The 57516-nt window shown below is 64.5% G+C and carries 55 protein-coding genes and 2 pseudogenes (2 of these 57 cut by a window edge); 27 read left to right on the top strand and 30 right to left on the bottom strand.

The features are described from left to right. A protein-coding gene (gyrA, locus tag B4394_RS09210) for a DNA gyrase subunit A (RefSeq protein ID WP_078314851.1) crosses the window boundary here: on the bottom strand, window positions 1-1324 show its 5' portion. The gene continues 1190 nt to the left of window position 1, outside the view; only the first 1324 of its 2514 coding nucleotides appear in the window; its start codon is at window positions 1322-1324; the stop codon falls past the left edge of the window. A gap of 154 nt (window positions 1325-1478) precedes the next feature. On the opposite strand from gyrA, the pseudogene B4394_RS09205 reads away from it, so the two are divergent. Next, window positions 1479-2443: pseudogene (locus B4394_RS09205) on the top strand (SAM-dependent methyltransferase). 7 nt (window positions 2444-2450) lie between these two features. On the opposite strand, the gene B4394_RS09200 reads toward B4394_RS09205, so the two are convergent. Then, window positions 2451-3023, bottom strand: coding sequence for a YdeI/OmpD-associated family protein (locus B4394_RS09200; protein WP_078314826.1), 573 nt, complete (start codon window positions 3021-3023; stop codon window positions 2451-2453). Window positions 3024-3232: 209 nt separating this feature from the next. On the opposite strand from B4394_RS09200, the gene B4394_RS09195 reads away from it, so the two are divergent. Beyond that, window positions 3233-4069 (top strand): arylamine N-acetyltransferase family protein, encoded by an 837-nt coding sequence (locus B4394_RS09195; RefSeq protein WP_078314825.1) that lies wholly within the window; start codon window positions 3233-3235, stop codon window positions 4067-4069. Between the two features lie 77 nt (window positions 4070-4146). After that, complete coding sequence (locus B4394_RS09190) at window positions 4147-4782, top strand: methyltransferase family protein (RefSeq protein ID WP_078314824.1); 636 nt, start codon at window positions 4147-4149, stop codon at window positions 4780-4782. A 337-nt stretch (window positions 4783-5119) separates the two neighbouring features. Here the strand turns inward: B4394_RS09190 and gyrB are convergent, their stop codons facing one another. The 7 genes from gyrB to B4394_RS09155 all read right to left on the bottom strand — a co-directional run bounded on the left by gyrB (window position 5120) and on the right by B4394_RS09155 (window position 13837). Beyond that, window positions 5120-7147, bottom strand: coding sequence for a DNA topoisomerase (ATP-hydrolyzing) subunit B (gene gyrB / locus B4394_RS09185; RefSeq protein WP_078314823.1), 2028 nt, complete (start codon window positions 7145-7147; stop codon window positions 5120-5122). 213 nt (window positions 7148-7360) lie between these two features. Next, entirely contained in the window at window positions 7361-7912 is a 552-nt protein-coding gene (locus B4394_RS09180; RefSeq protein ID WP_078312436.1) for a DUF721 family protein, read from the bottom strand. Beyond that, on the bottom strand, window positions 7905-9053 hold the full coding sequence (recF, locus tag B4394_RS09175; RefSeq protein ID WP_078314822.1) for a DNA replication/repair protein RecF: 1149 nt from the start codon (window positions 9051-9053) through the stop codon (window positions 7905-7907). The genes B4394_RS09180 and recF overlap by 8 nt, the downstream gene beginning before the upstream one ends. An 18-nt stretch (window positions 9054-9071) precedes the next feature. Then, a complete protein-coding gene (gnd, locus tag B4394_RS09170; protein ID WP_078312434.1) occupies window positions 9072-9965 on the bottom strand; it encodes a phosphogluconate dehydrogenase (NAD(+)-dependent, decarboxylating) in 894 nt (297 codons plus the stop codon). A 49-nt stretch (window positions 9966-10014) separates the two neighbouring features. Next, window positions 10015-11214: a DNA polymerase III subunit beta gene (dnaN, locus tag B4394_RS09165; RefSeq protein WP_078314821.1), complete on the bottom strand. Its 1200-nt coding sequence runs from the start codon at window positions 11212-11214 to the stop codon at window positions 10015-10017. A 692-nt stretch (window positions 11215-11906) separates the two neighbouring features. After that, a complete protein-coding gene (gene dnaA / locus B4394_RS09160) occupies window positions 11907-13382 on the bottom strand; it encodes a chromosomal replication initiator protein DnaA (protein WP_078289696.1) in 1476 nt (491 codons plus the stop codon). A gap of 149 nt (window positions 13383-13531) precedes the next feature. After that, window positions 13532-13837, bottom strand: coding sequence for a hypothetical protein (locus B4394_RS09155; protein WP_286142007.1), 306 nt, complete (start codon window positions 13835-13837; stop codon window positions 13532-13534). Here B4394_RS09155 and B4394_RS25680 point away from each other — a divergent pair. From B4394_RS25680 to B4394_RS09110, 10 genes are all read left to right on the top strand, one after another. Beyond that, complete coding sequence (locus B4394_RS25680) at window positions 13736-13942, top strand: hypothetical protein (protein WP_286142011.1); 207 nt, start codon at window positions 13736-13738, stop codon at window positions 13940-13942. The genes B4394_RS09155 and B4394_RS25680 overlap by 102 nt on opposite strands. A gap of 40 nt (window positions 13943-13982) precedes the next feature. Then, the gene (gene rpmH / locus B4394_RS09150; RefSeq protein WP_030097696.1) at window positions 13983-14126 is read left to right on the top strand and encodes a 50S ribosomal protein L34; all 144 of its coding nucleotides are present in this window, start codon (window positions 13983-13985) and stop codon (window positions 14124-14126) included. A 24-nt stretch (window positions 14127-14150) separates the two neighbouring features. Then, window positions 14151-14534 carry a ribonuclease P protein component gene (gene rnpA / locus B4394_RS09145; protein ID WP_078314819.1) on the top strand — a complete coding sequence of 128 codons (384 nt, stop codon included), beginning with the start codon at window positions 14151-14153 and terminating at the stop codon, window positions 14532-14534. Further along, the gene (gene yidD, locus B4394_RS09140) at window positions 14531-14815 is read left to right on the top strand and encodes a membrane protein insertion efficiency factor YidD (protein WP_078289708.1); all 285 of its coding nucleotides are present in this window, start codon (window positions 14531-14533) and stop codon (window positions 14813-14815) included. Before rnpA ends, yidD begins: the two co-directional genes overlap by 4 nt. Further along, window positions 14808-15905, top strand: a complete 1098-nt coding sequence (gene yidC / locus B4394_RS09135; RefSeq protein ID WP_078314817.1) for a membrane protein insertase YidC — start codon at window positions 14808-14810, stop codon at window positions 15903-15905. Before yidD ends, yidC begins: the two co-directional genes overlap by 8 nt. A 41-nt stretch (window positions 15906-15946) precedes the next feature. Continuing rightward, window positions 15947-16492, top strand: a complete 546-nt coding sequence (locus B4394_RS09130; RefSeq protein WP_078312429.1) for a Jag family protein — start codon at window positions 15947-15949, stop codon at window positions 16490-16492. 49 nt (window positions 16493-16541) lie between these two features. Then, entirely contained in the window at window positions 16542-17255 is a 714-nt protein-coding gene (rsmG, locus tag B4394_RS09125; protein WP_078312428.1) for a 16S rRNA (guanine(527)-N(7))-methyltransferase RsmG, read from the top strand. 58 nt (window positions 17256-17313) lie between these two features. Then, window positions 17314-18222: a ParA family protein gene (locus tag B4394_RS09120; RefSeq protein WP_212566664.1), complete on the top strand. Its 909-nt coding sequence runs from the start codon at window positions 17314-17316 to the stop codon at window positions 18220-18222. Window positions 18223-18286: 64 nt separating this feature from the next. Continuing rightward, window positions 18287-19270 carry a ParB/RepB/Spo0J family partition protein gene (locus tag B4394_RS09115; RefSeq protein WP_078312426.1) on the top strand — a complete coding sequence of 328 codons (984 nt, stop codon included), beginning with the start codon at window positions 18287-18289 and terminating at the stop codon, window positions 19268-19270. Between the two features lie 254 nt (window positions 19271-19524). Continuing rightward, window positions 19525-20274: an acetyltransferase gene (locus B4394_RS09110; protein ID WP_078312425.1), complete on the top strand. Its 750-nt coding sequence runs from the start codon at window positions 19525-19527 to the stop codon at window positions 20272-20274. Window positions 20275-20295: 21 nt separating this feature from the next. On the opposite strand, the gene B4394_RS09105 is transcribed toward B4394_RS09110, so the two are convergent. Further along, complete coding sequence (locus B4394_RS09105) at window positions 20296-21222, bottom strand: MBL fold metallo-hydrolase (protein WP_078312424.1); 927 nt, start codon at window positions 21220-21222, stop codon at window positions 20296-20298. A 23-nt stretch (window positions 21223-21245) separates the two neighbouring features. Continuing rightward, window positions 21246-21887, bottom strand: coding sequence for a TetR/AcrR family transcriptional regulator (locus B4394_RS09100; RefSeq protein ID WP_078312423.1), 642 nt, complete (start codon window positions 21885-21887; stop codon window positions 21246-21248). A 141-nt stretch (window positions 21888-22028) separates the two neighbouring features. Here B4394_RS09100 and B4394_RS09095 point away from each other — a divergent pair, with 141 nt between their 5' ends. The 3 genes from B4394_RS09095 (at window position 22029) to B4394_RS09085 (ending at window position 24740) form a co-directional block, all read left to right on the top strand. After that, window positions 22029-22877, top strand: coding sequence for a hypothetical protein (locus tag B4394_RS09095; protein ID WP_078312422.1), 849 nt, complete (start codon window positions 22029-22031; stop codon window positions 22875-22877). A 73-nt stretch (window positions 22878-22950) separates the two neighbouring features. Then, window positions 22951-24516 (top strand): cytochrome P450, encoded by a 1566-nt coding sequence (locus tag B4394_RS09090; protein ID WP_078312470.1) that lies wholly within the window; start codon window positions 22951-22953, stop codon window positions 24514-24516. 2 nt (window positions 24517-24518) lie between these two features. Then, window positions 24519-24740 (top strand): ferredoxin, encoded by a 222-nt coding sequence (locus tag B4394_RS09085; protein WP_078312421.1) that lies wholly within the window; start codon window positions 24519-24521, stop codon window positions 24738-24740. Here the strand turns inward: B4394_RS09085 and B4394_RS09080 are convergent. From B4394_RS09080 to B4394_RS09045, 8 genes are all read right to left on the bottom strand, one after another. Next, a complete protein-coding gene (locus B4394_RS09080; RefSeq protein WP_078312420.1) occupies window positions 24737-25924 on the bottom strand; it encodes an N-acetylmuramoyl-L-alanine amidase in 1188 nt (395 codons plus the stop codon). The two genes, B4394_RS09085 and B4394_RS09080, sit on opposite strands and share 4 nt — an antisense overlap. A 135-nt stretch (window positions 25925-26059) precedes the next feature. Beyond that, entirely contained in the window at window positions 26060-26389 is a 330-nt protein-coding gene (gene trxA / locus B4394_RS09075) for a thioredoxin (RefSeq protein ID WP_078312419.1), read from the bottom strand. Between the two features lie 30 nt (window positions 26390-26419). Next, window positions 26420-27397, bottom strand: a complete 978-nt coding sequence (gene trxB, locus B4394_RS09070; protein ID WP_078312418.1) for a thioredoxin-disulfide reductase — start codon at window positions 27395-27397, stop codon at window positions 26420-26422. A 129-nt stretch (window positions 27398-27526) separates the two neighbouring features. Then, a complete protein-coding gene (locus B4394_RS09065) occupies window positions 27527-28420 on the bottom strand; it encodes an RsmA family anti-sigma factor (RefSeq protein ID WP_078312417.1) in 894 nt (297 codons plus the stop codon). An 85-nt stretch (window positions 28421-28505) separates the two neighbouring features. Next, complete coding sequence (gene sigM, locus B4394_RS09060; protein WP_139360072.1) at window positions 28506-29090, bottom strand: RNA polymerase sigma factor SigM; 585 nt, start codon at window positions 29088-29090, stop codon at window positions 28506-28508. Window positions 29091-29338: 248 nt separating this feature from the next. Beyond that, a complete protein-coding gene (locus B4394_RS09055) occupies window positions 29339-32767 on the bottom strand; it encodes a lipid II flippase MurJ (protein WP_078312416.1) in 3429 nt (1142 codons plus the stop codon). After that, window positions 32755-35046 (bottom strand): DUF6049 family protein, encoded by a 2292-nt coding sequence (locus tag B4394_RS09050; protein ID WP_078314816.1) that lies wholly within the window; start codon window positions 35044-35046, stop codon window positions 32755-32757. Before B4394_RS09050 ends, B4394_RS09055 begins: the two co-directional genes overlap by 13 nt. Continuing rightward, window positions 35043-35855 (bottom strand): NUDIX hydrolase, encoded by an 813-nt coding sequence (locus B4394_RS09045; RefSeq protein ID WP_139360058.1) that lies wholly within the window; start codon window positions 35853-35855, stop codon window positions 35043-35045. Before B4394_RS09045 ends, B4394_RS09050 begins: the two co-directional genes overlap by 4 nt. A 62-nt stretch (window positions 35856-35917) precedes the next feature. On the opposite strand from B4394_RS09045, the gene B4394_RS09040 reads away from it, so the two are divergent. After that, window positions 35918-37360, top strand: coding sequence for a CCA tRNA nucleotidyltransferase (locus B4394_RS09040; RefSeq protein WP_078314815.1), 1443 nt, complete (start codon window positions 35918-35920; stop codon window positions 37358-37360). Here the strand turns inward: B4394_RS09040 and B4394_RS09035 are convergent, their stop codons facing one another. Further along, complete coding sequence (locus B4394_RS09035; protein ID WP_078314850.1) at window positions 37361-38107, bottom strand: sulfite exporter TauE/SafE family protein; 747 nt, start codon at window positions 38105-38107, stop codon at window positions 37361-37363. A gap of 167 nt (window positions 38108-38274) precedes the next feature. Here B4394_RS09035 and B4394_RS09030 point away from each other — a divergent pair, with 167 nt between their 5' ends. Further along, entirely contained in the window at window positions 38275-38823 is a 549-nt protein-coding gene (locus B4394_RS09030) for a pullulanase (RefSeq protein WP_078312413.1), read from the top strand. Here the strand turns inward: B4394_RS09030 and B4394_RS09025 are convergent. From B4394_RS09025 to B4394_RS09010, 4 genes and pseudogenes are all read right to left on the bottom strand, one after another. Beyond that, window positions 38791-39528 (bottom strand): phthiocerol/phthiodiolone dimycocerosyl transferase family protein, encoded by a 738-nt coding sequence (locus B4394_RS09025; RefSeq protein ID WP_502688520.1) that lies wholly within the window; start codon window positions 39526-39528, stop codon window positions 38791-38793. The genes B4394_RS09030 and B4394_RS09025 overlap by 33 nt on opposite strands. Window positions 39529-39844: 316 nt before the next feature. Beyond that, window positions 39845-39997, bottom strand: a pseudogene (locus B4394_RS25105) (wyosine base formation domain-containing protein); the annotation flags it as partial. Window positions 39998-40185: 188 nt separating this feature from the next. Continuing rightward, a complete protein-coding gene (locus tag B4394_RS09015) occupies window positions 40186-40965 on the bottom strand; it encodes a TIGR03084 family metal-binding protein (protein ID WP_078314812.1) in 780 nt (259 codons plus the stop codon). Next, the gene (locus tag B4394_RS09010; RefSeq protein ID WP_078314811.1) at window positions 40949-42265 is read right to left on the bottom strand and encodes an MFS transporter; all 1317 of its coding nucleotides are present in this window, start codon (window positions 42263-42265) and stop codon (window positions 40949-40951) included. The genes B4394_RS09015 and B4394_RS09010 overlap by 17 nt, the downstream gene beginning before the upstream one ends. A 144-nt stretch (window positions 42266-42409) precedes the next feature. Here B4394_RS09010 and B4394_RS09005 point away from each other — a divergent pair, with 144 nt between their 5' ends. After that, window positions 42410-43036, top strand: a complete 627-nt coding sequence (locus B4394_RS09005; protein ID WP_078312410.1) for a YqgE/AlgH family protein — start codon at window positions 42410-42412, stop codon at window positions 43034-43036. A 2-nt stretch (window positions 43037-43038) separates the two neighbouring features. On the opposite strand, the gene B4394_RS09000 is transcribed toward B4394_RS09005, so the two are convergent. The 4 genes from B4394_RS09000 to B4394_RS08985 all read right to left on the bottom strand — a co-directional run bounded on the left by B4394_RS09000 (window position 43039) and on the right by B4394_RS08985 (window position 46776). Then, window positions 43039-43872, bottom strand: coding sequence for a DUF4393 domain-containing protein (locus B4394_RS09000; protein WP_078312409.1), 834 nt, complete (start codon window positions 43870-43872; stop codon window positions 43039-43041). 36 nt (window positions 43873-43908) lie between these two features. Further along, complete coding sequence (locus tag B4394_RS08995; RefSeq protein WP_078314810.1) at window positions 43909-45285, bottom strand: hypothetical protein; 1377 nt, start codon at window positions 45283-45285, stop codon at window positions 43909-43911. Window positions 45286-45411: 126 nt separating this feature from the next. Next, window positions 45412-45798: a hypothetical protein gene (locus B4394_RS08990; RefSeq protein ID WP_078314809.1), complete on the bottom strand. Its 387-nt coding sequence runs from the start codon at window positions 45796-45798 to the stop codon at window positions 45412-45414. A gap of 30 nt (window positions 45799-45828) precedes the next feature. Continuing rightward, window positions 45829-46776: an LpqN/LpqT family lipoprotein gene (locus B4394_RS08985; RefSeq protein ID WP_078312406.1), complete on the bottom strand. Its 948-nt coding sequence runs from the start codon at window positions 46774-46776 to the stop codon at window positions 45829-45831. Window positions 46777-47033: 257 nt separating this feature from the next. Between B4394_RS08985 and leuS the strand changes: the two genes are divergently transcribed. Continuing rightward, window positions 47034-49913, top strand: coding sequence for a leucine--tRNA ligase (gene leuS, locus B4394_RS08975; protein ID WP_078314808.1), 2880 nt, complete (start codon window positions 47034-47036; stop codon window positions 49911-49913). 56 nt (window positions 49914-49969) lie between these two features. Beyond that, on the top strand, window positions 49970-50149 hold the full coding sequence (locus B4394_RS08970; protein WP_078314807.1) for a hypothetical protein: 180 nt from the start codon (window positions 49970-49972) through the stop codon (window positions 50147-50149). Between the two features lies 1 nt (window position 50150). Here the strand turns inward: B4394_RS08970 and B4394_RS08965 are convergent, their stop codons facing one another. After that, window positions 50151-50816 carry an SDR family oxidoreductase gene (locus tag B4394_RS08965; RefSeq protein WP_078314849.1) on the bottom strand — a complete coding sequence of 222 codons (666 nt, stop codon included), beginning with the start codon at window positions 50814-50816 and terminating at the stop codon, window positions 50151-50153. A gap of 120 nt (window positions 50817-50936) precedes the next feature. Between B4394_RS08965 and ggh the strand changes: the two genes are divergently transcribed. Next, complete coding sequence (gene ggh, locus B4394_RS08960; RefSeq protein ID WP_078312402.1) at window positions 50937-52277, top strand: glucosylglycerate hydrolase; 1341 nt, start codon at window positions 50937-50939, stop codon at window positions 52275-52277. Window positions 52278-52280: 3 nt separating this feature from the next. Here ggh and B4394_RS08955 read toward each other — a convergent pair whose 3' ends face one another. Continuing rightward, window positions 52281-52754, bottom strand: coding sequence for an Lrp/AsnC family transcriptional regulator (locus B4394_RS08955; RefSeq protein WP_078312464.1), 474 nt, complete (start codon window positions 52752-52754; stop codon window positions 52281-52283). Window positions 52755-52917: 163 nt separating this feature from the next. Between B4394_RS08955 and pdhA the strand changes: the two genes are divergently transcribed. The 5 genes in view from pdhA to B4394_RS08930 are tightly spaced (at most 50 nt apart) and all read left to right on the top strand, a layout consistent with a single transcriptional unit that may run on beyond the window. Then, window positions 52918-53997 carry a pyruvate dehydrogenase (acetyl-transferring) E1 component subunit alpha gene (gene pdhA / locus B4394_RS08950; RefSeq protein WP_078312401.1) on the top strand — a complete coding sequence of 360 codons (1080 nt, stop codon included), beginning with the start codon at window positions 52918-52920 and terminating at the stop codon, window positions 53995-53997. Between the two features lie 11 nt (window positions 53998-54008). Beyond that, on the top strand, window positions 54009-54977 hold the full coding sequence (locus B4394_RS08945; protein ID WP_078314848.1) for an alpha-ketoacid dehydrogenase subunit beta: 969 nt from the start codon (window positions 54009-54011) through the stop codon (window positions 54975-54977). A 16-nt stretch (window positions 54978-54993) separates the two neighbouring features. Continuing rightward, a complete protein-coding gene (locus B4394_RS08940; protein ID WP_078314806.1) occupies window positions 54994-56268 on the top strand; it encodes a dihydrolipoamide acetyltransferase family protein in 1275 nt (424 codons plus the stop codon). A 50-nt stretch (window positions 56269-56318) separates the two neighbouring features. Beyond that, window positions 56319-57002, top strand: coding sequence for a sensor domain-containing protein (locus B4394_RS08935; protein WP_078314805.1), 684 nt, complete (start codon window positions 56319-56321; stop codon window positions 57000-57002). After that, window positions 57002-57516: the 5' portion of a sensor domain-containing protein gene (locus B4394_RS08930; protein ID WP_078314804.1), read on the top strand. It continues 166 nt past the right edge of the window; 515 of the gene's 681 nt are visible here — the first part of the coding sequence; its start codon is at window positions 57002-57004; its stop codon lies off the right edge, out of view. The genes B4394_RS08935 and B4394_RS08930 overlap by 1 nt, the downstream gene beginning before the upstream one ends.

Genomic DNA, 57516 nt, shown 5'->3' with positions numbered 1-57516 from the left:
GCTGCATATCGAGAATGGCCTGCGCCTGGATCTCGTCGACATCCAGCAGCTCGATCAAGCCCTGTCGGGCAATGTCGACAGTCTGCGAAGCACGGATCAACGCAATCACTTCATCAAGGGCGTCAAGGGCTTTCACCAAACCGCGCAAGATGTGCGCACGCTCGTTTGCCTTACGCAACCGGTAGCGCGTACGCCGGATGACGACGTCCAACTGATGATTGACATAGTGCCGGATCAGTTGATCCAGACGCAGCGTGCGCGGCACACCGTCGACGATCGACAGCATGTTGGCGCCGAAGCTGGTCTGCAGCTGGGAGTGCTTGTAGAGGTTGTTCAGCACCACCTTGGCAACCGCATCGCGCTTGAGCACCACCACGATTCGCAGGCCAACGCGGTCGGAGCTCTGATCTTCGATGGCCGAGATACCGGCGATCTTGCCGTCGCGCACCTGCTCGGCGATCGAGGTGATGAAGTTGTCGTGGTTGACCTGATACGGCAACTCGGTGATCACCAAAGACGTTCTGCCCTTGGAATCTTCCTCGATCTCGGCCACGCCGCGCATACGGATGGACCCACGTCCGGTGGTGTACGCGTCGTGAATCCCTTGGGTGCCAACGATCAATCCGGACGTCGGAAAGTCAGGACCGGTGATCCTTTCGCAGACCGCCTTGAGGGTGGTCTCCTCGTCGGCCTCGTAGTTGTCCAGCGCCCAGTAGACCGCCTCGGCCAACTCACGCAGGTTGTGCGGTGGCATGTTCGTGGCCATACCGACGGCGATACCGCCCGAGCCGTTGGCCAGCAGGTTCGGGAACCGGCTGGGCAGCACGGTCGGCTCCATGACACGGCCGTCATAGTTGGGGCTGAAATCGACTGTCTCCTCGTCGATTTCACGCAGCATCTCCATGGCCAGCGGGGTGAGCCGGGCCTCGGTGTAACGCATGGCGGCCGCGGGGTCGTTACCCGGCGAGCCGAAGTTCCCTTGGCCGTCCACCAGTGGGTAGCGCAGCGACCAAGGCTGCGCCATGCGGACCAAGGTGTCGTAAATCGACGAGTCACCGTGCGGGTGGTAGTTACCCATGGTCTCGGCCACCGAGCGCGCCGACTTGGCGTGGCTGCGGTCGGGCCGGAACCCGGAGTCGTACATCGCGTAGAGAACTCGGCGGTGCACGGGCTTGAGGCCGTCTCGCACCTCGGGCAGAGCGCGGCCCACGATCACGCTCATGGCGTAATCGATGTAGCTGCGCTGCATCTCCTGCTGAATATCTACCGGTTCAATGCGGTCGACGGCGTCATCACCGCCGGGGGGCAGCGTTGTGTCGGTCATGTGCTCCTCGTTCATGCTGCGCCCGGAGAAGGCCGGGCAACCCCACCAGCCTAGTCACTTTGCCCGACGGTTTCTCGGATGCAGCCCCGTGCGTCGTTCTCAGCGGCTTTAGATGCCGATATCCCAAGTATCCGGTACTGTTTGTTACGCAGGCATGGGCCGCAACGGGGCGGCCAGAACCGAATGGAGCTGCCAGCCATGACCACTCTGACTTCCGATTTCACCGAGGAATCAACCGGGGAACGGCTACGCCGATGGGCCGACGAGTGGCGGCGCATGGCGGCCGTCGCCGTATCGAACGCCGACGGCCCCAAGACCGGAATGGTCTACGACATCGTCGGCCCGCAGAACTTGTTCGGCGAGGAATCGCTCTTCATCAACTTTGGCTATTGGCGCGATCACCCAACGACACTCGACGAGGCCAGTCGCGATCTCGCGCGCCTGGTTGCCTCCAGTGCCGGGTTCACCTCATCGGATGTGGTGGTCGATTGCGGTTGCGGGTATGGCGATCAAGATATTTTGTGGGCCAACGAGTTCAAGGTGAAGAAGATCACCGGGGTCAACATCGCCGAGGAGCAGATCGCCATCTCGACCAGGCGCGTCGCCGAGGCAGGTCTGTCCAAGACGGTCTCCTACGTCAAGGCCTCGGCCACCGATCTGCCGTTCCCCAACGAGTCCTGCACCAAAGTGGTCGCGCTGGAGTCGGCCTTTCACTTCCCCTCGCGTATCGACTTCTTCCGCGAGGCGCTGCGCGTGCTCAAACCCGGGGGCCGATTGGTGACAGCCGATATTGTTCCGCGGCGCACCGCCCTCACCGCGCTGGCACGCAATCAGGTAGCACGGAAAGGCTGGCAAGGCGCGCCCGCGGGTGCGGTGCCGTGGGCCGTCGACGTGCAGGGATACCGAGATCTACTGTTGGACACCGGGTTCGCCCGTGCTGAGACGTGGTCGATTGCCGACGATGTCTATCCACCGCTGTCCAAGTTCCTGGCCAAGCGACTGCGCCAGCCGGATATGAAGCACGTCAACCCGTTGTTGCGGGCACAGTTCAACTCGGTGGGGATGCGGCTCTTCTCGCTGCATTCGGACTACATCGTCTCCGTTGCGCACAAGGCGTGAAGGCGCGCTAGGTCAATGTTTTTCCCTCGGCCAGTAGCTCGACGTATTGGACGATTCGCCGGGTGCGGGTCTCCGGCTTCTTGATGGTGGCGAGCCGGAACAGGAACGGCCAACGTGCCGTTTTGGTCAGCGAGTCGAAGAACCGCTGCGCGTTGGGTTGAGCCCGCAGCGCCTGTGCGAAGTCGTCGGGGACCTCGATGGTGGCCTGCGAGCTGTAGGCGGCGTCCCAGCGGCCATCCGCCTTGGCAGCGTCCACTTCTCGTACGCCGGCTGGTCGGACGCGGCCTTCCTTGGTGAGACGTTCGATATGGCCGACGTTGATCTTCGACCAGGTGCTGCGGGCACGGCGCGGGGTGAACATACGCAAGGTGTACGTCTCGTCGAGCGATTTGGCTTGTCCGTCGATCCAGCCGAAGCAGAGCGCTTCTTCCAGGGCTTCCTTGTGGTTGACGCTGGGGATCCCGCTGGCCTTCTTGGCCATCTTGATCCACACGCCGGGGGAGTCCTCGTGGTTCTCTTCCAGCCAGGTTTCCCAGTCTTGTTGGGAGGCAAAGTAGATGGTGGGACGCTCGACGGCCATGCGGTCACTCTATGGGTGACCAGTGACATCGAACCCTCATGACCGAGCGGTTCCGCACGGCAACATGACAAACCCTCGCCCATCGGCGCTCTCGCGAGCAACGGATCGCGCTCGCACTGGCGCCGCGACCAGCACCGTTCCACCTTTCTGCCAGATATGGTCCGCGGCGCTTCAGCCATTCCACAGAGAACAAGTAGGTTGTCCACACCATGTGGAACGGAGACGAGCTCGAGCTCGACGAATACCTGGCCTTCATAGGCTTCTACGGCGCCCGGTCGCCGTCCTTGGACACCCTGCGCCGCCTGCAGCGCGGACATGTCCTGAACATCAAGTGGGAGAACCTGGATGCGGTGCTGCACAAGCACGTCGCGTTGGATATCCCGACGGTTCAAGCGAAGTTGTTGCGCAGCCCCCGCGGCGGCTACTGCTATGAGCACGTCGCGCTTTTCGCCGCCGTCCTCGAGCGCCTCGGTTTCGACTTCTTTGGCATTCAGGGCCGGGTGCAGATGGGCGCCACCACTATTCGGCCGTCGACCCACGGCATGCTCGTGGTCCAACTTGACGGACAACGATGGCTTTGTGATGTCGGGTTCGGTACCAGTCCACTTGCGCCCATACGTCTCGTCGACGAAGACGTCATCAGCGATGGGTCCTGGACGTACCAGCTGCGCCGCGGCGAGGTCACACCCGGCGCCGATGGTTGGATCCTGTCGGAGGCCGCCGGGGACGGGACGCAGCCTGGGTGGATGAGCCGGTACACCTTTGTGCTCCAACCTCAGTACCCGATCGACTATCGCGCGGCCAGCTACTTTGTCGCATCGAGTCCTCATTCACCCTTCAGCACAAGAGTTTTCGTACAACGCATAGCACCCGAACACGCATACATCCTGGACCACCGGGAGCTGCATACCATTCGGCCCGGCATCGGCAGAGACACTCGGCACCTGACACCCAACGGGGTACTGGTCGCTCTCCAAGAACTCTTCGGCATCGAATTGGACGCCGATAACTCGTCCCTGCTGTTGGAGAGGTTGTCCGCGCAGTAGCGTCGACATATGACTCAGGCCATTCCGTCGAAAAACGACTGCTGGTCAAGCTGCTCACCGCCAACATCGTCTCGACCGTGGTGCTGGGCGGGTTGATGCTGTTGGCCGCGGGGACGTGGAACTGGCCTCAGCTATGGACCCTGATGATCGAGATCACCGTCCTCAACATCGGCGTGCACCTGTGGCTGCTGAATGAGAACCCTGCGCTGCTGGCGGAGCGGCTTGGTTCACCTCGTCAGCCAGACCAAACGACCTGGGACAAGGTCTTCATGGTGTTTGCGATCGTGGGCATGCCGATCTGGTTCGCCGTACCGGGGTTCGACCATCGCTGGGGTTGGTCGGACGTTCCCCTATGGGTTGAGGTGATGGGCGCAGTACTCGTCGCCGTCTCGTTGTTGTCGATGATCCTCGTCTTCCGCGCCAACAGCTTTGCCGCACCCATCGTGAAAGTGCAGGCAGCACGCGGACACTCGATCGCCGACACCGGCCCCTACGCGTACGTGCGGCATCCGATGTACGCGGGGGCCATCCCGTTCCTCATCGGCATGTCGCTGCTGCTGGGATCCTGGTACGGGCTGATCGGATCAACTGTGACCATCATCGCGCTGGGGTTTCGAGCTGTGGGGGAGGAGCGGTTGCTCACCCGCGAACTCGACGGCTATCCCGAGTACGCGGCTCGCGTCCGCTACCGGCTGGTGCCCGGCTTCTGGTGATCTATCGGCGCCCCCGCGCCCCATCTGGATCTTGATCCGCGACAAGCCGATCAACTGCGCAACCGACAACCTGCACGGCGCTGCTCCACCCGCAAATTCGATGGAACCGAATCTGGCATACCGGCGTCTCAAGTACTTAGAGGTGGAATCTGGGCACTTCCAAGCTCCTCCCACCCGTTCTTCGGCCCTCCATCGAATCGACGAGCCTCTGCACCTTGCCGATGTACGCCGCTAGATCTTGGACGCCCCCGCCAAACCAGCCAGCTTCTCGGTGTCGACGCTGAACTTTAAGATCAAATTGAATCCGCAACTATCTCGCCGGTTCGGCTGGCGACCACTACACGTCGAGGAAGCGCACGTCCCTGGCGTTTCGGGTGATGAAGCTGCGCCGCGCCTCGACGTCCTCGCCCATCAGAATCGAGAACAGCTCGTCGGCGGCGGCGGCGTCATCGAGGGTCACCTGACGCAGCACGCGCACGGACGGATCCATGGTGGTCTCCCACAATTCCTTGGCATCCATCTCGCCCAGACCCTTGTATCGCTGGATGCCGTCGTCCTTGTTGATCTTCTTGCCGGCCTTGAGCCCGGCTTCCATCAGCCCATCGCGCTCGCGATCCGAGTACGCGAACTCGGGCAGGGAGCGCTGCCACTTGAGCTTGTACAGCGGCGGCTGCGCCAGGAAGATGTGGCCGTGCTCGACCAGCGGGCGCATAAACCGGAACAGCAGCGTCAGCAGCAGCGTCGAAATGTGTTGGCCGTCAACATCGGCGTCGGCCATCAGCACGATCTTGTGATACCGGAGCTTCGCGAGATCGAACTCGTCGTGAATACCGGTGCCCAGCGCCGTGATAATCGCCTGAACTTCCGTGTTCTTCAAAACCCGGTCGATACGGGCCTTTTCGACGTTGATGATCTTGCCGCGCAGCGGCAGAATCGCCTGGAACATCGAGTCGCGGCCGCTCTTGGCCGAACCACCGGCCGAGTCACCCTCCACCACATACAGTTCGGACTTAGACGGATCGGTGGAGCGGCAGTCGGCCAGCTTGCCGGGCAGCCCGCCGATATCGGTGGCGCTCTTCCGGCGGACCAGCTCGCGTGCCTTGCGCGCCGCAATGCGCGCCTGCGCCGACGAAACCGCCTTATTCACAACAGTTTTCGCGTCGGCGGGGTTCGAGTCGAACCAGTGCTGCAGCTGCTCGTTACACACCTTCTGCACAAACGACTTGACCTCGGTGTTACCCAGTTTGGTCTTGGTCTGGCCCTCGAACTGCGGCTCGCCCACCTTCACCGAGATGACCGCGGCCAAGCCCTCACGAATGTCATCGCCGGTGAGGTTGGTGTCCTTCTCCTTGAGGAGCTTCTTCTCCTTGGCGTACTTGTTGACCACCGTCGTGAGCGCCGCGCGGAATCCTTCCTCGTGCGTACCGCCCTCGTGGGTGTTGATGGTGTTGGCGAAGGTGTGCACCGATTCGGAGTAGCCGGCGTTCCACTGCATCGCGATCTCCACCTCATGGCCCTCGCCCTTGCCGGAGAAGTCGACGATGGTGGAGTGGATAGCTGATTTGGTGCGGTTGATGTGCTTGACGAAGTCGACCAGGCCGTCGGGGTAGTGGAAGACGCGGTTCTTAACCTTATGCGGCGCAGCTGATTCCGCAGCCTGCTCTTCTGCTGTCTTGGGTGCCTCAGCGGTATCGCTGACCACTTCGTCCGTCACATCCGCGTTGCTCACTCGCTCGTCGGTGAGCTTGATGGTCAGGCCCTTGTTGAGGAAGGCCTGCTCTTGCAAACGCCTGGCGACCGTCTCGAAGTCGTAGGTAGTGGTCTCGAAGATGTTCGGATCCGCCCAGAATCGGACCGTGGTGCCCGTCTTCTTGGTGGCGGCGCCCTGCTGCAGCGTTCCCGGCACCGACGCGGTGTACACCTGCTGCCACTCGTGCCCGTCGCGCAGGATCTCCAACTCGACCTTTGTCGAGAGCGCGTTCACCACGGAGATACCCACACCGTGCAGACCGCCGGACACTGCGTAGGAGTCCGAGTCGAACTTGCCTCCGGCGTGCAGCTGCGTCATAACGACGTCAACAGTCGGGATTCCGGAGGCATGCATGGCCACCGGGATACCGCGGCCGTCGTCCTTGACCTGGATACCGCCGTCCTCAAGCATCGTCACCTCGACGGTGGTGGCATACCCGGCCATTGCCTCATCGACGGAGTTATCGACAACTTCCCAGATCAGATGGTGCAAACCGCGCTCACCGGTGGACCCGATGTACATGCCCGGGCGTTTCCGGACCGCTTCGAGCCCCTCTAGGATGGTGATCGAGTCGGCACTGTATTCGCTCTTGGCACTCTTCTTCGGCGCAGCCACGATCGACTTTGTCTCCTGTCTGGAAGTAACGACTCTCGCGGGCCATAGACCCAGCGATCCGTGTTAGCACCATCCTACTGGTCTGTATCGACGGCACCTAGTTTCAGGGCATGTTTCATCCCCTCTATTTACGCCGTCCGTCGCATATCTCGGATTGACCCGTGTCAGGACGCTCTGGACGCCGGTTCCATCGCGCGACGCGGCGATGAGCCCTCAGCCGTAGGTGTCGCGCGGACCGCGTCCGGCGATATGCCGGGGGCCCTTGCGCCAGGACGGCGCGGTCGGTCCGGAGATCTTCAAACTGGTCACCACACCGTCTCCGACGGCCGCCGCGATCTTCGCCAGCAGCTGTGCCTGCACCAGCCGCAGCTGTGTCGCCCACGCCGTGGACTCCGCAGCCACCGTCAGCACACCCTCGTTCAAGGCGGTCGGTGTCGCGTGTGCGGCGATCTGCTCACCGACGACGGCGTCCCACCGTCCAAACACGGCGCCCTCGGACACCCGCGAGGACCATCCGCGCCGGTTCGCCAAATCTCCTGCGGCCCTTCCCAACAGTTGTGGGTCTCGGGCATCGGGACCGGGGCCCGACCAGGTGCGTCGCCCTCCAGCCACCGTGCGGCGCTGCTGGGGAGATCTACCGCCTCTGCCGACGTCTTTGCCCTGCTGCTTAGCCGCACCGCGGGCTTCTTCAAGCACCCGGCGCACCAAATCCATCCCGGTCACCCCGGCCAAATGCTCCGGCGGCCAGGCCTCTTCCTCACTCATACGCCACCGACTTTCGTCCCGAGGAATCTTCCTGCACACCGACGGTAACGGTGCGTGCCGACAATTCCTCGGGAACATCGTCGGGAACTGCCGCCGTCACCAGAACCTGCTCCGCATCGGCGGCCACGGTGGCCAAAGACCGACGCCGGGCGCCATCCAATTCCGCGAATACATCGTCGAGCATCAGGAGCGGATCGGTGCCGTCGGAGCGGAGCAGGTCAAAGGCCGCCAAGCGCAAGGCCAACGCGAACGACCACGATTCCCCGTGACTGGCGAACCCCTTGGCCGGTCCGTCCCCCAGCCGCAGTTCCAGGTCATCGCGATGCGGTCCCACCAGGCAGACGCCTCGCTCGATCTCCGCCGACCGTTTGGCCACCAACCCCGCGTGCAACGCGTCCGCGAGATGCTGCACCGACAGCTCCCCCTCGACGCCCGCCACGCTGCTGCGGTACGCAATATCCGCGGGCCGCGACGCCGGCGCCAGCAGTTGATACGACTTCTCCACCAGCGGCCGCAACTCACCCACCAATTCGATACGGGCAGAAAGTAATTCGGCGCCATGGGCCACGAGATGCCCGTCCCACACGTCGAGGGTGTCCAGCACGCTTTGATCGTTGCGTTGCCGTAGGGCTGCCCCAGCGGTCTTGAGCAGCGCGGTGCGCTGCCGGAGCACCTTGTCGTAGTCGGCACGCACACCCGCCATTCGGGGCCGGCGCTGAATCAACAGATCATCGAGGAAGCGCCGCCGATCGGAAGGGTCGCCGCGCACCAGGGACAGGTCTTCGGGTGCGAACAACACCGCGTGCAGGATCCCGACGATCTCCCGGGGACTGCGAACAGGAGATCGGTTGATCCGGGCCTTGTTGGCCCGACCCGCGGCAATTTCCAGGTCGACAGCCAGCTCTCGACCCTCGTTCACGACGATGGTCGATACGACCGCGCGCTCGGCACCGTTGCGGACTAGGGGTGCATCGGTAGCTACCCGGTGAGACCCCAGAGTGGATGAATACCACAGGGCCTCAACGAGATTCGTTTTGCCGTAGCCGTTGGGTCCCACGAACACCGTGCGCCCGGGCTCGAGCTCCAGGTCGACTCGCTCCCACGACCGGAAATCCCGCAATCCCAGCTGTCGTACGTACACCTAGTCCACGCGCCTGCCTTAGCCGGAGAGACCGACGCGCTTGACCGCGTGGCCACCGAACTGGTTGCGCAGTGCCGAAACCGCCTTCATCGCGGGCGAATCCTCTTGCCGCGAGGCGAATCGCGCGAACAAAGATGCTGCGATAACCGGAACCGGAACCCGGTGGTTGATGGCCTCTTCCACCGTCCAGCGGCCCTCGCCGGAATCCTCGGTGTATCCCGAAATCGCGTCGAAGCCGGGGTCTTCCTTCAACGCCTTGGCCAACAAATCCAGCAGCCAGGATCGCACCACAGTGCCCTTGGTCCAGGCCTGCAGCACGGCCTGCACATCGGTGATCAGCGGCTCGGCGGCCAGCAGCTCGTATCCCTCGGCGTAGGCATGCATGAGCCCGTACTCGATGCCGTTGTGGATCATCTTCGCGTAATGGCCCGCACCCACCGGTCCGGCATGCACGAAACCGTCCGCACGGTCGCCCTCCGGCCGCAACGTGTCGAAGATCGGCATCGCACGCGCGACGTCGGCGTCACTGCCTCCGACCATCAATCCGTAACCATTGTCCTTACCCCACACTCCGCCGGAGACACCCGCGTCGATATATCCAATTCCCTTGGCGGCCAACAAATCTGCGTTGGGCTTATCCTCGGTGAACCGTGAATTACCGCCGTCGATGACGAGGTCGCCTTCCGACAACTCGTCAGCGAGCTCGGCGATCGTCTGCTGAGTGACGGGCCCGGACGGCACCATCACCCACACAACACGAGGCGCCTCGAGTGCCTCCGCCAACGCTTTGAGCGAGGGCACATCGGTGACCTCCGGTCGGGGGTCGTACCCGATGACCTCATGCTCGCCGGCCCGCAGCCGATCGCGCATGTTGAAACCCATCTTGCCCAGCCCAACCAAACCTAGCTGCATGACCCATAACCTCCGATGACCAGTACGTATGCCGTTTGGGGCGCAAGCCCTAGCCGGGCAGGCGCACCGGCATCAATAGATACACATAGTCAGTTTGCGCTGCCGTGAACGGCCCGGTGCCTTCTGGGGAGCTTTGATCGTCTTCCGCAGGACGCAGCACCGCCGGGCGGCTGGGTGTGGTGAAACCGAAAGTCACCCGGCTCGAGTGCAGCGACCCCAGCCCGTCGGTCAGGTAGGTCGGGTTGAAGGCGATGGTCAGCGGTTCACCAACGAACTCAACATCCAGCTCTTCCTCGGCGCGACCCACATCGTCAGCGCCCGCCGACAGACGCAGCAGCCCTGGCTCAAATTCCAGCCGGATCTGCGCTCCACGATCAGCAACCAGCGCAACACGTTTGATGGCTTCGACCAACTCAGCGATGGCAATCGTCGCCAAGGCGGTGTGCTCGGTCGGCAACAACTGGCGGAACTTGGGGAATTCGGCGTCAAGGAGGCGGGTGGTGCTGCGCTTGCCGTTGCTGACAATTCCGAGCAGGCCCTCGGATCCGATGGCCGAACCGGCTCCTAGCGCAAGCTGCACATCTGACCCGCTCGATGCCGACTTTGCCGCTTCGGACAACGTCTTGGCCGGTACCAGCACGGCGGCGTTGATCTCACCTACGCCCGAGGTCCACTTCAGCTCGCGAACCGCCAAGCGGAATCGGTCGGTTGCCGCCAAAACCACTGTGTCGCCATTGATTTCAACACGAATACCGGTAAGCATCGGAAGGGTGTCGTCCTTGCCCGCGGCGACCGCGACCTGACCGATCGCCTCCGAGAACACGTCCGCACCCAGCGCACCTGTCTCCTCCGGCAGCGAAGGCAGTGCCGGGTAATCCTCGACCGGCATGCTCGGCAGCGAGAACTTCGCGCTTCCGCAGCTGATCAGCAGCCGCGTGCCCTCCAGGGCTACATCGACCGGCTTGTTGGGCAGTGATCGCGTGATATCCGAGAGCAGTCGGCCCGATACGAGCGCGCTACCGGAGGCTGCGACCTCGGCCGGCACCTGTACCTGTGAGGAAACTTCGTAATCGAAGCCCGACAACCTCAAACCGCCGTCATGCGCGGTCAGCAGCACACCCGCCAGCACCGGAACCGTCGGCCGGGAGGGCAGACTCCGCGCGACCCACGCCACCGAATCGGCGAAGTCATCACGCGCGACCCTGAACTTCAGGCTGGTGTCTGCGGCAGTGGGGCTCGCAAGATCCATGAATACCCTTCGCTTCCTCGTCGTCCAGGTCGGACTGTCTTCACACAAAAATCCCTGATAGCCATCGTGGCACGTCCGGGTGACAGTGTTGACAGCGCATCGGCGGCCGTCCGGCATGGGCCGGGGCACCGTGCACAAGTCCTGTCACTCGGAGTGGGAAGCCGACTGGCCACGCGGCTTCCGAAGCACAACCGTAGATGCTTTCGACGCATCGGGAAAGCGGATCGGTCTCTCGAAAGATCCCTTTCGTCCATCGCTCGGTTACCGGCTCGACCAACCATGTTGACGCGTCCATCCACACAGCTGCTTTTAAAGAGGAAGATTAGATAGAGATTTAAGCAGTATTAGTAGGTGCTGTGGAATCTGTGGACAGACAAGTGTTGTCGCACGACAGAGGCCTTGCCGGGGTGTCAGGGGGATTGTGGATTCAGACGCGGTTCTCAGCCGGCGGGTGTGGACCAGATGTCGTTCGTTCAGCAACTCCCAATCGATTCCAGGTTTGCCCCACAGCAGTCCACAGTCCTGTGCACAACCTTCACTGGTGTGGATGTGACGTGTGAGCCACACGAGGTGACAAAAAATCGTCGAGAAAAATGTTGAAAAGTCTTGAAATACGCGCGTGTTGAGGGCCGGAATGGGTGCGGCGCGACAAAAAACCCGGCCACGCGGGCCGGGTTAGGTGAGCAACTGGGTCAGTGGCGGGACCGCTGACGGATTCGCGCGGTGAGCTCCTTGACGTGATCGAAAACCTCACGCCGCTGAGCCATTTCGCCGCGTACCTTCTTGTCGGCGTACATGACGGTGGTGTGGTCGCGCCCGAACGTCTGGCCGATCTTGGGCAGCGACAGGTCGGTGAGCTCGCGACACAGGTACATGGCGATCTGGCGTGCCTGTGCCAGCGCCCGCGTCTTACCGGGCCCACGAAGCTCTTCCAGGGTGGTATCGAAGTACTCGGCCGTGACGGCCATGATCGTGGCCGCGCTGATCTGGATGGCGTTGGAGTCCGGGATGAGGTCGCGCAGCACGATCTCGGCCAACGACAACTCGATGGGGGACTTGTTCAGCGATGCGAACGCCGTCACCCGGATCAGGGCGCCTTCAAGCTCACGGATATTGCGCTCGATCCGGCTCGCGATGAGCTCGAGCACGTCGTCGGGGACGTCGAGCCGATCCATTTGCGCCTTCTTGCGCAGGATCGCGATCCGAGTTTCCAGTTCGGGGGGCTGGACATCGGTGATGAGACCCCATTCGAAGCGGGTGCGCAGCCGGTCCTCGAGGGTGGCCAGGCCCTTCGGCGGCCGGTCCGAGGAGATGACAATCTGCTTGTTGGCGTTGTGCAAGGTGTTGAAGGTGTGGAAGAACTCTTCCTGGATACCTTCCTTGCCCTCGATGAACTGGATGTCGTCGACCAGGAGAACATCGATGTCGCGGTAGCTGCGTTTGAACGCGACCCGACGGTCATCGCGCAAAGAATTGATGAAGTCGTTGGTGAACTCTTCGGTGGACACGTACTTGACACGCATACCGGGGAACAGGCGCTGGGCGTAGTTGCCCGCGGCATGGAGCAGATGCGTCTTGCCCAACCCGGATTCGCCCCAGATGAACAACGGGTTGTAGGCCCGAGCGGGGGCTTCGGAAACGGCGACGGCGGCGGCGTGGGAGAACCGGTTGGACGCGCCGATGACGAAAGATTCGAAGGTGTAGCGCGAATTGAGGCTCGTGTCCGGGGTTTCTGCCTTGTCGGCTCCGCCAGGACGGTTGATGAAGTACGACGGCCACGATTCGTGTGCGCTAGCAAGCGCCTCGGTGGTCTCGTCAACCTCGTCGAGCTCGAGTTCTGGAGCTGCTCCGGCGACCTCTGGATCTTCGCCAGGAGCTGGCGCCGCGATCCGGACACCCAGTTCGACGTTCTCGCCGAGCCTCCGGGAAAGAGCCTCCACAATGGGTCCGCGCAGGTGTCGTTCGATCTCGTTTTGCACGAAGCTGGACGGCACGGAAAGCAGCGCGAAGCCCTCGGCCATCGTGAGTGGTTTGACCAGAGTGAGCCAGGCGCGCTGCTGCGGCGTCAACGGCGGAAAACTGGACAGATATTGATTGTCGTCACCGTTGAGCTCTGCGACGACGGTATTCCATACCGCCGTGAACTGGGAATTCAGTTCATCAGTCAACGGCGAGCATCTCTCTTACTGGAGGGGACACGTCGACATTAGCCCCTTTTCAATGATCGGTCGTGGCTTTCCACACGGTTATCCACACCTGTGGACAACAAAGCAGACCACCATGATGGTGATCAGTGTGCGCATACCAGGAGATCACGTCAGATCACCTGTTCCGGGGGACCGGCTAGTCGGTGTCCGACCGCGATCGGCATCGGCCCGTGTGGGTGGTTCCGATGTGTTCGCCCGGTGGAAACGGCATTCGCAGAAGCTAACAGTTTTTGTTCCGCGCTGCCAACCGATCCAGAGACATCGGTGACAACTTTCGTAAAGGTGACAGACTCCTGTGCAGAGGGGATACGCGTGTGACGACTGTGATCAGTTTGACCGGCGACGAGCAGGTCAGTACCCTCAAACAGTCGCCCGAACGTTGGCGGCTCGGCCGCGAACCGCACGTCATCAGGGATGAAACCCGAGATTCCGTAGGCACCGCGCCGGTGGCGAGTGAGAAGTACCAACGGACTGATGCGTCTCAGCACATCGCGTGCGTCGTGAACGAGCGGCGTGAGTGATGTCAGTTGAGGGCGTGACGGACATGAAGGAGTAGTAGCGGTGGCAAAGGGCAAGCGGACCTTCCAGCCAAACAATCGGCGTCGTGCGCGCACCCACGGTTTTCGGTTGCGCATGCGCACCCGCGCCGGCCGCGCGATCATTGCGGTCCGGCGTCGTAAGGGCCGCAAGGAACTGACCGCCTGAGTTTCGGGCGCGGGTAGGTAGTCGGTGTTACCGACTCGACACCGGATGACTAAATCATCCGAATTCCGGCAGACCGTCAAGCGTGGAGTGCGAAGTGCCCACGCGGATTTGGTGATTCACCTGCAGCGTGGGTGCGTGGGCTCTATACCCGGGCAGGCTGAGGGTCCCAAGATCGGTCTGATCGTCGGAAAGTCGGTCGGTGGAGCAGTGGTACGCCACCGGGTGTCCCGCCGGCTTCGGCATGTCGCCGCAGAAGTGTTGCCCGGACTTGAACCGGTTGATCGCATGGTCATCAGGGCACTGCCCAGCAGCGGCACCGCACTGTCGGCCAGTCTGCGTCAGCAATTGCGGGACGGAATCGATCGATCGGTACGACGGCAGGAACCAACGCCAGAACGGCAGCGATGAGGAGCCGTCCGGCGCGGGCCGTGATCTTTCTGATCCGCCTGTACCAGACCTGGATCTCGCCGATGCGGTTGCCGAGTTGTCGATTTATGCCGACCTGTAGTCAGTACGCGGTCGAGGCACTGAGTGTGCACGGACTGGTCCGCGGCGGTTGGTTGGCGACAATCCGCTTACTGAAGTGTGGGCCGTGGCATCACGGTGGGTGGGATCCGATCCCTGAACGCCATACCAAGCACGGGGACGTAGAGCACGCGAGCGTGCGGAGGAGTACAGCGGATGTTTGATTGGTTCAGTCTCGGGTTCATCTATTACCCGGTCTCGGCGATCATGTGGGTTTGGTACAAGCTGTTCGCGTACCTGTTGGGTCCGAAGAACTTCTTCGCGTGGGCGCTGTCGGTGATGTTCCTCGTGTTCACCCTGCGCGCGATTCTGTACAAGCCGTTTGTGCGGCAGATCCGGACCACGCGGCAGATGCAAGAGCTTCAGCCACAAATCAAGGCGCTGCAGAAGAAGTACAAGAACGACCGCCAGCGCATGGCGCTGGAGATGCAGAAGCTGCAGCGCGATCACGGCTTCAACCCGATCCTGGGATGCCTGCCCATGCTGGCGCAGATTCCGGTCTTCTTGGGCCTCTTCCATGTGCTGCGCTCGTTCAACCGAACTACCGGTGGCTTCGGCCAGGTGCATATGTCGGTGGAGGCGAACCGCGCCACCGGTAACTACATTTTCAGCGCGGGCGATGTAGCCAACTTCCTGGACGCCAACCTGTTCGGGGCGCCGCTGGGCGCGACCATGATTCAGACGACAGGTCTGGACGCCTTCACCGAATTCAATAGGTGGGCCGTCGCGGGCGTCGCGGTGCCATTGATGATCCTCGCGGGTGTTGCGACCTACTTCAACAGCCGGGCATCGATCGCGCGTCAGAGCCCTGAGGCCCAAGCCAACCCGCAGACCCAAATCATGAACCGGTTGGCGCTGTACGTCTTCCCGCTGGGCGTGGTGGTCGGCGGACCTTTCCTGCCGCTGGCGATCATCCTGTACTGGGTGGCGAACAACATCTGGACGTTCGGGCAGCAGCACTATGTCTTCAACAACATCGCCAAAGAAGAAGAAGAGAAGAAGCAGGCGGATCTGGAGCGGCGGGCGGCCAACGCCCCGAAGCCGGGTGCCAAGCCAACACGCGGCAGCAAGAACCAGGCGACCAAACAAGCAGACGAGTCCGACAACAACGCAGATGGCGTCGAGGTTGCGGAGTCCGATGGTGCGGACGAGGACACCGGGGGACAGGCTTCCCCGAACTCCACAAATGGATCAGGCACGACGAGCCGCACCCCGAAGCCGGGTGCTCGGCCCGACCGTCGCCGCAAGCGCTAACCGCCCGCGATTCTGCACGGGCGTGACAAAGGAGAAGAACGATGACTGATCTGGACACGCAGGCCGAGGAGACCACCGCCGAGGTCGACGCCGCACCCGAGGGTGAGACACGTACCGGAGATCTCGAAGAACGTCTGGTTGCCGAGGGCGAGATCGCCGGCGATTACCTCGAGGAGCTCCTGGACCTCCTCGACTTCGATGGTGACATCGATCTGGATGTGGAAGGCGATCGCGCGATCGTCAGCATCGATGGTGGCGGCGATCTGACGAAGCTCGTGGGCCGCAAGGGCGAGGTGCTCGACGCGCTCCAGGAGCTGACCCGCCTGGCCGTGCAGCAGAAGTCCGGTGAGCGCAGTCGCCTCATGCTCGACATCGCGAACTGGCGCGGTCGGCGCCGCGACGAGCTCGCGGCACTGGGCACCAAGATCGCTCAGCAGGTGCTGGAGTCCGGTGAGCGTGAGGAGCTGGCGCCGATGACCCCGTTCGAGCGCAAGATCGTGCACGACGCTGTGGCGGCTGTCGATGGCGTGCACAGCGAGAGCGAAGGCGTCGAGCCGTCGCGCCGCGTTGTCGTCCTGCACGACTGACCGCCACCAAATCTCATCCATGTAATTCTGCGGCCGCGCTCCGGGAGGAATGTTTCACGTGAAACACGGCGAGACCCTCCCGGTGCCGGAGGCCGCAGCCGAGGTATTCGGTGAGCGACTTCCGGTCGCCATCGAGTACGTCGACGCGCTCGCCACGATTGGTGTGGAGCGGGGTCTGATTGGGCCCCGCGAGGCCGACCGATTGTGGGAGCGCCACATTCTCAATAGCGCGGTCCTGGGCGAGCTGCTCGACCCCGCGGAGCGAGTGATCGATGTCGGCAGCGGCGCCGGACTGCCGGGCATTCCGTTGGGTATCGCACGCCCCGATGTAGATATCGTTCTCGTCGAGCCGATGCTGCGCCGCACGGACTTCCTTCGTGAAATGATCGAGAGACTGGGGCTGACCAACGTATCGGTGATGCGTGGTCGGGCTGAGGAGCCGAGTGTCGTGGCGGCGGTTGGCGGGGCGGACGCGGTCACCTCTCGGGCGGTCGCGGCACTCGACAAGATCGGCCGCTGGTCCCTCCCCTTGACGCGGGTCGGCGGACGCATGCTGGCGATCAAAGGTGATCGCGCCGATGAAGAAGTGCAGCAGTTCGGTAGTGCGCTGAGCCTGCTCGGTGCCGACGATGTGAGGGTGGTGCAATGTGGCACGCGGTACCTCGATCCGCCCACCACGGTGGTGGTCGCGCGGCGGAAAGAATGCGGCGGAGACCGTCGGCGGGGGAGCTCCCGCGGCGGGATGCGAAAGCGGAGCCGATGAGCATCCGATCAAGGAGACGACAGTGAGTAGCGACGATGTTTCACGTGAAACCGGCGCAGTGGGTGACGGCCACCGATCGCCCACCAACTTCGAGGAGTCGGAGACTCCCATCGGTGCGGCCGCTCAGCGCGCGACCCAAATCAAGCAAGGATCGGTGCGACTTCCGAAGCCGGCGCATCGCAGGATGCTGACGATCGCCAACCAGAAGGGTGGCGTCGGGAAGACCACGACCGCGGTGAACCTCGCCGCGGCGATGGCGATGCAGGGGCTCAATGTTCTGGTGATCGACCTCGATCCCCAGGGCAACGCCAGCACAGCGCTGGGCGCGGATCACCGTGCGGGCACCCCGTCCTCTTACGAGGTTCTCCTCGGCGAGATCCCCATCAAGGACGCCATTCAATCCAGCCCGCAGAGCGAGCACCTGTTCTGCGTCCCGGCGACGATCGACCTCGCCGGCGCGGAGATCGAGTTGGTCTCGATGGTCGCTCGTGAAGGACGGCTGCGCGGTGCGATCGCCGGGCTGCCCGCCGACGCCTTCGACTTCGTCTTCATCGACTGCCCGCCGTCTCTGGGTCTGTTGACGGTCAACGCGCTCGTCGCCGCGAACGAAGTGCTGATCCCCATCCAGTGCGAGTACTACGCACTCGAGGGTGTGGGGCAGCTGCTGCGCAACATCGAACTTGTCCAGGCGCACCTGAATCCCGCGCTGCATGTCTCGACGATTCTGCTGACCATGTATGACGGCAGGACCAAGCTCGCGGATCAGGTGGCAGATGAGGTGCGTAGTCACTTCGGCCCGAAGGTGCTGGGCTCGGTCATCCCGCGCAGCGTCAAGGTGTCCGAGGCGCCGGGATACGGGACCAGTGTCCTCGAGTACGACCCGGGTTCACGTGGTGCGCTGAGTTACCTGGATGCCGCGCGTGAACTCGCGCAGCGCCCGAGCCCGTCGGCGAGTGATCCGCAATGAGCGGCGTGCGCTACGGGAAGATGATCACGTGTACCGAGTGGATGCGAAAAGGGAGAAGTAACCGATGAGTCAGTCGCCAGCATCACGGCGTAAGGGCGGACTCGGCCGAGGCCTGGCATCCCTGATCCCGACCGCACCGGTCGACGGCTCGCCCACCCCGTCGGGCCCACGGTTGGGCGACGCGGCGGCCGATGTGGTCATCGGTGGCGGGCCCACGGCTCCGGCGGCGCCATCGGTCGATATCGGCGCGGTCTACCGCGAGATCCCGGTGACGGCCATCAAGCCCAATCCCAAGCAGCCGCGCCAGGTGTTCGACGAGGAGGCGCTCGCCGAGCTGGTCCACTCCATCCGCGAGTTCGGCGTGATGCAGCCGATCGTGGTGCGCGTGGCTGAGGGCGGCGACTATCAATTGGTCATGGGGGAGCGGCGGTGGCGCGCCACCCAACAGGCGGGCCTGGACACCATCCCGGCGATCGTCCGCGAGACGGCCGATGACAATCTGCTTCGCGATGCACTGCTCGAGAACATCCATCGGGCACAGCTGAACCCCTTGGAAGAGGCCGCTGCCTACCAACAGCTTCTCGATGAGTTCGAAGTAACGCACGAGGAACTGGCCGCCCGGATCGGCCGGTCGCGACCGGTGATCTCCAACATGATCCGACTGCTGCGTCTGCCCATCGCGGTACAGCGCAGGGTCGCGGCGGGTGTGCTGTCGGCCGGACATGCGCGTGCGCTGCTCGCCCTCGATGGTGGAGCCGAGGCGCAGGAGGAGCTCGCCGCCCGGATCGTGGCGGAGGGGATGTCGGTGCGTGCCGCGGAGGAGGCGGTGACGCTGGCGAACCGCAGCGATGCCCCCAAGCCGGCTCCGCGTCGCAAGCCGATCCAGATGCCGGGTCTTCAGGATGTCGCCGAGCGACTGTCGGGTACCTTCGACACCCGTGTGACGGTGAGCCTGGGGAAGCGCAAGGGCAAGATCGTCGTCGAGTTCGGTTCGGTCGAGGATTTGCAGCGAATTGTCGACATGATGTCCGGCGAGGCCACGTCCTAACCCACAGGGGAAAAACGTCACAGTGACGTGAAGCCCGCCAAAATCCGGCCAAGTCGCGAAAGCGGTTGGTAAATAAGGGTTTTCGGCGCTGCGGGGCGGCCCTTTGCTCGGCCGCGGCTCCGGTGACGGTTTCGGCGCAGCACGACGGGGCCGGCGGGTGCCAAACCAGAAATTTCGCATATCCTTGAGGGGTTGCCGGACGCATGAGGCGTACCGCGCACCATGTTGACCAGACGTGGAGGCGTACAAGACCAGTGTCGGCTCGGATCGTTCCTTTGCGGCTCGATGGTTTCGAGCAGCTGCCCAAGCACGCCCGGCGGTGTGTCTTCTGGGAAGTGGACCCCGCTACCGTCGGAGATGGTCAGCACCTGTCGGACCCCGAGTTCGAGAAGGAAGCGTGGCTGTCGATGGTCATGCTCGAGTGGGGATCGTGCGGTCAGGTCGCGGTCACCGGCCCGCCATCTCGACAGTCCACCGTGGGGTACGCGTTGTACGCACCGCCCGGTGTGGTGCCGCGAGCTCAGTTGTTCCCCACGGCCCCGGTCAGCGCGGATGCAGTCCTGCTGACTTCCCTGGGGGTGGAGCCCGGGCATGAATCAGACGGATTGCCGCACAGCATCATCGCCAACGTCGTCGCCGAGTTGGTGCGTCGTGGCGTGCGGGCACTGGAGGCGTTCGGCCGGACCAATGAGGCGCTGGAATTGTGCGAAGGTCCAGGGTCGGATCCTCTTCGCCCGCGAGGCTCAACGACGGCCAGATTCGCCGACGCCGCAGATGTGTTGGGCGAGTGCACCATCGAGCAGTGCATGATCGACGTGGATTTCCTGAAGGATGTGGGCTTCACCGTGGTGGCGCCCCACCAGCATTTCCCGAGACTGCGATTAGAGCTCGACCGCGGGCTCGGTTGGAAGGCCGACGTGGAGGCCGCGCTGGAGCGGCTGCTGGAATCCGTGCAGATTCCGCAGCCCGCCGGGGCGGGACCCGTGGTGGGCGCCGCGTTCTAGCGGACACGCCAAGGCACCGACTTACCGCATGGCCTGCGGGCCGTCCCATTCGAACGCGGTACCGCTCCGACGGACACCGAGCGGTAGATGTGCCGGGAAGTGCGCCGTGAGAAGTTGAAGGCCCTCATCGGCGCACCGCCCCAGCAGTGAGCGACGTGCGGCGATGCCCATGAGCGGATCGGCATCCGCGAAAAAGGGCAGATCTGGAAACTGCGCCTGCATGGGGTGGTGCAGTGCGTCGCCGGCGATGATTACACCGGCGTCTGGGGTGCTGATCTCGATGGCGAGGTGTCCGGGCGTGTGTCCGGCGGCGTCCAGGGCGGTGATGCGGGTAGCGCCGTGGGTGTGGATCTGATGACCTGGCTGGACAAGAACGTGTGTTGCGTGTTCGAGGACCGGAAGCACACTGTCCTGATAGACCCAGCCGCCGCCGTCGGTCCACTGCTCCGTCGGAGCCGATTCCCACTGTGTCTGAATGTATTTCAGCTCAGTGGAATCGAAGAGGTAGGTGGCGTTCGGGAAAGTCGGCCGCCAGGTGCCCTGGGTCAATCGCGTGTTCCACCCGCAATGGTCCAGATGAAGATGGGTGTTGATGACGATGTCGACATCGTCGGGATCGAATCCCGCCCGCGTGAGGCGGGTCAGGTAGTCGGTATCGAGCATGTGCAGGTCCAGGAAGAAGGGCCGATTCTTGTGATTGCCCGAGCAGGTGTCGACGACCACCACCGCATCGCCTAACTCGATGACGTAGTTGTGGATGGAGAAGATCAGCTGGGTACCGTCCTCCGAGACAGCCGTGGGTGCGTAGGCTGCCCGGGCGAAGGCGAACTGCCCTGCGCTGATGGCCGGATACCAATCACGTGGCGGGATGGGCCACACCGCGCGCTCGGTCAGCTGCGTGATGGTCGCGTCGCCGACGGTGAAAGTGTTCACAGCCGCGGAAAACACTCACCGGTAGGGGCGTATTCCCCTCAGGGTGCGATACCGCGGCATACGAGGTCGGCGGTGGCGCGAACTCTCGCTGCGAGAATGTCCTGGTCGGGTTCATGCCCGTAGCGGGCAAGGATGCCCAGCGGAATCCCGGCCACCGAATCTGCGACGGCCTCGATGTCAATATCTGCTCGGACATAACCGGATTCGATGCCATCGCGCAATAGGCCGGCGAGAACCGAAGCCCCGGCGTCGAATACGCGGCAGAACTGCGCGGTCATCTCCGCATCCACCGCGGCGCCCTGCTGCAGCATCAAGCGTGACAGACGTGGATCGGCGACCACCATGCCGATATACGCAAGCCCGAGATTAACTGCGAAATCATGGAATTCGTCGAGCGACGTGATGCTGCCGGGCAGCGTACGACTGAGAGTTTCGATGGTGCGCTGTGTGGCGTGCTGGACAACATGCTCAAGGATGTCGCGCTTGTTGGTGAAGTATCGATAGAACATCGAGTGCCCTGTGCCCAGCCGCTCCGCAATATGCGCGATGGACGTCTGGTGATATCCGCGTTCGGAGAACTCCGCCAGGGCGGCCTCGACCACCTCTTCTTTGACGAGCTCGCTGCGGCGGGCGCGCTGCCGATCGGCCATCCGGATCGGCGATCCCGAGGGGTCCACCATGCGGCCGAGGATAGCCGACTACCGCGGCACCGGGCCAGCCATGTCCTTCAACGGAATGATTTGTCTTGAAATAATTGACTTGTTCTCAAACAAGACACTACTGTCCGAAATGGATCTGTAGGCGGCGGCGAGAGGACACTTGTGATCACACGGTTGAGCGCGGGCGCGCAGTGGGGTTTGCCCCCGGTCATTCATGGCGAGCCGTGGTGGGCGTGGGTAGTTGTCGCCGTACTCGTTGCGTGCCTGGCGATCTCGCTTGTCTGGGTGGCCTGGATGACCTTCCGTGGGCATGAAGACGCCTTGATGTACTGGCTCATCATGCTCAGCGGGGTGACGATCTTGCCGTACTTCGTCGAGCCATGGCTCGACGTCATCGGCGCCACCACCTACATGACCAACGTCCTGCCGTACGTCACCATTGCCGACCGGCCGTTACCGATCTTCGTTCCCCTGGTGTGGGTGGGCACAGCGCCCACAGCGTTGGTGGTGTACGAGATGATCAAGAAGGGCTGGGCCGCTTGGACGCTCATCGCATTCGCGGTGGTGTTCGGAATTGCCGAGTGCATCGGCGAGATGGTCAACAGTCATTTCGGCCTGATGCACTACTACAGCAACAACGCGCTGGTCCTCGGTGTGCCGCTGCCCAGTCTGGTGCAAAACGGCGGATTCTTGGTCATCATTGCCTGGGCACTCGTCGTTCTACGTCCCCATATGCGCGGATACCGTTGGGCGATGATCCCGTTCGTTGCCCCTGCCGCGTATCTGGCCTACACGATCATCTGTACGCTGCCGAACTATTTCGCGATTCACCTGGGGCTTGGGCCCGGGCCGTCATGGGCGCTGGCCATCCTGTCTACGGCGCTCAATCTCCTGGCTGTCGTGATGGTGGCGTACTCGACGACATGTCAGCGCTATCGCGACGAGGTTGGGGCGAGGGTGTTGGGACCGGCGCATGGCGCGCCCGTCAGACAGGCTGTTCCGGCAGCGTGATCGAACTCCGGAAAAGGAACCGATGAACATGCCGCAGCCATCGCTGGACCCGACCCCGGCCGGGGCCTGTCCCATGGAGACGCGCGCCTCCACCCAAACGCGAAGTCCCGCAGTGGGCCAGGGCCTACCACGCGAACTGGCGGGGCAGTGGGGGCCGCTGCCGATGAACCCGACGGTGCGCGAAGTCAACGAGATCGGCAGGGCTCAGGGGAGATTCGCGTCTTTGCGGCACGACCCGTGGTGGATGACCCGCGCAGGGATACCGCTGGCATCCAGTGCAGTCCGGGGTGTGGGGAGCTCTGCGCTGACCCCACCCGGCCCAGTTGGCCGGCCCATGGTGGGCAGTGTCGTGGAGATGCGGCGGGAACCTTTCGAGTTCTTTCGCCGCTGCGCCCGCTCGTACGGCGATATCTATCGTGTCCCATTTCCGTTGGGCGGCAGCATTGTCGTGGTAAATCATCCGGACTACGCCAGCCAGGTGATGGATGATCCGGTGGGCCGTTACAGCATGATCGGACCGGGCCAGGCGGCAATGGGCATGATCGGCGCGGCGATTCCGATGTTGGAGGGGGAGAAGTTCCGGCAGCGGCGCCGGATGCTCATGCCGATGTTCGGCCGCCGCCACCTGGCACGGGTGGCCGAGGTGATTGCCGACGAGTTTGTCACCCGAGTCGACCGGTGGTCACGGTGGGTCGACACCGGCCAGGCGGTGGATCTGCAGCATGCCATCGCGCAGGTCACCTTGCCGGCGTTCCTCCGCGCGATGTTCTCCTCGGCGATTACCGAGCGGGAGATCCACGAAACCGATGTTGACTTAAGAACTTTCATGTCGCTGATGGCCTCGGTGACGCTGATGAGTCCCCTGCCGCGACTGTTCCCCTTGCCGGGACGGGAAACCGCTCCCAGATCCATGTGGCGATTGCGACGCCTGACGAAGCGGCTGATCGAGGAGCGTCGCCGGAATCCTGTCGAGACACCGGACCTGTTGAGCCTGTTGTTGGAGGCCACCTACGATGACGGAAGTCCCTTGTCCGAACGGGATCTCAGTATGGAACTGATGATCTTGATGGCGGGTGGATATGAAACGGTGGTGGCGTCGCTGTCGTGGACGCTCGCGCTACTGCTGGCGCACCCCGATCACCTCGGGCGGCTGTACGCAGAGGTCGACTCCTTGCACGGTGCACTTCCAACCCCGGACGATCTGTTCAAGTTGTCTTGGGCGAAGGCGTGTTTCGACGAGGGACAGAGACTGCAGGGTCACCCACTCAATCCAAGATTCGCGATGGAGGATGACGTGATAGGCGGGTACTTCATTCCGCGGCACACCATCGTCGGGCCGTCGCTGTACTCGATGCATCGAGATCCGCGATGGTGGGTGGACCCCGACTCCTACGACCCCAACCGATTCATGGACGAGGCGCTCGCCAAGCAACGGCCAAGACTGGCGTTCATGCCATTCGGATCGGGTAGGCACCACTGCCTGGGCACCGGCATGGCGTACATGAATGCACAGTTCTTGCTGGCAGTCATTTTCCAGAGATATCGTTTGACGCTGCCGAAGGGGTGGAAACCTAAGCACCACTTCAACTTCTCGGTGACTCTGGACGGCGGACTGCCCGTCACGCTCACGAGGGCGTGAGTATGAGCACGCCCGGTGACGGGTTTACCGTGACCATTGATCAGGATTTATGCATGGGGTCGGGATATTGCATCGCCCAGCACCCGGAATTGTTCGAGGCGGATGCGGACGGTACTGCCATCCCACGCAGCGCCGGGGCGTTAGGTGCGGATCAGGCGGAGCAAGCCGCCGCAGCGGCTCACGTCTGCCCGGCGAGCGCCATCGAGGTGCGGCGCGAGAATTAGCTTCCGGCGGACAGCTCGTGGGCCAATAATTCGTCGAAAGTGAATGTGCCCGTGGGTCTGTCGTTCTTGCCGAGTAGGTACACACGTTTGACCGCCGCCAGAATCGACTCGGCGACGACATCGCGGTAGTGCGCGGCGCTGAGGATGGAGACGTCATTCGGCGAGGTGATGTATCCGATGTCCACCTGCACGGTGGGCATTCGGGTGAGACGCAGCAGGTCCCAGGTGCGGCCGTGCGCGCGACAGTCACGTAACCCGGTGCGCGCCGCTACTTCTCGCTGAATGAAGTCGGCCAGCATGTGTCCGATGGTGGACACCGAGCCGTGCAGGTTGCCAAAGTGGTAGGACGCGACGCCGCTGGCCGCGACCGTGGGCTGCGAGTCGAAGCGCAGGCTGATCATCAGATCGGCGCCCACATTGTTGGCGTAGGTGGCGCGCTCGATGTCGGTGGGGTTGTTCTGGATGGCGCGCGAGATGTAGGTGTCCATCCCGATGGCGGTCATCCGTCCTTCGAGGCGGCTTGCCAAGTCCCACAGCATGTCAGCTTCGCTGGTCGGGCCCTCGCGACCGGGCACGATGACGCCGCGGTCGATTCCGCCGAGACCAGGGTCGATCACGATGCGCTTTCCCGACAGTTGCGGACCGGCGTTACGGACGTGCTCGGTCTCGCGAATGGCGTGCGCAGATCCACCGGTCACGTGACGGCCCAATAACTGGAAGGAGCGCAGGGTCTCCGGTCCACAGATACCGTCGGCGGTCATGCCGTACTCGCGCTGGTACGACATGAGTGAGTTGTAGGTCTGCAGGCCGAAGTTGCCGTCGACCAGGCCGGTGTAGAAGCCCAGATCTTGCAGACGCTTCTGCAGGGTCGCGACATCGTCGCCGTACATGGGCGCCGAGAACTGGTGGAAAAGGGTGCGCGCGCCGAGACGGTAAGAGGCTTCCTTGAGGGTGCGATAGGTCGCGGCACCGACAATGCCGTCGACCAGCAGGCCGCGGCGCTGCTGGAATGCCCGGACGGCGTCGTCCAACGTCGCATCGAAGTGGTCGACCACGACGTGCCGGCCGGTCGCCAGGATCTCATCCGGGTCCTCCAGGAACCCGAGTGCGGTGAGCACCTCGCGCACCTCGGTGACGGCCGGGCCTCGATCGCCGTGGCGAATGTTCGACGCGCCTGTCGTCATACTCCGCCTTTCACAAGAAACCGCACGACCATCGAACAGACAGCGGGTGCCCGTCGTCTGGACCGCAATATTGTCTCAGATGCCTAGGCGATGGGCGAAACTCTCGGCCCTGTCGAGCGTGCGGTGTTGGGCCGGTTAGACGACCCCATCCAGCTCACGCAGCAACGCCGACTTGCTCTTGGCACCGACGATACGCTTGGTCGCCTCACCATTCTGGAACAGGATCAGCGTCGGGATCGAGGTCACCTGGAACGCGCGAGCGGTCTCCGGGTTGGCGTCCACGTCCAGCTTGGCGATGGTGAGCGCATCACCGTGGTCCTTAGCGATCTCCTCGAGCACGGGGGCCACCATCTTGCAGGGCCCGCACCATGTCGCCCAGAAGTCCACCAGCACGGGCTTGTTGCTGGAGACGACATCCTCCTGGAACGAATCGTCGGTGACGGTAACGGTCGCGTGGTCGCTCATAGTTCTCCTTGTGATCAGTGGCGGTGAGGCTTAAGCCTCGATGAGGGTCTGGGAATGCGCCGTCTCGGCAAGCCATCGCTCGGCGTCAATGGCTGCGGCACAACCACTTCCGGCCGCGGTAACGGCCTGACGATAGGTGCGGTCGACGAGGTCGCCCGCAGCGAACACACCCTCTAGTGAGGTGTAGGTGCTTCTGTCCCGCACCAGCACGTATCCGTCGGGATCAACATCGACGATGTCACGGACTAGTTCGCTGCGCGGGTCGTGTCCGACCGCGACGAACATACCGGTGACAGGCAGCTGCGAGGATTCCCCGGTCACCGCGTTCTCCAGCTTGAGCCCGGTCACTGAATCGGTGCCCTCGACACCGGCGATCTTGGTGTTGGTGAGGACGTTGATCTTGGGATCCGCGTAAGCGCGCTCCAGCATGATCTTGGAGGCGCGGAACTCGTCGCGGCGGTGGATGAGTGTCACACTGCGGGCAAACCGTGTGAGGAATGTCGCTTCTTCCATCGCCGAATCGCCGCCGCCGATGACGGCGATGTCCTGATCCTTGAAGAAGAAACCGTCACAGGTGGCACACGAGCTCACCCCGCGGCCCAGGAGGGCTTCTTCGCCCGGTACACCCAGATACCGCGGTGCGGCGCCCATGGCCAGGATGACGGCCCGGGAACGGTAAACCTCGCTACCGACGGTGACGGTCTTCACCGGACCTCGCAGGGACACCTCGTCGACGTCCTCGGTGCGCAGGTCGGCGCCGAAGCGGATGGCCTGTTCACGCATCTGATCCATGAGATCGGGCCCCATGATGCCCTCGCGGAAGCCGGGGTAGTTCTCGACCTCGGTGGTGGTCATCAGTGCACCGCCGAACTGGGTGCCTTCGAAGACGACCGGTTTCAGCTGGGCACGGGCTGCGTAGACCGCCGCGGTGTAGCCGGCGGGTCCGGAGCCGATGATGATGAGCTCGTGGACGTCCGATTCGGACTCGGCCGATACAACCTCCGACATGCGGTTCCCTTCTGATCCGATCTGAGTCCCTGTTCCACACAAGGCCCTGCGAGTGCTGAAACAACAGCCTAGAGCGGGATGTTCCGCACCGGACGGGGCGGTGGGAGATAACGCCGGGCGGGACGGGTTCTATCGTTCGGGTGTCGCGCCGATCCGGGTCTGGGCCACCCGCTGCGGATCGGACTGGGTGCATCCTGGCCGCACGGCCACGGCCAACAGCTCGCCCGGACGTTCGGCCGGCAGCACCATCAGCACCGCGGGACCGTCGATGTCCAGCGTCTGCGCGCCGAGAACGGGCGTCGAAGCGGAGAAGCCGAGGCCGGTGAGGCAGGAGGCGCGCCGCGAGGCGTCTTCAAGATCGCCGAACGCGGGGGTGCGGCCGACGAGCGCGGTGATTTCGTTGCCGGAGATCGGGAACGATGCCCCACCGAGTGCGCTTTGTGCGGGCAACTCCGGCGCCGCGGGGGCGCCCGTCTTGGGCGCGATTTGTTGCGATAGCGATGGACCCACGGCGGTGGTGGCCTCGGAGGCACGGTGATTGTTCTGCGCGACCACGGTGATGGTGATGGCAACGCAGGCGGCGGCCAACCCGGCGCTGGAGTATGCGATCCAGCGACGCTTTGCCGCGGGGCGTCGGCGATGGTCCAGTGGGACCGGGCCGGTCACCAGATTGTGACGGGGGTCGACGGGCCGAATGGCATGCGCAGCTACCGCGGGCAACGTCGACTCGGCCGACTCGGCGTGCAACGCGGCAACGATGTTGTCGACGACGGCCCCGGGCACATCGGGTGCGGGACTCTCCATCCACGCCACCAGGTCGGCACGCACCTGATCTAGGGCGGCGAGCGCCGTGCGTGCGTCCGGATCTTGCTCTGCCCGTTGCCGAAGTACCTCGGCGTCGCCGGCGTCATAGACGCCGGCTTGCAGGTCGGCCAGGACCTCGAGTGACAGCGGTACCTCGGCGAGGTTCACCATGTCGAGGTTACCTTCGCTTTCGGGGCTGTCCGGGGTGCTGCTGACCATTTGAGTTCATTGTTCCCATATCCAGCTACCGCTGGCCACGCCAGTTGCCCAATTGGTAGGCGGATCGTGACACGGTGGCACACGGCTAGTAGTTGATGGTTTCCGGTTCGACGGAGCCGGCTTTGTCGAGATAGTGCAGGGCCACGGCCAGACGTGCGCGTGCTCGCGCACAGCGGCTCTTTACCGTTCCCTCGGGCACACCGAGCAGCTCAGCGGCATCGGCCACCGAGTATCCCTGCATATCGACTGCTATGACCGCGGCGCGTTGCTCGGCAGGCAGTCGTAGCAGGGCTTTCTGGATGACGATCGAGGTATCGATATTGGTCGAAGGGTCGTCGAGGGTGTAGACATCCTCTTCGAGTTCGATCGGGCTGTGCGTCTTGGTGCGACGCAGACGGTCCAGACAGGCGTTCACGACAATGCGATACAGCCAGCTGGTAACGGCGGCGTCATTGCGGAAATTGGCGGCCCCGCGGTGCGCGGACAGCATCGCCTCCTGGAGTGCATCGGCAGCATCCTCGGGGGTGCGGCTGGTGGCCCGCGCCAGTCGGTAGAGCCGACGGTGGTGACGACGGAACAGCTGTTCAAAGGCAGAAGGATCGCCGGCGACATGGGCAGCCAACAACTCGGCGTCCGAGTGCTGAGGAGTCGTGAGAACCCCCTGAACCATGCTCACACGCGCACAGTAATCAAAATGGGGGGTGGCGTCGACCACGAGCCAAACTCATAGCAAACTGCTATACAACTTTCAACTATCTGTAGCTGTGATTTGCGTAACTGAACAACATGAACGGCATTTCAGCAGCCAAATTCGAGGTTGCCATCGGGTTTCAACTACCGCGAAAAATATAGGGCAGAAATTGCGGAGCCGTACTGAAAACCGTTCGGTAACTCCTCGACTGTCAGGCGATCCCGCAGCTAGGAAGCAGTGGTGACCGTGATTTCGCCGATTTCCGCGTGGTGATCACCGTTGGTGGAACCCAGCTTGTTGATCCAGACCAGCACATGAGAGACCTGCGAGCTGCTGGTGATCGGAATCGTTGTTTTGCCGGACTGCAGGGTGGTGGTAGCGGAGATCTCCTTGGTGTCGTTGAGGGAGCCGGGCGTAGCCGAGTCGGCGGAACGAATCTGCACTTGTGTTCCGACACTGTGAGATTCGATGGTCACGCTGCTCAGAGCGCTCGCGGACTGCAGATCGAGCAATAAGCCCACACCGGGCTTGAAGAGCACCGGGAAGGGATCGGCATCGGTGTAGGTGTCGGTTGCCCACGATGTGGAAGCATTGCCGTCCACGGCCAGACCTGCCTTGCCGGGCTGATCGGCGTCGGGGCCGGGAGGGAACACGGTCGCTTGCACAATCTTGGCTGGGCTACCTGGCTTGGTGGTGTCGCCGTTGGACGACTGGGTGGGTAATCCGATCCCGATGTTGATCTTGTCCAGGGGACCGACGTCGCCGAAGATCCGCGTGACCCAGACACCCAGTGCGATGCACAGGGAGATGACGAGAACGCCGACCACGCCGAGCCCGATCAGGAAGATCTTGCGGTGGCGTGCCGCTTCTTCCGGGTCCTCGTCCTCGAGATCTTCGTCATCTTCGTCGGCGTCCTCCGGACCAGGGAACCCCTGGGTCCGGCCGACGTTCAGCGCCTGAGTGGGCGCCGCGGCGGCGGGCTCCAGCATGGTGGTGTGATCGACGCTCGCGATGGCTGATTCCAGTCTGTCGAGTAGGTCTGCGGCAGAGCCGGGATCATCGCTCAGCGCGCGCGCGGCCACATCGGAGATCTCCGTGGGGACCGTCGGCACAATGATCCGTGCCTCCACGGGCAGACCGTCGGGAGCCCGACTGGCACCGGGAAGGCCGCTCGGCTGGCCGGTTTCGGCCAGCGGCCAGCGGCGCGTGGTCAGCGCGTAGAGGGTGGCGCCGAGGCCATGAACGTCCTCGTCCGCGGTGGCCGAGGACAGGGTGGCGGGGAACGCGAGCACCGCGTCTCCGTCGATGCTGATACGCACGCGATCGGGGTGGTCGATGCTCAGGGCCGTCCCGGCCTCAAAGGCCGCGTCGGCAGCCTCTGCGAGGGATCTGACGGCCCGGCTGGCACCTACAGCGGACGGCTCAGTATCGGCGACCTCGCGCAGCGAACCGCCCCGGACCCACTGCGCGACGACGATGCCGCCGGTTCCCTCGCGCACGGCATCTAGCACCCGGGCCAGGCCCGCTGATCCAATCTTGCTGAGCCGCAGGGTATTGGAGAGGATGTCCTGCACCTGATCGGAGCTGAAGGTGGCGCCATCAATGATGGTGAGCGCCACCGGCCGATTGAGCTCGGTATCGGTGGCCTGCCAGAACTGCAGCCCGTCCGGGCCTCCGTGCGAGGTGAGCAGGCGGTAGCGGCCGCCCGCGATGCTGGCACCGGGCCTCACCGAGGTGGGTGCTGCACCCCCGGACGGGGACTGGGTGGAAACAGACCGGGTCGATGACCCTGGGGTGTCTGTCACGGCCCTGCCCTTTCTCGTATCAGCACCGCCCCCGTGCGCTGGTTTGTTTGCGGTTGTCGAGTCGTCGGCACCACCGCCGCCGACTCGATCACCCGAATCAGGGTACGGCAGGGATGCCGCCGGGGAGTTGCCCATGACCGAAGCGTGATCTTGGACGCCGGCCCCGAGTCGACCGCCCAGGCGGCGCTGCAGCACCGCGACGACGCTGAGTGCCTCCGGGAGCTTGACCACCACCATGAGTGCGAAGGTGACCGTGAGCATGACGGTGCCCAGGATGGCCAGCCGCAGGACCGAGCCCAGACCCCCGCCTGCCCGGGTGAGCAGGTCCAGATCGAATCCGCGGTCGACGCCCAGGCCGATGGCGGCCGCGGTCGCCGAGACGGCAAGGGTGACCAGCACCGTACGGGCCACGTCCGGACCGATGAGCGGTCCGGAGGCGCGCCCGATGCTTCGGCGCAACAACAGGTATCCACAGATGGCCCCCGCGACAAAGCCGAGGCCATTGGCGGCACCGAGATAACCCGCGACCAGGCTGGGGTCGTCGGTGAGGTGCGGGGCGATCACCGAGCCGACAATCTTCACCGCGGTGATCACGACGATCATCAGCGTGGGCGTCCACGCCTCGTGCCGCGCGTAGAACACCCGAAGTTGCAGCAGCACAAGGGCGTACGCGATAAGGGTGAAGGAGGAGAGCGAGATTGAGAGCCCAAGGTAGTGGGCGTTGCCGAGGGTGAAGTGCCCATAGGCGGAGAGTGCCGGCCCCATCGCCGGACCGCCGACGGTCATCACCGCCACGACCGGGATCAGCACGACCATCGTGAGCCGGGTGGCCAGCGACATGTCCCCAACCACGGCGGCGGTGTCCTTGGCGGCCGCGTTACGGCTGAGCCGTGGCATGACCGCGGTGAGAATGGTTACGCCGACCACCCCGTAAGGAAGCTGCAGGATCATCCAGGTCTGGTTGTAGATGATGGGGCCGGAATCGGCTGCGTGGGCGGCGATCCGGTTGGTGATGACGAATCCGAGCTGGCTGATTGCCACGTACGCGAACATGGCCGTGGCCATGCCGGCGAACTGTTTGAGCCTGTCGTCAATCCCCCACAGCGGTCGCAGGGGAATCCGCTGGCGCCGGATCGCCGGGATGAGCACCAGGGCCTGGGTCACCACGCCGAGTGTGGTGCCGATGCCGAGCACCAGGAGTTTCGGATCGCTCATCCGGGTTGGGTCGAGGGTGAGCTCACCGGGCATGAGCCAGAACAGAATCAGCGCGGCGATGGCGACGAGGTTGTTCCATACCGGCGCCCAGGCGGGGGGCCCGAACACATTGCGGGTGTTGAGGATCGCCATGAACACCGAGGACAGGCCGTAGAAGAAGATCTGCGGCAGAAGCAGATACGCCAGCGCGGTGGTCAGCGGCGTACTGACCTTCGGTTCGCCGCCGAGTAGCAGCGCGGCGAGCAGCGGTGCGGCCAGCACCGACAGCACCGTTGTCAGCAGTAGCAGCGTCGTGGCGATGGTCAGCAGCTTGCGGATGAAGGTCAGACCGCCGTCGGCGTCCTCCCGCTCGGCGCGGGTGAGCACCGGAATGAATATGGCGGTGAAGGTGGCCTCGAGCACCAGTGCGGCAATGATGTTGGGCAGCTGGTTGGCGGTCGAGAACGCGCTCGCGGACGCGGCGCCGAGCGCCGCGGTGATCAACAGCAGCTTGATGAAACCGGTGATCCGGCTGACCAGGGTGGCCACGGCCATCGAGCCCGAGTGGGCGACGACGGCCGCGTCGGAAAGCTCTTCGATCGTGTCGTCGGACTCGGGATCGGGGAGGGGGTCCAGGGGTTGTCTCACGGCTGCCACACGTCGTCGTCGCGATCCAGATCCGCCCGGTCCGGTTGGCCGCGGAACCGGTGCCACAGGCGCCGGCCCGTCAACGCGAAGAGCACCGTCGCGGCACTGATGGTGATGAAGAACAGCGGCTTGCCGTAGGCGTTGGAGTGCACGGAGAGACGTACCGGATCGCCCAGCGGCAGACCGTCGGGCGTATGCAGCGTGACGTCCACCGCCATGCGCTGGGACACGTTGACCTCGACGGGAACCTTCACGGGTAAGAAACCGGGCGGAATCTCTTGCACACCAACATCTGTCGCACTCATGCCGGCGGGTGTCTCGACACGGAGGGCGACTCTGATCGGTACCGGAAGCTCGTTGCGCAGCACCAATGGCAGCGGGCTGTGCTCGGTGGCCAGGGTGTAGGAACCTCCCGGATTGACGACGGTGACGGCGTTGAACAGGTCGCCGACCGTCCGGCGGATGGCGGAGAGCCGTTCCTGGGCGGTGTCGTCGCGCGCGTCCGGCGGCACGCTTTGGCTCACGGCGCGCAGGGCGTCCTGACGCAGCGGGTCGGTGTACTGGGCGCCGGTGAGCCCGGTACGAGCATCCACGGTCAAGGCGGCGGTCAGTCCCCACAGCCTCCGGACCTCGTCGCCCAGCGCCAGTGACACCCCATCGTCCACGGCACCGGGGGAATCCACTCCGAACGCGGTGTCCACCGGATTGGCCTGGGCGCCGGCGCGAGCCTCGCCGATGACCGTCGGCAGTGAGCGGGGTAGCGCGAGTCCGGCGTGCAGAAGTGTGGAGGTGGTGGACAGGATGGCGCGTGCCTCGCCGTCGGACAGGTCCCAGGTGGCGTCCGGCAGCAGAATCGTCTGGCGGGGAGTCTGCTGGGGAGTGAGCGCTTGCCAGGCCATCGCGCCGAGCGCGTCCTGCATCCGCGCCACGCGCGAATCATGTTGCAGGGTAAAGCGAAGTGACGTCGGCACGTATTCGGGGGTGGTGGGTGTGCGACCGGCGGCGCTCAGCGCGGCACCGACCGACGGGTCAAAGGGTGACGCGACGACGGTGTCGGACACGCGGCGTGCGTTGAAGTCGGGTGGCGTTTCCTGACCCGAGGGCAGGGCCGACACCGCGACGGTCGGCCCCAGTCCGGTGAGCAGGTCGATACCCGCCTTGGAGAGGTGGCTGTCGCCCAGCAGGGTGGCGCCGCGCAGGCTGTTGATTCCCAGAATTTGATCGAGCACATCGGCGGCACCCGTGGTGGCCTGGTGGGCGAGGCCTTCGTCGGCCATCTGCGCGACCGCGTCCAGACTGGCCTGCGCGTACGGCAGCGGTGTGATGCAGGTGTGCCTGGCCAACGCGCGCAGCCGGTCGAGCCATGCCGCGGCGAGTCCCTGCCCCGTGCCGGGGTGCACGGGACCGGCGGGATCGGCCGCGTTGTCGAGAACCTGGTAGCCCAGAGTCATTTCATTCACCGTGACCAGGAGGTCGGGGTCGACGGCCATGCAGACCGTACGGCCCAGATCTCCCTTGGGGTCGACTGCCGGTTCGGTCGCGAACTCCAGGGCGCCCAGCAGTGCGTCCAACCGGCCGCCGGGAGATAACGAGCGTTCCAGTTGATCGTCGAGCAGACGTATCGGCGTCGGTCCACCTGGCTGGCCGGGCACCAGCCGCGGCCGGTCGGCCAGGGGCCAGAGCAGAGTCAGACCCACGGGGCGAGAGGTGTCGGGGGCGACTTCGGGTTCGGAGGCAGCACCGGTCGGGGGTGGAACTCCGAGAACCGGGAGCAGAAAGCGGGCGTCGTCGAGCCGCGCCGGGGCCCCGTAGTCCGGGGTGCCGTTGACGTTCACCAGAGCCGGATAGACCCCTGGAGCGGTGATGTTCCAGGTCGGTCCGGTGCCTCCGCGCAGCGGGAAGGCAAGTGTGAAGGGGCGTTGCTGCCCCTGTGCGAGAGTCCCTGCGATAGTGACGAACTCGCCGACGGGCTGGTACTGGTCGTGGCGGCCGTGAAGACTGGCGCGCAGCTCGGAGCTGGTGGCGACCGCTTCGGCGCGTTCCAGCCGGACCACCACATCGGTGACCGGTCGGTCGCCGACATTGGTCACGGTGCCGCGCACTGTCACCATCGAATCGACGGTGGTGACGGTCTGCGGTGTCACCTCGTCGAGGACGACCTTGAGGAACTGCCCGTCGCGATAGGCATGCGCGCGGGGCGCGAACCATGGGGTGCCGAGCAAGACAAGCGCGAGGACGGCAAGTACTGCCGCCACACGCGTCGCGCTGCGATGCGTGAGTCGGGTCATTGTTGCGGACCGCGCCCGGTTCGCCGGCCCGGTGTCCTGTGGGTACTCGAGTGCGTTTGAGGTCGCCGTCGTGGCGTGGATTGGGGTAGGGGTGGCAGCGATTCGGGCCCCCCGGAGTGCAGTTTGTCGATGAGGTCGCCGGCCACCTCAGCCAGCCGTCGTTCGTCGGCGTACGCCAGACGGGTGGGCAGCTCGCCCAGGGGAACCCAGGCCACCTCGGTGACTTCGACATCGTCGTCGGACAGCTCGCCGCCCAGGGACCGCATCAGATAGTGATGCACGGTCTTGTGTACGCGGCGGCCCTCGGTGACAAACCAATAGTCGATGCTGCCGAGTGCAGCGAGCACGCTGCCGCGGATTCCGGTCTCCTCGGCGACCTCGCGGATCGCGGTCTGCTCGGCGGTTTCGCCCTGTTCGATATGGCCCTTGGGCAGTGACCAGAGCATCCGGCCGCGCCGGTCGGTGCGCCCGATCAGGGCCGCCACCTGGCCATCCTTGGGACCGTCGATGCCCGCGATGACCAGGCCACCGGCAGAGGTTTCACGGACCGTACGCAGCGAGACTCCTGCGCCGCCGCCTTTCGCCCGCCCACGGCCGCGGCCCTTTCCGCCGGTGGCAGCTGCCCCATTGGATTCGGAGGAAGCGCCAGCGGCAGGTGCGGCCGCCGGAGTGCCGGCGCCTTGCGCCCGGCCCTGTGCTCGGCCCTGCGATCGGTTGCGCCGACCACGGCGCGACCCTTTGCCGCGCGCTGAACCGTTGGGCTCGTCCGACGACCCACCCGTGCGGGAACCGCCGGAGGAGTCAGACACCCATGTGATAGTAGTTCCCGCTACTGAGAGCCCTATCGATACGCGCCGGTAGGCTGCCCGACGTGCCCGAATCGATACCGACCACCGAACTGTTGGCGACCGCCGCAGTGACCCTGAACCGGCACCAGAAGATGCTGTCGGAGTTAGGCGCGCTCTTCGATTCGGCGGGCTTTGACCTCTATCTGGTGGGCGGCACTGTCCGCGACGCCCTGCTGGGCAAGTTGGGCACCGATCTGGACTTCACCACCGATGCTCGCCCCGAGCAGGTGCAGGAATTGGTGACCGGCTGGGCCGAGGCCATCTGGGATACCGGTATCGCCTTCGGCACCATCGGGGTGGCACGCAAGGGGCAGCGGGTGGAGATCACCACGTTCCGCAGCGACAGCTATGACCAGCAGACGCGCAATCCCGAGGTGGTTTTCGGCGACAGCCTCGAAGGCGATCTGGTGCGCAGAGATTTCACCGTCAACGCGATGGCGGTCAAGATCGGGCCGGACGGCCCCGGAGAATTCTGCGATCCGCTCCATGGGCTGGAGGCACTGCGCGCCGGGGTGCTCGATACCCCGGCGGCTCCGGAGATTTCCTTCGGAGATGACCCGCTGCGCATGCTGCGGGCGGCCCGGTTCGTCGCGCAGCTCGGGTTCACGGTGGCGCCGCGGGTGCTGGCGGCGCTGGATGCGATGTCCAGCCAATTGGGCCGGATAACCGTCGAACGAGTGCAGGTCGAGCTGGACAAGTTGATCCTGGGTGCGCATCCGGTCGCCGGAATCGATCTGCTGGTGGACAGTGGACTGGGCGCGGTGGTGCTGCCCGAGGTCGGCGAGATGCAGCTGACCATCGACGAACACCACCAGCACAAGGACGTGTACCGCCACTCGCTGACGGTGCTGGAGCAGGCCGTGGATCTCGAAGACGAGGGCCCCGATCTGGTGCTGCGGTGGGCGGCCTTGCTGCACGACATCGGTAAGCCGGCCACCCGCCGGCACGAGGACGGCGGCGGGGTGAGCTTTCACCACCACGAGGTTGTCGGGGCCAAGATGGTGCGCAAGCGGATGCGCGCTCTCAAGTACTCCAAGCAGATGGTCGACGACGTGTCGCAGCTGGTGTATCTGCATCTGCGGTTCCACGGGTATGGGGACGGCAAGTGGACCGATTCGGCGGTGCGCCGGTACGTCACGGATGCCGGTCCGTTGCTGCCCCGGCTGCACAAGCTGGTGCGCGCGGACTGTACGACGCGGAACAAGCGGCGTGCGGCCCGGCTGCAGGCCAACTATGACGGGCTCGAGGAGCGAATCTCCGAGCTGACCGCTCAGGAGGATCTGGCGCGGGTGCGGCCCGATCTCGACGGCAACGCGATCATGGAGCTGCTGGGTGTTCCCGCCGGACCGATTGTGGGACAGGCCTGGCGGTTCTTGAAGGAGCTCAGGCTGGAACGGGGTCCACTCGACCACGACGAGGCGGTCGAGGCGCTGCAGGAATGGTGGGCGGCCCGCGACGGCTCCTGATCAGCCGAGCATGTCGTAGCCGAGCTTGCCGACCATCACCACGACAACCACCAGCAGCACCAGCCGGACAAACCCGGCCCCGCGTCCGAGTGCCATATGCGCACCGAGCTGAGCGCCCGCGATGTTCGCGACACCGAGCGCCAGCCCTAGCAGCCACAGCACATGGCCCTGCGAGGCGAAGACGATGAGCGCCCCCACGTTGGTTCCGGAGTTGAGCACCTTGGCGGTGGCCGAGCTTTCCAGGAAGGTCATCCCCGAGACGGCGGTCAACGTGATGATCATGAAGGTCCCGGTGCCTGGGCCCATGATGCCGTCGTAGAACGCGATGAGAACGGCGGCCACTGCGAGGGCGGTGAGGGTGGCGGTCTTGGTGCGCACGGTGTCTGTGGCGGAGGTTCCAAACTGGGGGCGTGTCGCGACAAACACCCCGACAGCCAGCAGGAGGACCAGCACCACGGGCTTGAAGACGGACACCGGTAGCCGCGAGGCGGTGTAGGCACCGGCACTGGAGAACGCCGCCGCGACGACGAAGGCTCCGAGTAGCGCGCGCCAGTTCAAGGGCGTCTTGGGGAAGAGCCGGATAGCCGCCGATGCGGTACCCGACAGCGCGGCGAGTTTATTGGTGCCCAGCGCGGTCGCCGGGGTCATCCCGGGGAAGACGAGCAGCAACACCGGGATGAGAACGAGTCCGCCACCACCCACAACCGCGTCGACCCAGCCGGCGGCGGCCGCTGCACTGAGAAGCAGCGTGAGCGTAGGGGCATCCACAGGGTCAGAGATTACGGATGGAACCGAATCGCTGTGGTTCCCCTCCTATCTATGTGAACCGAAATCAGCGAACGTTCTGTCCGGGTGGTTATCCACATGCCCGAAGAGGACGGAACGCCCGGGCTCGTCGGGGGCTCGTATCAGATATGGACTACTGCCTTGGTGGGGGAGACGGGGTCGTCACGGCGTGGGAAGCGCCACCCAATGTCGACCTGGACGGTGACGGGATTCTCGACGCGGTGCGCCTGGATTTCGATGGCGACGGGTTGTTCGACGACGTGATGTGGGATGCCGACGGTGACGGATCGGCCGACCACAGCGTCCTCGATGTGGACAACGACGGCAGGCCTGAGGCGTACTTCACCGATGATGGCTTGGGCACGTGGGCGTTTCACGTGGAACGAAGCGGATCGATCAGCTGGTTCGGTCTGGACGGTGTCGAACACACCGGTGGCGCAGCCGATGTCGACGGGGATGGCAGACCCGAGCAGCTGCTCGACGTTGATGGCGATGGCGACGCCGAAAGAGCTTTCCGCAACAGCGAATCCGGATCATCCGTCTATGCCGACACTACTGGTGACGGTCGCTGGGATGTCGAGCTTATCGACGTTGACGGCGATGGCGCCGCCGATGCGGCCAGGCCGCTGGGGCCTCCGCGTCCGTCAGCGCAGAATGCGGTCGAAGGCCCGCCCTAGCGCCGCTGTCCACGCGACCGTGGGATCGGACTCGCCGGCCACCCATACCGGATGGTCGAGGCTGAGCCGTCCATCGCAGGTGGTGATGAAGAAGCTCGGCGGAGCAGTTGTGGCTCGACCAGTGCGCAGGCCGCCTGCGGAGGCCCGAAAGTCGTCGACTCGCAGTTCGTCGGGCAGGCGCAACGCGGGAATGCGTCCCCAGTTCGTGACCATGAGGGGATTCGATATGGGCTCTCGCCAGATATCTCGCGGCGAAAGCAACGCGCGATGCGTTGTGCGGCGGGTGAGGCCTTCGGCGAGAGAGTCCAACACAGCGTGTCCGATGCGCGCGGGGTCATCCTGCACCCCGATCTCGACGGCCGTAGTGTCCGAGCCCTGGATGACGGTCCCCGCCTCGGCCGCGAGGGGCGGCCCCACCCGCGCACGCAGATCCACCGAGGACACCACGCCGTATTCTTCTGACCCGTTCGATCCGGAAAGGTCGTGAGCGGCAATCACAATCGCGGCGCAAACGATGCCGTGCACCGTGAGACCCGCCGCATGAGCGGCGGCGAATAGTCGTGCGGTGTCGTGGTGCCCGAGACGGGTGCGTCCATGCCGGACCGTCACAGCAGCGGCGGCTTCGCGCGGGACCTCCGGTGGATCCGATTTCTGCGGCTCGGGTATGGCGAACCCGCGGTCGGTGAGGAATTGTTCCAGCGACATGGCCAGCGGATGCGCGGCGATCGTCCCGGGCCGGCCCGTCTCGACCACGCGGGTATACAACGCGCACAACGTTTCCAGATAGCGCAGCGAGGCGGCGGCATCGGCGATGCTGTGATGGGTCAGCAGGGTCAAGCGAAAGTCGTTGTCATGCTGGGCCACATCCACGGCGCACACCGCATCGGCGTCGACGACGGTGAAACCCGTCGCGGGCAGGCCGGTGACTGTCCCCACCCGCAGCGCGGGCGCGCGGTGAGCCTGCCGCAGGGCGTAGCCGCGTTCATGGGGAACGATCTCGGCGTTCAGCACCGGATAGCTCGCCAACAGCGCGTCGAAAGCTGTTGTCAGGGCGTCGACAGGTGTCGCCGCCGGGTCCGGTCAGCTCCACGCGGAATGGCTCGGCCGGGGCGGGTAGTGAATGCACCGAGAAGGCGTAGTCCCGGGTTCGAACACCTGCCGCAGGGCGTAGCCGCGTTCATGGGGAACGATCTCGGCGTTCAGCACCGGATAGCTCGCCAACAGCGCGTCGAAAGCTGTTGTCAGGGCGTCGATATCGAGCACGCCGTTTCCGAACGCCGAGTACGCGACGGTGCTGCGATTGCCCGCGAACATCGCCTCCGAGCTATCGAGCAGGCGGTGGAACACCTAACCGAGCAGCTGCTATCCGCGGCCTTCACCGGGCGGGCCGGCGAAGGCCTGTGCGATGGACAGCCACTTCTGTGCGTCCTCGCCGGTGGCCCACAGATCCAGCTCGGCGCGGGGACGGCGCTGGGTCACCAGGTAGCAGAAATCGATCGCGGATCCGGTGACGCGCTGCGCGGCATCTTCGGGACCCCAGGCCCAGGTGTCGCCGCCGGGTCCGGTCAGCTCCACGCGGAATGGCTCGGCCGGGGCGGGTAGTGAATGCACCGAGAAGGCGTAGTCCCGGGTTCGAACACCAAGGTGAGCAATGGATTTCAGCCGAGCGGTGGGCGCGGGAACCACTCCGAGCGCGTCGGCGACGTCAAGCGCGTGCGCCCACGTCTCCATCAGGCGTGCCGTGCCCATGGAGGCGGAGCTCATCGGCGGCCCGTACCAGGGGATCTTCACTCCGTCCGGCACGGCGCGCAGCGCGGCATGCAATTGATTGCGGGTATCGCGCCAGCGGGTGAGCAGCTCGGCCGGAGGGGTCTGCGCGGTCTCCTCGGCGGCCTTGTCCACGAATCCGAAGGGATCGGCCAGCGCCTTGGGCAGCTCGTTGGCGAAGCCCTCCGGATCGGTGACCGCTAGCAGCGACTGCGCGTCGGTCCAATGCAGATGTGCGATCTGGTGGGCGATCGTCCAGCCCGCCGCTGGAGTGTCGCGGGCCCAGTCCTCTGCGGACAGCGGTGCCACGAGGACGTCGAGTCCATCGCTCTCGTCGCGCAGGTCATCGATGACAGCGTCAGCGGTCGAGGTCACGGGCGTGTCCTTCCGGGTCGGTGTGATTCGGTTCGGCCGGGCTGGGCCAAAGGGTCCGGGTCATGTGCACGATCAGGCCGATCAAGTAGATCACTGCACCGGAGAAGGCCAGCCAGTGCGCATGCGCGATGAAGGCGGCGGCCACGCTCATGGCACCGGTGAAGGTCACCCAGAACAACGAGTCCTGCACGGCGAATACGTGTCCGCGCAGGGCGTCATCGACATCGGTCTGCATGCCGACATCGGCGCACAACTTGATCACCTGTCCCGCCATCCCGAGGCCGAACGCGGCACCGAGCACGATGGGCACGTAAAGACCGGAGGCCATCAGCTGCAGGACAACCGCACCGCCAAGAGCCATGCCGAGGGTCCGCCCACGGCCGAATCGCCGCAGCAGGGCCGGGGTGGAGACCGTTCCCAGGAATGAGCCGATACCGGTGCACGCCAGGAACAACGCCGCGGCGCCGATCCCGGCGAACAGCGATGCGTTGTTACGCACCAGGACCAGGACCAGCAAGGTGTTGATGCCGAACACCATGCGGTGGGCGGCCAGACCGATGAGGGCATCAAACACCGAGGGTGTGCTGACGATGGTGCGGGCACCGTGCACCCAGCCGGTGGCCACGGCGTAGACAGCTGAACCGTGCACAGCGCGCACGCTGTCATCCGGGCCCAACCGGTCGCCGGGAAAGCCCGAGGCCACCCAGGCCGCTGCCGTTGCCGGCACGATCACCAGGAAAATGACTGTGGCAGAACCCAAGTCCCCGGCCCCGAAGACGGCGCGCAACATCAGCATGAAGTTGGCACCCGCGAAGGTGGCGGTGGCGCCGACGGCGGTGGCCACCGAGTTCATGGTCGCCACTTGGTCGCGAGGCACCACATGGGGGAGGGCAGCCGATAGACCAGATGTCACGAAGCGGGTGACCCCGTTGACGATCAGCGCACCCAACAGCAGCACCACATCGCCGGCGCTGAAGGCCAGTGCGATGCCGACGAGGGCCACGAGCAGTACCCGGAGCAGGTTGGCGCAGATCAAGACCGCGCGCCGGTCCCATCGGTCCAGTAGCGCACCCGCGAACGGACCGATCGCCGAATAGGGCAGGAACAGCACCGCGAACGCGCCGGCGATGGCCCACGGCTCGGCCTCACGCTCGGGGTTGAACAGCAGCGCCCCCGCCAGCCCCGCCTGAAAGAGTCCATCGCTGAATTGGGTGAGCAGCCGCACCCACACGAGCCGCCCGAAGTCGGGGAGATCCTGGATGGCGTGCCACAAGCTCAGCGGCGAGTGGCGCGCATTCATGTGAGTCGCTTTCGTATGTGGAGATCGGGTTACTCGAAGTACAGGCGGCGGGAATTAGGCGCACCGCTTAACGCCCACACTACAAATGTGTAGCGGTTGGCTGAGCACAAGTCATGAAACGGCAAACGATGTCATGATATTGAGGTGGCGCACGGCGACGAGCCCGAAGAGGGCGAGGCATATGGCGAGGGCTACATCGCGCCGCCCGCACATCGCCTGCGGGCAGGTACCTTACTGGTCGCCAATACCAACCTGTTCGAGCCGACCTTTCGGCGCAGCGTGATCTTCATCGTCGAACACAACGACGGCGGCACGCTGGGTGTGGTGCTCAACCGCCCAAGCGAGACCGCGGTGTACAACGTGTTGCCGCAGTGGGCCAAGCTCGCCAGCAAGCCCAAGACGATGTTCATCGGCGGTCCGGTCAAACGCGATGCGGCGTTGTGTCTGGCGACTCTGCGGGCCGGGGTCAGCATCGAGGGTGTGAAGGGTCTGCGCCACGTGGCGGGCCGTATGGCCATGGTCGATCTGGATGCCGAGCCCGAGGACATCGCCCCGCTGGTGGAGGGTGTCCGGGTTTTCGCCGGTTACTCGGGGTGGACGATCGGTCAGCTGGAGGGCGAGGTTGAGCGCGACGATTGGATCGTGTTGTCCGCGCTGCCGTCCGATGTGCTGACCGATGCGAGCCATGACCTGTGGGCCACAGTGCTGCGGCGGCAGCCGCTGCCGTTGTCGTTGTTGGCGACACACCCCATTGACGTCAGCCGCAACTAGATCTACAGGTCGTCGCCGACCGACGGATCCGGGGGGATGACGGCCCGGCAGAAGTCCTCACCGAATGGCGTCAGGTGGATGCTGCGGCGGACGGTCTTATGCGCACGGCCCGCGCGGCGGCACGCCGCGACCACATCTGGCTGCACCTCCAAGACCTGATAGCGCTCGGCCGCAACCGCTTCCGGAGATGCGCGAACCAGGCCGAGGCGCACGAGGTTGTTGGTGTAAGCGTTATTGCGGTCGGTGTAGCGGCAGCCGGATCGTTCCGCGACCATCGAGAGGCCCTCGGCGATCATCTCCGAGCCGACGTCAAACGGACGGCTGGTGCGTACGTCCACCACCGGCTGTGCGCCGTGCGCGGCCAGGAACCGCAGGATGCGTGCCTCGTCGGGTGCCAGCTGATTGAGAATGCGGGCATAGGCGGGATGGGTGTCCTCAACGTCCGAGACATCGGCTGAGCGCCGCAGCAATTCGGCACCCCGGCGGCGCAATTCGTCGCAGTCGGGCGAACCCGACTCGGTGATGTCGATGGTGACCCGAGACGGTGCGGGCCGTTGTGGCTTGGTGATGGTGAGTCCGGTGGAATCGGTGGGCAGCTGCAACGCGTCTCGCACGGCACCCAGGACATGCTCGGTGGCCGACAGGGCGATATCGGTGGCCGACCGGCCGGCCCGGACGTCGTCGATGATCTTGGTGCCGGTGGTGGTGGCGATATCGGCCGACCACTTCACGCCGCGCCACCAGGTTTTCGCGGCCAGCATGGCCACGCCCTGGACAACGCGATCGGGCCGCAGCGGCTGATTGTTGTGCGCGGGTACGGGCGTGTTATTGCTCATCGGGCATCATCTTGTCAGGTCGATTCGGGACACGTGTCACCCTGCTGGCGGGAAGATGAGCAGGTGGGCCAGGCCGCCGGCCGCACCGAGGACGGCGCCGTGTACGAAGAGCAACCACTCGTCCTGTTTGACCGCCGAGCGCAGCAACTCGTTGAAATCATCGAGTGAGAGCTTGTGCATCTGGGTCGAGACGAAGGCGCCGATCTTGCCTTGGCGCTGTTTGTTGAACTCCGGATCGGAAAACGCCAAGGGCGCGAATTCGGTTGCCTCGATGGTGACGGACTCGGTGATCTGGTCGTATTGGCGCCGACCAACGGCTACTCGAATGGCGCGGCGGGCAGGCCCAAGCGCTTGCTCCAGCGCCGGCCGGATGCCGTCGGCCAGCATCTGCCGGGTGCGGTCCGACCGCGGTCCGTTGAGCATCTCGTTACCGATGTTCTCCAGGGTGATGACGTTCTCGGAGATGGTGCGGGCGTACTCCTCTGAGATCTCCGACTTGCGCTTGATGAACAGACCCTGACGCCACGGCACCCACTTGTTGGGATGCACGGGTTCGAAAATCATGGTGATGCCGAGGTAGTTGACGATGTAGCCGATGACGATGCCGCCCAGCGGCAGCACGATCCACGGTGTCCACCAGTGGTGCGGAACCGAATGCAGGATCGCGACGAGAACGAAGCCCATGGGGTAGCCGAAGTAGAAACCGAAGTTCTGCATGAACTGCAGCTCTTTGTGCCCCATGGTCCGGAAGATGTCGTTGAGCAGCTTGGGATGAGCGGTGAGGTATCGGATGATCATCAGCTTGGCGTCGACGAGTTGCCCGATGTTCTCGCCGATTTGATCGGTCATGTTCTTGACGATCTGCGGCAGCTGATTCTCGATGCGCTTGAACATCATCTCCCGCAATGCCGGTGGCAGGTTGTGCCACAGCTGCGGGTCCTCGCGTTCCATGATCTTGGTGATGACGCTGCGGATCTCTGTTTTGGCAATCAGTGCAAGGTGATTCGCGATGAGGTCCGGTTCGAGCTGCTCGTAGAAGTCCGAGATGCTACCGAGCTTGGCAAGGCTCTTGTCGACGGCGATGCTGGCCATCTTTTCCGCACGTGACGGCACAATGCCCTGCCATCCGAACCGTCCGTCGGAGGTGATGGCGGGGATGACCTGTACGCGGCGAGGCAGGAAGGCGTACAGGGTGCGCAGCCCGGGGATGCGCCAGCCGTAGAAACGCAAGGGTGCGAACAGCATCAGCACACCGGTCCAGTTGGTGATGTACCCGATGATGCCGGTGAACAACGGCACGGTGAGCAGATCCACCATCAGTTGGTCGTCGCGATAGATGTACGCGGCGATACCGGAAGCGAGCGTGAGAACACCAACGAGGATGAACTTGACCATCTGCTTGGTGTCTTTCACGGCTCCCTTTCTGACCACACCTGTCTACGAGTGCCCGGGAACATAACACCAAAAAATGGGCCGACATGGGCGAATACGGATCACATTCAGATGAGGTAGCGCCGACGTGTCTAAAGATTGGACATGTCAGGGCCGCGCGCACACGGATGAGCCGCTTGCGCCAAGACCGTCACGGCCGGAAGCGGTGGCACTGGGGCAGCCGCCGCAGGAACTACCGCAGCCGCCCGAGGACGACATCTGTTGTGCGGCGGTGGTGTATCGCGCGACCTGCCAGGCTGCCGCACCCATTGTCGCGATGGCAGCGGCGCCACATACCACCAGTCCCACCAAACCAATTGCGGTGGAACCGAATAGTGCGGCAAGCGCGCCGGCAGCGAGGATCACGGCGGCCGCCGCCTGGGCGGGTGCGAGCATGCGCTGAGGGCTGCCGTGCGGTGCCCGCAGGAACGCCGCCACGGACAGCGCAGCCAGCAGCCCGGCCAGGGCAATGGTCACGAGGGCGGCGATCAACACCCGCTCAGTTTAAGCGGGATGCGAGGCCGGTTATGCCGCGGGCGGCGCCGGTGGGATCAGCGGAGGCAGGGTGGGCAGGGGTGGCAGTCCCGGAACCCCCGGCGCCGGCGAAGGCGGTGCGTTGGGGTCCGCGGGCACGGGCGCCCCCGGAGCAGGCGTGACGGGCGCGCCGGGCACGGCGTCCGGGTCGGCGAGCGCATTGGGATCGGCCGCCGGCGCGGTGACCGGCGCGGCATCTCCGAAACGCAGCCCGTTGACGATCAGGTCGGTGGCGGGAGCTTCGGCGATGGCGTTGCCCACGGTCGTGGTGACGGCCAGCTGGACCAGGTACCGGTCTTTACCTTGCGTGATGATCGCGGCCCGGCGCGAGGTGTTGAGGGTCTCACCGTCCTGACGGAAGGTGCCTTCCACGATCGAGGACGGGGCGCCCTGGTAGGTGACCAGCGAGGCGTCGGTCGGCTGCCAGCCCTGCAGCGACTTGACCTCGACGGGACCATGGGACACGGCCTCGTTGGTGTCGAACTCGCCGACAAGCTTGCTCATCGTGACCTGTGCGTTGGACTGGTAGAGCCCGGTGCCGTTGGCCTTGCTGACAATCACCTGGTAGGCGTTGGGGACATTGGGATCGGGCACGTTCGCCCAGTTGTTCGGTATCGGGATGCTGATGCGGGGTGCGCCGTGGCTGTTCTTGGTCAGCGGTTCCAGCTTGACGTTCTTGGAAGCGAAGAACTCCGCAAGCGTGCCCTCGTTGGCGGGTGCGAGCCCGCTGATCGGCGCGGAAGGCTGCAGCGGATTCGTTGACGCCGTGGGCGCCGCCGCCGGTGCGACGGGAGCCGACGTGGCGGCGTTCGGAGTGGCCACCGGTGCCGGGGGCACAGGCTGTGGGTCCGCCAGCGCGATGGCGGTAGTCCCGGCGAGCAGCGCCGCAACGGAGGCCGTGGCCGCCGCGAACCTGACTGAATACCGTTTGGTCGTCACCTTCTTTGTCCTTCCGGCTCTGTCCAATGCGTTGTGTGAGTTGTCTGCGCGTTGTGGACGACAACCGTGAACGCGGAGGTGTCGACCGCGATGTCGACAGGCAGGTTCTCGGTTGTGGCGGTCCCGAAGTTAATGAGCGCAGCTGAGAAACCACCCCGGACACCCCCGGAAGTGGCCGGATTGTGACCAGAGTGATTAACTCTCGTCGCCAAAGCGGCGATTTCTGTTCGCTGAGCTGCCGCATTTACCCTTGATGCGTGACTGAAGCCCAGCAGGACGCCGGCAGAGCTATTGAGGAAACCGCTGAATTCCCCAAGCATCGCTACTCGGCGCAGCTCGCTGGGCAGATCGAGCGCGACTGGCAACAGAGCTGGGCCGACCGCGGCACCTTCCACGTCCCGAACCCAGTGGGGGCGCTGGCACCGGCCGACGGCACCCCGATTCCCGCGGACAAGATGTTTGTCCAGGACATGTTCCCGTACCCGTCCGGTGAGGGGCTGCACGTCGGACACCCGCTGGGCTACATCGCGACGGATGTCTATGCCCGCTTTCACCGGATGCGCGGCGCCAACGTGCTGCACGCACTGGGGTTCGATGCGTTCGGGTTGCCCGCCGAGCAGTACGCGGTGCAGACCGGCACACACCCGCGGGTGCGCACCGAGGCCAACATCGTCAACTACAAGCGTCAGCTGGGGCGGCTCGGACTGGGCCATGACTCACGCCGCAGCTTCGCGACCACCGACGTCGACTTCTATAAGTGGACTCAGTGGATTTTCCTGCAGATCTACAACGCCTGGTACGACGTCGATGCCCAGCGGGCCCGCCGCATCGACGAGCTGATAGCCGAATTCGATTCCGGTGTACGTACGCCTGCCGACGGCACGGTGTGGGGCGAGCTGAGCGATGGCGAGCGCGCCGACCTCGTCGACTCATACCGCCTCGTGTACCAATCGGATTCGATGGTGAACTGGTGTCCTGGACTGGGCACCGTGCTGGCCAACGAAGAGGTCACCTCGGATGGCCGCAGCGAGCGCGGCAACTTCCCAGTTTTCCGTAAGCGGTTGCGGCAGTGGATGATGCGCATCACCGCGTACTCCGACCGGCTTATCGAAGACCTGGAATACCTGGACTGGCCCGACAAGGTCAAGGCGATCCAGCGCAACTGGATCGGCCGATCACAGGGCGCGTCTGTGTTGTTCCCCGTTGCGGGCGTGGGCGATATCGAGGTGTTCACGACCAGACCCGACACACTGTTCGGTGCCACCTACCTGGTGCTGGCCCCTGAGCACCCGCTGGTCGATTCGCTGGTCGGTGACAGCTGGCCGGAAGGGACCGACGCGAGGTGGACCGGTGGTCAGGACTCGCCGCATGCGGCGATCGACCAGTACCGGCGCTCCATCGCGGCCAAGAGCGATCTGGAACGTCAAGAGAACAAAGAAAAGACAGGCGTATTCACCGGCGTGCATGCGACGAATCCGGTGAGTGGTGATCCGGTGCCGGTCTTCATCGCGGACTATGTGCTGGTGGGCTACGGCACGGGCGCCATCATGGCGGTGCCGGGGCATGACCAGCGCGACTGGGATTTTGCGCACGCCTTTGGTTTGCCTGTGCGGGAGGTGATTTCCGGTGGTGATGTCACGGAGGCCGCATACACGGGTGACGGCGTGCTGGTGAACTCCGACTACCTGAACGGGCTGGACGTCGTCGCGGCGAAGGCCGAGGTGACCCGCCGGCTGGTCAACGACGGACACGGCGAATCACGCATCGAATACAAGCTGCGCGACTGGCTCTTCGCGCGTCAGCGCTACTGGGGCGAGCCGTTCCCGATCGTCTACGGCGAGGACGGGCGACCGCACGCGCTGGGCGAGGACGTGCTGCCCGTCGAACTGCCAGAGGTCGAGGACTACGCACCGGTGTCCTTCGATCCCGACGACGCGTCGACCGAACCGTCGCCCCCCCTTTCCAAGGCCACCGATTGGGTGAGCGTCGAGCTGGACCTGGGAGACGGACTCAAGCAGTACTCGCGGGATACCAACGTGATGCCACAGTGGGCTGGCAGCTCGTGGTATGAGCTGCGCTACGCGGACCCCGACAACGCGGAAGCCTTCTGCGACAAGGAAAACGAGGCCTACTGGCTGGGTCCACGCCCGGCCGAGCACGGTCCGAATGATCCCGGTGGCGTCGACCTGTACGTCGGCGGCATGGAGCACGCCGTGCTGCACCTGCTGTACTCGCGGTTCTGGCACAAGGTTCTCTACGACCTCGGGCACGTCAGTTCCCGGGAACCGTATCGACGGCTGCTGAACCAGGGCTACATCCAGGCCTACGCCTACACGGACGCGCGCGGCATGTATGTCCCGGCCGCCGAGGTGGTTGAGGAGGGCGGAACGTTCTTCTGGGCCGGTCCGGAGGGGAAAGTCGAGGTGAAACAAGAGTTCGGCAAGATCGGTAAGAGCCTCAAGAACTCGATCTCACCGGATGACATTTGCGACAACTACGGTGCCGACACCCTGCGTGTGTACGAGATGTCAATGGGCCCTCTGGAGCTGTCACGCCCTTGGGCGACGAAGGATGTCGTTGGCGCACATCGGTTCCTGCAGCGGGTGTGGCGTGCGGTGATCGATGAGGAGACCGGCGAGATCCGAGTTACCGACGACGACCTGACGAGTGAAGACACGCTGCGGGCGCTGCACAAGACGATCGCTGGAGTCACCGAAGACTATGCGGCCCTGCGTAATAACACCGCTGCGGCCAAGTTGATCGAGTACACCAACCACCTCACCAAGGAGTACCCGGAGGGTGCCCCGCGCGCGGCGGTGGAACCACTGGTGCTGCTGCTCGCGCCACTGGCGCCGCACCTGGCCGAGGAGCTGTGGAGCCAGCTCGGGCGCGACGTGTCGTTGGCCCACGGGCCCTTCCCGGAATCCGATGAGCGATGGCTGGTGGCCGACACTGTCGAGTACCCGATCCAGGTGAACGGCAAGGTACGCGGCCGCATCACGGTTGCTGCCGATGCACCGGCGGACGATATCGAGGCGGCGGCGCTCGCCGAGGAGAAGGTGCTGGAGTTCCTGGCGGGTGCCACTCCGAAGAAGGTCATCGTGGTGCCGGGTCGCATGGTGAATCTGGTCGTCTAGGGCGCTCGCTCAGATAGAGCCTTCCATTTCAAGATCACGGGGGCCAGGATGGGCAGATGGACGCACACAATACCGACGCCGGGGTGATGCCGGGTTTGGCGGCCGTTGCCGAGGCGGTCGCAGCCACGATCCGTGCAGGTGATCGCGGTAAGGGTGAATTCCTGGCCTACCTGAATCAGGCGCTGCCATACAGCGACACCTGGTGCCTGCCCCTGCGCCACCGCGACGACAGCTGATTTAGTTCTGCCGCACTACGATCTGGTGCACACGCGCGTCGCGCGGAAGGTTCACGGCATCGGCGACCAGCTGCGCCACGGACTCGGGCCGCATGTAGTCGGCCGGATCGTACGCGCGCCCTTCATGTTCGGTGAGCTCTTGCTGCATGGGTGTGCTGATCCGGCCGGGATGCACCGAGGTCACCCGAAGCAGCGGTTCCTCGGCGCGGAGCACATCGGCGAATCCGCGCAACGCGAACTTGCTCGTCGAGTACGAGCCGATGCCCGGGTGTGCGTTGATCCCCGCTCCGGAATTGATGAAGACCACGTCGCCCTGCGCCGCGCGCAGGGCGGGAAGAAGCGCCTGGGTGAGCGCTACCGGTGCTAATACATTGACCTCAAAGGTCTTTCGCCAGTCGGCCAGCTTCGAGTCGGCGATCGTCGCCGGGTAGGAAACCCCGGCGTTGTGCACCAGTAGGTCGAGTTCGCCGATATCGGCAGCGGCCGTCAGCACCGCGTTCTCGTCGCCCAGGTCAACCGGCCACGCGGTCGCGCCCAATCCCGCGGCCAACTCGTCGAGCCGTCCGGAGGGCCGTCCACCAAGCAGGAGTGCATGTGTAGGGGCGAGTGCGCGCGCGATCGCGGCGCCGAGTCCGCCGCTTGCGCCGGTGATGAGAGCCAGGGGCATGCGCGCCAGGCTAGCCTCCTTCCGCCAAATGTCGACCTCGGGCGGCTTCTCCTGGCACTTTCGCACCGAAACTGCGCTTTCGGCGAGAGGGAATGGCGGGGTACGCCGCACAATGGACGGATGCCATCCCACCCGATGTTCACTCCCACGCAGCTGGCCGCGCGTGCGGCGTACCTGCTCAGAGGAAATGACCGGGGAACGATGACCAGTGCCGCACCCAAGCTGTACCCGCATATGTGGAGTTGGGACGCGGCGTTTGTGGCGGTGGGGCTGGCGCCGCTGAGCGTCGAACGTGCCGTCACCGAACTCGACACCCTGCTCTCCGCGCAATGGGCCAACGGGATGATCCCGCATATTGTCTTCGCCAATGGTGTCGACGGCTACTTTCCCGGGCCGGCACGCTGGCAGACTTCGACACTGGCCGCGAACGCGCCGTCGAACTATCAGACCTCGGGTATCACCCAGCCGCCAGTACATGCCATAGCGGTGCAACGCATTTTGGACCACGCGCGCCGCCGGGGCCGTAGTGCCCGGGGGATCGCCGAGGCCTTCCTGGACCGGCGCTGGGCCGACTTGATGCGGTGGCATCGTTGGCTCGCGGAGGCGCGAGATCAGAACCAGCACGGTCGAATCACCCTGTACCACGGGTGGGAATCGGGGATGGACAACTCGCCGCGTTGGGACAGCGCGTACGCCAATGTGGTTCCGGGCGAGCTGCCGCCGTATGTGCGGGAGGACACCGCGATCATCACCGACGCCTCGCAGCGCCCCAAGGACGCCGAGTACGACGTGTACCTCTGGCTGCTCGAAGAGATGAAATCGGTGGGGTACGACGATGCCCGCCTGCCGGACGTGATGAGTTTCGTCATGGAGGACGTGTTCGTCTCGGCCATCTTCGCGGTGGCCTGCGAGGTGCTGGCCACCATCGGCGAGGAGCACGCCCGGCCGCGCGCTGATGTGCGCGAACTGCACGGCTGGGCCGATCGATTCCGGCGTGGAGTTGTCGATACCACCGAGGAACGTAGCGGTGCGGCAAGGGATTTCGATGTCAAGACCGGGAAGTGGGTGGCAACCGACACGGTGGCCATGTTCGCGCCGCTGCTCTCCGGTGGTCTGCCGCGCCCGCAGGAGCTGGCACTGCTGAGGCTGTTGGAGGGTCCGCGATTCTGCGGTCATCCTGACCTGCGATACGCGCTGGTCCCGTCGACGTCGCCGGTGTCTCGGGACTTCCGTCCGCGCGAGTATTGGCGGGGTCCGGTCTGGCCGGTGCTCACCTGGCTGTTCTGTTGGGCGTTCGAGCGGCGCGGATGGAGTGAACGTGCGTTCCTGCTACGGCAGGAAGGATTGCGTCAGGCGGGTGACGGATCCTTTGCGGAGTACTACGAGCCGTTTACCGGCGAGCCGTTGGGCAGCATGCAGCAATCCTGGACGGCCGCAGCGGTTCTGGACTGGCTGGGCTGAGCATCAGTCCTGCCCGGCGAGGCGGCGCAGCAGTGGGGTCATCCGGAATGCGACCAATTCGTGCATCGCGATCGCGATGGACGTGCGGGTGATGCCCGGGATATCGAGGATGTTTCCCGCGATGCGGTAGAGGTCGTCGCTGTCGACCGCCACCACCTTGATCATCAGGTCATCGGCGCCCGCCAGGCCGTGTACCTGCACGATCTCCGGTACGTCGGCGAGCGCTACTCCGATGGTTCTCAGCTGGTGCTGGTCGATGCGAGCCGTCACGTAGGCCGTCATGGGATAGCCCATCGCCCGCGGCACGATCTGGTGGTCGATACCGGCTAGCGCTTCGTGCTGGTCCCAACGGGTGAGCCGTGCCTGCACGGTGTTGCGGGACAGATTCAGACGCTGCGCCAGCTCCACTCCGGACGCGCGGGGTGTTTGCGTGAGCGCGAGTAACAACTTGGCGTCGGTGGCGTCGAGAGTGGTCATAGCGCGCAGTATCGCACAGAACGGCACGGCAATTATGGGCAGAATGCGCAATGTGACACGCATCGGTTGCGCAGTATGACTATCTGATGCACTGTGAGTCATGACACAACCACAGGGTGGTGGTCATCGGTAGGCGGTGCTTCACTGCGTTAGCGAGGCGGGTATGGAAACCATCCAGCTCCTGGATCCGGAAGGCAACCGGGTCGAGAATTCGGCGTACACGCCGCTCGTCGCTGATGTCAGCGACGAGCAGCTTGTGGCGCTGTATGAGGACATGGTGGTGGTCCGCCGCATCGACACCGAGGCCACGGCTCTGCAGCGTCAGGGTGAGCTCGCGCTGTGGGCACCGCTGCTGGGCCAGGAGGCCGCGCAGGTGGGCTCCGCGCGTGCGCTGGCGCACGATGACTTCGCCTTCACCAGCTTCCGTGAGCACGGTGTCGCGTACTGCCGCGGCGTCGAACCCACCGCCATGCTCCAGTTCTGGCGGGGTTCCACCCAGTCGGGATGGAATCCCCGCGACCACAACGTCACCGCACCCGCGATCATCGTCGGCGCGCAGACGCTGCACGCCACCGGATACGCCATGGGCGTCAAGTTCGATGGGTCGGATACCGCGGTCATCGCGTACTTCGGCGATGGCGCCACCAGTCAGGGCGATGTATCGGAGGCGTTCGCCTTCGCGTCGAGTTTCGGTGCGCCCGTTGTCTTCTTCTGTCAGAACAATCAGTGGGCCATCAGCGAGCCGGTCCGGGTGCAGAGCCATCTGCCACTGGCGGCGCGCGGCACCGGATTCGGTGTGCCGGGAATTCAGGTGGACGGCAACGATGTGCTCGCGGTGATGGCCACGACACGGGCGGCGCTGCGGCGCGCGCGGGAGGGCAGTGGGCCCACTCTCATCGAAGCGGTCACCTATCGGATGGGACCGCACACCACCTCCGATGACCCCACCAAGTACCGCAACTCTGCCGAGCTCGAGGAATGGCGCGCCAAGGACCCGCTGTCGCGGGTGGAAAAGTACTTGGCGCGGCGAGGAGCCCTGACGGATTCGGACACGCAGCGCATCGCGGCCAGGGCCGATAAGGTCGCCGCCGAGATGCGCGCGGGGTGCCTCGGCACGATCGAGCCGACCGCCGCGGACATGTTCAATCACGTATACGCAGAACCACACTCGCTTGTCGCAGCGGAACGTCGTGACTATTTGGAATACCTTGCGGGATTTGAAGATGAAGGGATCGCATCATGACCAGAATGACCATGTCCGGTGCCCTGAACGCGGGTCTGCGTGCGGCCCTGGAAGACGACGACAAGGTGATCGTCATGGGGGAGGACGTCGGCAAGCTCGGCGGTGTCTTCCGGGTCACCGACGGGTTGCAGAAGGACTTCGGGGACCATCGGGTCATCGATACGCCGCTCGCCGAGTCCGGAATCATCGGTACCGCGGTGGGTTTGGCCATGCGTGGATATCGCCCCGTGTGTGAGATCCAGTTCGATGGCTTCGTGTACCCGGCCTTTGACCAGATCGTCAGTCAGGTGGCCAAGCTGCACTACCGGACCAAGGGGGTAGTGGGCATGCCGTTGACCATCCGCATCCCGTTTGGTGGCGGAATCGGTGCGGTGGAGCATCATTCGGAATCGCCGGAGGCATACTTCGCCCACACTGCCGGGCTGCGGGTGGTGGCTTGCGGATCGCCGCAGGATGCTTACGACATGATCCGCCAGTCCGTGGCATGCGATGACCCGGTCATCTTCTTCGAGCCCAAGCGCCGCTACTGGGAGAAGGGTGAGGTCAACCTGGAAGACACAGCGGCTCAGCCCCTTTCCCTGTCCTCTGCCCGTATCGTCCGGCCCGGTACCGCCGCGACCATCGCCGCATACGGTCCGATGGTCGGCGTCGCTACCGCTGCGGCGGATATGGCAGCCGCGGAGGGGGTGTCGATCGAGGTGGTGGATCTGCGCTCCCTCTCGCCGGTCGACTTCGAGACCCTGGAGGCGTCGGTGCGCAAGACCGGACGGCTGGTGGTGGTTCACGAGGCGTCGGTGTTCATGGGATTGGGCGCGGAGATCGCCGCGCGCATCACCGAGCGGTGCTTCTATCACCTGGAGGCTCCAGTCCTGCGCGTCGGCGGCTTCGCCCTGCCGTACCCCGCCAACAAGGTGGAGCACCACTACCTGCCCGATGCTGAGCGCGTGATGGACGCGGTCGACCGCGCCATCGCTGCCTAGGAGAGGTGCGAAATCCATGGCAGTCAAACAGTTTCTGCTTCCAGATCTCGGTGAGGGGCTCACCGAAGCCGATCTGATCTCGTGGAAGGTAAAGGTCGGTGACGAGGTAAAGCTGAACCAGGTGCTCGCCGATGTGGAGACGGCGAAAGCGATGGTCGAGCTGCCCTCACCCTACGAAGGAACTGTGGTGGCCTTGGAGGCGGCCGAGAATTCGACCCTTGCGGTCGGTTCACCGCTGATCTCGATCGAGGTGGCCGGCGCGGAACCGGACGCGCCCGCCAACCTCGTCGGTTACGGTCCGTCGGAATCGAGTGGACTGGCCCGGCGTCGACGTCGTGCGGGAACTGGGGCCGCCGCGCTTGCCCTGGTGGAAGAGACCGGGGCGCCCACACCAGTAGCGGTTCAGCCGGCGGCGTTGGACCAGCCCCGCTCCGCTGCCAAACCGTCGGTTCGTAAGCTCGCCGCCGAACTCGGGGTGACGCTCGACCTGATCAGCGGCACAGGGATCGGGGGCAGCATCACCCGACAGGATGTCGAGGCCTACACCCGCAGCCTCACCGCCCGTGCTCCGCAGGTGGAACCCGCCGCGGCGCCGGTGGGAGGGGAGACACGCATTCCCATCGCGGGCGTCCGCAAGCACACCGCCGCGGCCATGGTGCGCAGCGCCTTCACCGCGCCGCATGTCACCGAGTTCCTGACGGTCGACGTGACCGCGACGATGGAACTGCTTGCCGATTTGAAAGCCAAGTACCCCGATCTCAAGCTCACTCCGATGACACTGGTCGCGCGGATGGTGCTGCTGACCCTGCGGTCGCACCCCTCACTGAACTCCGCCTGGGACGAGCAGGCCGGCGAGATCGTCATCAAGCACTACGTGAACCTCGGAGTCGCCGCCGCGACGGAGCGCGGACTGGTGGTTCCGAACGTCAAGAGCGCCAACGGAATGTCGCTGCGTGAATTGGCGGTGGCCTTCGCGGAATTGGTGAGCACGGCGCGTGAGGGAAAGACCGCGCCCGCCGAGATGACCGGCGGAACGTTCACGCTGACCAACATCGGAGTGTTCGGCATCGATGCGGGCACACCGATCCTCAATCCGGGTGAAGCGGCGATCTTGGCGCTGGGCTCGATCGCCAAACGCCCGTGGGTGGTGAACGGAGAGCTCGCGGTCCGCGATGTCACCACGCTGGCGCTGTCCTTCGACCACCGGCTGGTCGATGGTGAGCAGGGGTCGAAGTTCCTTGCGGATCTGGGTGCGATGTTGACCGATCCACGCATGGCACTGGTGGTGTAGCTACACTCCTAGCAAACCCCGATCGGGGGTTTCGGGGACAGGGGGTGTGCATGCATCGAGGTATCGTGCTGCTGTGCGCGGCGCTTAGTTTGGCTGGTTGCACGCGGATTGCCGATGGTGAGGCGTTGGTGTCGGCGGACAGAGGGAGCATCGGCCGAGAGATTCGGCCGGTTGACGGCAAGCTCGGTGGGCGGTTGCTCACTCCCGAGGAGGTTCGGGAAATTACCGGCCTCCCGAGACTTCTGAAGGTATGGGACCCGGTAGACGGCATGTTCGGGTCGACCGACCCCGGCCTGCCATGCGCGCTGGGTTACTCGCTTGCCGAGGTTGTGCAGTACTCGGGATACGAGGCCGCGCGTATTGAGGGGTACTCGCAAGAGACCGAGGAGGTCAGGGAGTACTCGGTAGCGAACGCGCTGGTCGTCTTCGGTGATACGCGCACCGCGCAGCGTGAGTTTCGGAGATTCGCCGGCCGGATGTCGCAATGTGATGGCGTCACCACGCAGAAGAGGCGTGACGCCGCCGACACCTGGAAGCTGAGCATCACCAGTGCCGATACCGCTGACGAGGTGGCGTGGACGCGTAGCGTGGTCGACTCGAGTTGGACCTGCTATATGGCTGCACGACAGCGAGCCAACTTTGTGGCATCGTCCATGTTCTGCACCCATGGTTCCGATAACAAGGCGGGCGACGTGCTGAACCGATTGACGCTGAAACTCTCGGAGACAGGCTAATGCGCTGGGCGCCAATCATTTTGCTTAGTATGTCGGTGCTGTTTACCTCGTGCACCCATGCGGTCGCGGGTGACGCCGCCGCGCCTGCCAAGCCGGAGAAGCTCTACCCGGTGTTACCACCGAGGCAGGCCGACCTCGAAGATCGCCTGCTGTCGGCATCGGATATTCGTGCGGCAGTGGGCCTTCCGGAGGTCAAGACCATCCCGCCGCTTGACACGGTGCTCTCGACGGCGAACACCGTGTCCGATTGTGCGTACGGATACTCCCTGGCCACACGGCAGCAGTACCTGAGCTTCAGCGCGGCACGCATCCAGGCGTACTCCGAGACCGTCGGAGCGGTGCGCAGGCACACCATCGGCACCGCGCTCATCGCGTTCGAGACCGCCAGTTCGGCGAGCCAGCAGTTCGAGCAGTTTGCCCAGCGCATGTCCAGATGCGATGGAGTGCATGGCTCTACCGCGGTTGCCGGTGTCCAGGAGAGCTGGACGCTCAGCATCGTGCAGAGCGGTCAGGA

The sequence above is a fragment of the Mycobacterium sp. D16Q16 genome (assembly GCF_002013745.1).
Classification (GTDB): Bacteria; Actinomycetota; Actinomycetes; order Mycobacteriales; family Mycobacteriaceae; genus Mycobacterium.
Note: the sequence above shows the minus strand (reverse complement) of the source record. Positions and strands in the feature narration are given on the sequence as shown.

Excerpts from the sequence above, each read along its gene's own strand:
- B4394_RS08955 (WP_078312464.1), bottom strand. The coding sequence starts at position 52,754 with ATGACCACTCTCGACGCCACCGACGCCAAGTTGTTACTCGCGCTCACG.
- B4394_RS08940 (WP_078314806.1), top strand. The coding sequence starts at position 54,994 with ATGGCAGTCAAACAGTTTCTGCTTCCAGATCTCGGTGAGGGGCTCACC.
- yidC (WP_078314817.1), top strand. The coding sequence starts at position 14,808 with ATGTTTGATTGGTTCAGTCTCGGGTTCATCTATTACCCGGTCTCGGCG.
- gnd (WP_078312434.1), bottom strand. The coding sequence starts at position 9,965 with ATGCAGCTAGGTTTGGTTGGGCTGGGCAAGATGGGTTTCAACATGCGC.
- B4394_RS09180 (WP_078312436.1), bottom strand. The coding sequence starts at position 7,912 with ATGAGTGAGGAAGAGGCCTGGCCGCCGGAGCATTTGGCCGGGGTGACC.
- ggh (WP_078312402.1), top strand. The coding sequence starts at position 50,937 with ATGCCATCCCACCCGATGTTCACTCCCACGCAGCTGGCCGCGCGTGCG.
- yidD (WP_078289708.1), top strand. The coding sequence starts at position 14,531 with ATGAGGAGCCGTCCGGCGCGGGCCGTGATCTTTCTGATCCGCCTGTAC.
- B4394_RS09025 (WP_502688520.1), bottom strand. The coding sequence starts at position 39,528 with ATGTCGCTGGAACAATTCCTCACCGACCGCGGGTTCGCCATACCCGAG.
- B4394_RS09115 (WP_078312426.1), top strand. The coding sequence starts at position 18,287 with ATGAGTCAGTCGCCAGCATCACGGCGTAAGGGCGGACTCGGCCGAGGC.
- B4394_RS08965 (WP_078314849.1), bottom strand. The coding sequence starts at position 50,816 with ATGCCCCTGGCTCTCATCACCGGCGCAAGCGGCGGACTCGGCGCCGCG.
- B4394_RS09100 (WP_078312423.1), bottom strand. The coding sequence starts at position 21,887 with ATGGTGGACCCCTCGGGATCGCCGATCCGGATGGCCGATCGGCAGCGC.
- B4394_RS09010 (WP_078314811.1), bottom strand. The coding sequence starts at position 42,265 with ATGAATGCGCGCCACTCGCCGCTGAGCTTGTGGCACGCCATCCAGGAT.
- B4394_RS09200 (WP_078314826.1), bottom strand. The coding sequence starts at position 3,023 with ATGGCCGTCGAGCGTCCCACCATCTACTTTGCCTCCCAACAAGACTGG.
- B4394_RS09085 (WP_078312421.1), top strand. The coding sequence starts at position 24,519 with ATGAGCACGCCCGGTGACGGGTTTACCGTGACCATTGATCAGGATTTA.
- pdhA (WP_078312401.1), top strand. The coding sequence starts at position 52,918 with ATGGAAACCATCCAGCTCCTGGATCCGGAAGGCAACCGGGTCGAGAAT.
- B4394_RS08945 (WP_078314848.1), top strand. The coding sequence starts at position 54,009 with ATGTCCGGTGCCCTGAACGCGGGTCTGCGTGCGGCCCTGGAAGACGAC.
- B4394_RS08935 (WP_078314805.1), top strand. The coding sequence starts at position 56,319 with ATGCATCGAGGTATCGTGCTGCTGTGCGCGGCGCTTAGTTTGGCTGGT.
- B4394_RS09130 (WP_078312429.1), top strand. The coding sequence starts at position 15,947 with ATGACTGATCTGGACACGCAGGCCGAGGAGACCACCGCCGAGGTCGAC.
- B4394_RS09000 (WP_078312409.1), bottom strand. The coding sequence starts at position 43,872 with ATGAGCAATAACACGCCCGTACCCGCGCACAACAATCAGCCGCTGCGG.
- B4394_RS09090 (WP_078312470.1), top strand. The coding sequence starts at position 22,951 with ATGGAGACGCGCGCCTCCACCCAAACGCGAAGTCCCGCAGTGGGCCAG.
- B4394_RS08970 (WP_078314807.1), top strand. The coding sequence starts at position 49,970 with ATGGACGCACACAATACCGACGCCGGGGTGATGCCGGGTTTGGCGGCC.
- B4394_RS09080 (WP_078312420.1), bottom strand. The coding sequence starts at position 25,924 with ATGACGACAGGCGCGTCGAACATTCGCCACGGCGATCGAGGCCCGGCC.
- B4394_RS09195 (WP_078314825.1), top strand. The coding sequence starts at position 3,233 with ATGTGGAACGGAGACGAGCTCGAGCTCGACGAATACCTGGCCTTCATA.
- B4394_RS09065 (WP_078312417.1), bottom strand. The coding sequence starts at position 28,420 with ATGGTCAGCAGCACCCCGGACAGCCCCGAAAGCGAAGGTAACCTCGAC.
- trxA (WP_078312419.1), bottom strand. The coding sequence starts at position 26,389 with ATGAGCGACCACGCGACCGTTACCGTCACCGACGATTCGTTCCAGGAG.
- sigM (WP_139360072.1), bottom strand. The coding sequence starts at position 29,090 with ATGGTTCAGGGGGTTCTCACGACTCCTCAGCACTCGGACGCCGAGTTG.
- B4394_RS09050 (WP_078314816.1), bottom strand. The coding sequence starts at position 35,046 with ATGACCCGACTCACGCATCGCAGCGCGACGCGTGTGGCGGCAGTACTT.
- B4394_RS09030 (WP_078312413.1), top strand. The coding sequence starts at position 38,275 with ATGGACTACTGCCTTGGTGGGGGAGACGGGGTCGTCACGGCGTGGGAA.
- rsmG (WP_078312428.1), top strand. The coding sequence starts at position 16,542 with ATGTTTCACGTGAAACACGGCGAGACCCTCCCGGTGCCGGAGGCCGCA.
- dnaN (WP_078314821.1), bottom strand. The coding sequence starts at position 11,214 with ATGGATCTTGCGAGCCCCACTGCCGCAGACACCAGCCTGAAGTTCAGG.
- trxB (WP_078312418.1), bottom strand. The coding sequence starts at position 27,397 with ATGTCGGAGGTTGTATCGGCCGAGTCCGAATCGGACGTCCACGAGCTC.